Genomic DNA, 56,156 nt, shown 5'->3' on the forward strand with positions numbered 1-56,156 from the left:
TGGGTGGCCATTTCGCGTTAACGGGCCAGTGCGAGAGCGCTGTGTCACGGGAGGAAGATCACATCATGTCGGACGACGATCGACGCGACGAATCTGCGGACCCCACGAGAGGGCGTGGCCCCCGCGGCGGGCAACGACCGGGTGGCGGTCGTCCGGATTCGGACTCTCGTCAGCCGGCATCCTCGCGTCACCGGCGCGCGCCGCGGGGCGGCCGAGACGGTGACGCGCCGCGCAAGCCGTACGTGAAGCGAGACGGTGATGCGCCACGCAAGCCCTACGCGAAGCGTGACGGTGATGCGCCACGCAAGCCCTACGCGAAGCGTGACGGTGATGCGTCTCGCAAGCCGTACGAGAGGCGGGACGGCGGACGGCCCGACCGCCGCGACGGTGCGCGACCGCCCGCACGCGGTGCGATGGATTCCTCGCGGGAGGGCGTGAACCGTCACGGAGACCCTCTCCTGCCCGAGGAGATCACGGCGAGGGACCTGCACCCCGCGGCGCGCAACGAGCTGAAGACGCTGAGCAAGGAGAACGCCGATACCGTCGCCCGCCATCTGGCGATGGCATCACAGCTGATCGACGACGACCCCGCCCTGGCACACGAGCACGCCCTCGCCGCTTCCCGGCGGGCCGGTCGGGTCGCTGTCGTGCGGGAGTCTCTCGCGATCACGGCCTACGCGACGGGCGACTTCGCGCTCGCCCTGCGCGAACTCCGCACGTATCGCCGGATCTCCGGCAGTGACGATCAGATCGCTTTGATGGTCGACAGCGAACGCGGTGTGGGGCGTGCCGATCGTGCCCTCGAGGTCGGCCGCAGCGTGGACCGTGCCGCTCTGCCCGTGGACGCGCGCGTGGAGTTGGCGATCGCGATGTCGGGCGCGCGGCTCGACCTGGGAGAGACCGAGCGGGCGCTGCTCGAACTCGACATCCCGGAACTCGATCCCGATCGCGCTTTCGCGTGGAGCCCGGGTCTGTTCGCCGCGCGGGCCGCCGTGCTGGAAGAGCTCGGGCGGCTGGATGAGGCGGCGCTCTGGTCGCGGCGCGCGGCCGTCGCGGCGGAGGCGCTGGACGCGTCGGAGCCTGGCGAGGTGATCGAGGTTATAGAAGTCGAAGAAGAGGCCACCGATGGCGACGAGGCCGACGACGACGTGACGGACGCCGAAGGCGAGCGCTGATGGCGCTGTTCTCCCGCGCGCAGCCTGAGCGCACGCCGCTCGACGGCGTCGACGCCGTGCTCGCCGATCTTGATGGGGTGGTCTACGCCGGCCACAAGGCGTTGCCCTACGCGGTCGACTCGCTCACCGAAGCCGCGCGCACGCGTCGTCTCGGATACATCACGAACAACGCCTCGCGCACCGATGCGACCGTCGCCGCGCAGCTGCGCGAACTCGGCCTGCCCGCCGAGCCTGCGGACGTCATCACAAGCCCCCAGGCTGCGATGCGACTGCTGCGGGAACGTGTGGCACCCGGCGCCCGCATCCTCGTCGTGGGCGGCGAGGGGCTCGTGGTCGAGGTCGAGAAGGCGGGGTACGTCGTGACGCGCAGCGCGGACGACGCTCCTGCCGCGGTCGTGCAGGGCTTCGCGCCCGAAGTCGGCTGGGCTCAGCTGGCCGAGGCCGCCTACGCTCTGGCCGTGCCCGAGGACGAAGGCGGCATCCCGTGGATCGCCACGAACACCGACTGGACCATTCCGCAGGCACGCGGCATCGCGCCGGGAAACGGCACACTCGTCTCCGCGGTGCACACCGCGGTCGGACGTCTCGCCACCGTGGCGGGCAAACCGGAAACGCCCATCTTCGCCGAGGCGATCAGTCGCTTCGGCGCCGGCAGCCCGCTGTTCATCGGCGACCGCCTCGACACCGACATCCAGGGCGCCCAGAGCGCCGGCATCCCGTCCGTGCTCGTGCTCACCGGCATCGATCGGCCGAAGCACCTGCTGGCGGCGCCGCCGACGTCGCGCCCCGACTACATCGTCGGCGACCTTCGCGAGCTGCACACGCCCTATCCGCGGGTGCGCACGCGTGATCGCGACGGGGCAGTGTCGGTCGGCGATGCGACGGTACGCATCTCCGGCGCCGATGTCGAGATCGTGACCGAGGGCACGCGCCCGATCGATCTGCTTCGCGCCGGAGCGCACGCGATCTGGTCGTCCGGTCGCGCGATCTTCGGTCTCCGCGTGCCCGAGCAGCTCTACGCCGATCCGTTCCATCGGCCCTGATGCGGCCTCGGCGTCGCACCCTCGCCGTATCCTGGGGGGCGTGACCGACACCTCCGCCGGCAACGGCCCCGACGACAGCCTGGTCTCACGTCTCCGGGTCGTCGAGCAGCAGCCGCTCGGCGACCGCGCAGCAGCCTACGCGGTTCTGCACGAAGAGCTCAGCCGCGCGCTCGAGGGCTCGGGAACGCTGGCCGACCCCCGCGCCGGCGGGGCGCCGTGACGCAGCGGCTGGACGCCGCCCTCGCCGCTCGCGGCCTCGCTCGATCCCGCACCCACGCCGCCACACTCATCTCCGAGGGACTCGTCAGCGTCGACGGATCTGCTGTGGTGAAAGCATCCACCCGGGTCGAGGAGTCCGCCGAGATCGCGGTCGCCGGCGCGGACCACTACGTCAGCCGCGCCGCGCACAAGCTCCTGGCGGCGCTCGACGCCTTCTCGCTCGACCCCTCCGGTCGGGTCGCGCTGGATATGGGTGCCTCCACGGGCGGCTTCACCCAGGTGCTGCGGGAGCGCGGCGCAGATCCCGTCATCGCGGTCGATGTGGGGCACGGTCAGCTCGCCCCCTCGATTCGGGAGGACGCCGGCGTGATCGCCGTCGAGGGCTACAACGTGCGTGACATGGACCGCGCTTCGCTCGCTCAGGCGTGCGGCCGGTCCGACGCGCCCGAGCTGGTGACCGGCGACCTCTCCTTCATCTCGTTGCGGTACGTGCTGCCCGCGGTCGAGCGTACGGCTGGCCCGGACGCCGACATCCTGCTGCTGATCAAACCGCAGTTCGAAGTGGGCCGTACCGCCGTCAAGGGCGGTCTCGTCACCGATCCGGGCTTGCGCGCCGACGCCGTCTGCGGCGTGCTCTGGAGCGCGTGGGATGCGGGGCTGGGCACCCACGGGGTGATCGCCTCGCCCATCGTCGGCACCCACGGCAACGCCGAGTACGTCGCCTGGATGCGCGCGCGCGGCGACCGGGAGACGGGCAATCCGACAGAATGGATCAGCACGGTGAATCGACTGGCGGGAGTGGGATGACGGGCGCGCGCAACATCCTGGTCGTCGCCCATGCGCTGCGCGATGACACCGTCGCCGCCGCACTCCGGGTCGCCGAGGCCCTCGCCGCCGCAGGTGCCCGCCCGGTGCTGGCGGCGAGCGACCGCGTCGAGCTCGATGCGGTCATCGCGCGGGTGCCGACGACGGCGACGCTCGGCGTGGACGTCGCGGTCGGCGAGCTCGAGCTGGCCATCGTGCTGGGCGGTGACGGCACGATCCTGCGCGCCGCCGAGCTCGTGCGCGGCGGCACCGCCCCGGTGCTCGGCATCAACATGGGGCACGTCGGGTTCCTTGCCGAGATCGAACGCGACGACATGGACGACGCGGTGCGGCGCGCGATCTCGCGCGACTACGGCGTCGAACGGCGCATGGCCCTCGCCGTGCGGGTCGAAGACGCGTCCGACACGACGATCTACGAGACCTGGGCACTGAACGAGGCGACCGTCGAGAAGGCGAGCAGAGAGCGGATGCTGGAGGTCGTCGTCGCGATCGACGGTCGACCGCTGTCCACCTTCGGATGCGACGGGATGGTCGTCTCGACGCCGACCGGCTCGACCGCCTACAACTTCTCCGCCGGCGGTCCCGTGATCTGGCCGAGCGTCGAGGCGATCGCCGTCGTCCCGCTCTCGGCGCACGCCCTGTTCGCCAAGCCCCTCGTCGTCGGACCCGAGGCCTCGGTCGCGATCGAGGTCCTCGAGCGCACCAACGGCACCGGCATCCTGTGGTGCGACGGCCGCCGCTCGCACGATCTGCCCCCGGGGGCGCGTGTGGTCGTGCACCGCTCGGACGAGCCCGTGCGCCTGGCCCGCCTGCACCCGGCCGCGTTCACCGATCGCCTCGTCCGCAAGTTCCGTCTGCCCGTGACGGGGTGGCGCGGCCCGGCCGATCACATCGACCCCGCGGGGGGAGCGGCGTGATCGAGGAGATGCGGCTGCGGGGGTTCGGGGTGATCGCCGAGGCGACCCTGCCGCTCGGGCCAGGCTTCACGGCGATCACGGGCGAGACCGGCGCCGGCAAGACGATGGTCGTCAGCGGCCTCGGCCTGCTGCTCGGTCAGCGCGCCGATTCCGGGGTCGTCCGCTCGGGCGCCGCTCAGGCCGAGGTGACCGGGGTGTGGCTGGTGGCCGCCGAGGGCAGCGTCGCCGATCGGGTGCGCGAGGCGGGGGGAGACCTCGAACCCGCGGGCGCCGACCGGGCAGAGCTCTACATCGGGCGCACCGTCACGGCCGAGGGGCGCAGCCGGGCGAGCGTGGGCGGGCGCGCCGCCCCCGCCGGGGTGCTTGCCGATCTCGCCGACGACCTCGTCGTCGTGCACGGCCAGACGGACCAGCTGCGGCTGCGCTCACAGGCGGCTCAACGCGAGGCCCTCGATCGTTTCGGCGGAGACGAGGTGCGTGCGGCCCTCGCCTCCTACCGCGAGGCATGGCACCGCTGGCGCGGACTGAATGCCGAGGCGAGTGCTCTCGAAGCCGACCGCGACGCGCGCCTCGCCGAGGCGCAGGCCCTGCGCGAGGCGCTCGAGGAGATCGAGGCCGTCGCGCCGCAACACGGCGAAGACGCCGAGCTGTCGCAGCGTGCGGAGCGACTCGCGCACGTCGAGGAGCTGCGCGCCGCGGCGCTGACGGCGCGCGAGGCGCTGTCGTCCGAGGCCGATGCGATCGACGTCTCCGCCCTGGCCGGTGAGGCCCGGCGCGCGCTCGAGCGGGCCGGCGACCACGACGAGACGCTCGCGGGGCTCGCGGAGCAGGTCGCGGAGATCGGATTCCGAATCGCCGAAGTGGCCGGCGACCTCTCCGGCTACCTCGCCGATCTCGACGAGACCGGCCCGGCCGAGCTCGCCGCGATCGAAGACCGTCGTGCCGCGCTGTCGACGCTCATCCGCCATCACGGGACGTCGCTCGACGAGGTGATCGAGCTCGCGCGCACCGGTGGCGAACGCCTGCTCGAGCTCGATGGCGACGACGAGCGTGTCGCCGTCCTGCGCGAGCAGCGGGATGCTGCCGCCGCCGCCCTCGACGACGCCGCCGACCTGCTGACCCGGCGCCGTGCCGCGGCCGCCGCCGCCCTCGGCGACGCGGTGACCGAAGAGCTGCGCGCGCTCGCCATGCCCGATGCCCGGATGCAGGTCACGATCGCGCCGGGGACGCCCGGGCAGGACGGCCGCGACGAGGTCTCCCTTCTGCTCGCCCCGCATCCCGGGTCCGAGCCCCGCCCCGTCGCCAAGAGCGCATCGGGCGGGGAGCTCAGTCGCGTCATGCTGGCGATCGAGGTCGTCATCGCGTCGGTGGACCCGGTTCCCACGTTCGTGTTCGACGAGATCGATGCGGGGATCGGGGGAGCGGCGGCGATCGAGATCGGGCGTCGGCTCGCGCGCCTGGCCGCAGCATCCCAGGTCATCGTCGTCACGCACCTCGCGCAGGTGGCCGCGTTCGCCACCAATCACCTGTCCGTCGTGAAGGAGAACGACGGCTCGGTGACGGCATCCAGCGTGCGCCGCCTCGACGGCGCGGATCGCGAGGCCGAGATGGCGCGGCTGCTGTCGGGACTGCCCGACTCGGCCGCGGCGCTCGAGCATGCGCGGGAGCTGCTCGAGCTGGCGCCCGCGGGCGCCTGATAGGATCGAAGCCCGTGGCGGACACAGCATCGGGAACATCGAACGGCATCACCAAGCACATCTTCGTGACGGGTGGTGTCGTCTCCTCTCTGGGCAAAGGTCTGACCGCCGCCAGCCTCGGAAACCTTCTCACCGCGCGCGGTCTGCGCGTGGTCATGCAGAAGCTCGACCCGTATCTGAACGTCGATCCGGGCACGATGAACCCGTTCCAGCACGGCGAGGTCTTCGTGACCGACGACGGCGCCGAGACCGACCTCGACATCGGGCACTACGAGCGGTTCCTCGACATCGACCTCGGCCAGTCGGCGAACGTGACGACGGGGCAGATCTACTCGCAGGTGATCGCGCGCGAGCGGCGCGGGGAGTATCTGGGCGACACGGTGCAGGTGATCCCGCACATCACGGACGAGATCAAGCGCCGCATGCGCCTGCAGGCCGACGAGGATCCCCAGCCGGACGTCATCATCACCGAGATCGGCGGCACGGTCGGCGACATCGAATCCCAGCCCTTCATCGAATCCGCGCGCCAGATCCGCCACGAGCTCGGCCGCGGCAACGTCTTCTTCGTGCACGTCTCCCTCGTGCCGTTCATGGGCGCGTCCGGTGAGCAGAAGACCAAGCCGACCCAGCATTCCGTCGCGACGCTGCGCTCGATCGGCATCCAGCCCGACGCGCTCGTGCTGCGCAGCGACCGCCCCGTCACCGAGTCCAACAAGCGCAAGATCGCGCTCATGTGCGACGTCGACGAGGATGCGGTCGTCAACGCGGTCGACGTGCCGAGCATCTACGACATCCCCACGATGCTGCACGAGCAGGGACTGGACGCCTACCTCGTCCACGCCCTCGGACTCGGCCACGCGGGCGACGTGGACTGGTCGCGTTGGCAGCGGGTGCTGAGCGCCGTGCACAACCCCAAGCACGAGGTCACGATCGGCCTCGTCGGCAAGTACATCGACCTGCCCGACGCCTATCTCTCGGTCACCGAGGCGATCAAGGCGGGCGGGTTCGCGCACGAGACCCACGTGTCGCTGCGCTGGATCCCCTCCGACCTCTGCGAGACGCCCGAGGGGGCCGCGAAGGCCCTCGCCGACGTCGACGGCATCTGCGTGCCGGGCGGCTTCGGCATCCGGGGCATCGAGGGCAAGCTCGGCGCCCTTCGCTTCGCCCGCGAGCAGGGGATCCCGACGCTCGGGCTGTGTCTGGGCCTGCAGTGCATGGTCATCGAGTACGCGCGCAACAAGGCGGGGCTCGCGGGCGCGTCCTCGAGCGAATTCGACCCCGACACCGAGTTTCCGGTCATCGCGACGATGGCCGAGCAGGTCGACATCATCGCCGGCGGCGATCTCGGCGGCACGATGCGGCTCGGTCTCTACACGGCCGATCTGCGCGAGGGGTCGCTGGCGGCCGAGCTGTACGGTGCGCCGCAGGCGTCGGAGCGTCACCGTCACCGGTACGAGGTCAACAACGCCTACCGCGACCGTCTGGCCGAGACCGGCCTGATCTTCTCGGGACTCTCGCCGGATCGCAACCTGGTCGAGTACGTCGAGCTGCCTCGCGACGTGCATCCCTTCTACGTCGCCACGCAGGCCCACCCCGAGCTGCGCTCGCGTCCCACGGCTCCGCACCCGCTGTTCCGCGGCCTGGTCGGGGCGGCGCTCGAGCGCCATCGCTCGAGCGAGCTCTTCGACGTGGAGCAGGGCGCGGATGCCTGAGCCCACCGCCGTGCCGGAGCACACGGTCCCCGCGTCATCGGCTCGCGACCTGCGTGAGCTGCGCGACGAGCCGCTCGAGGTGCCGATCACCGCCAGCGACGTCGTGTTCGACGGCCGGGTGTGGGATGTCCGGCGCGACGAGTTCGTCTACAACGGCGAGTCCACGGTGCGGGACTACGTCGACCACACGGGCGCCGTCGCGGTCGTCGCGATCGACGACGAGGGCCGCGTCCTCCTGCTGCAGCAGTATCGGCATCCGATCCGCTCCCGCGACTGGGAGATCCCGGCCGGACTGCTCGATGTGCGGGGCGAGGCGCACGTCGACACCGCCCGCCGCGAGCTGGCCGAGGAGGCCGACCTCGTCGCGGCGTCGTGGGAGCCGCTGATCAGCATCCGCACCACCCCCGGCGGCAGCGACGAGACGGTGCACATCTTCCTCGCCCGCGAGCTTGCCGCCGCCCCCGAGGTGCACGCGCGCGAAGCGGAGGAGGCCGACATCCGCCTCGAGTGGGTCGACCTCGATGTCGCCGTGTCGGCGGTCCTCGAGGGGCGCATGCACAATGCGATCCTCGCGGTCGGCGTGCTCACCGCGGCCGAGCGCCTGCGTCGCGCGGGCGGATCCGCGGGGCAGTAGGCGCCGCGTGCGCGTCGACCGGGCGATCTCGGCGTACCTGCGCCACGTGTCGGTCGAGCGGGGGCTGTCGGAGCACACCCTCGCCGCGTACCGGCGCGACCTGGCCGAGTACTCCGCGTGGCTCGCCGCCGACGGCATCGACGACACCGCGCAGATCACCCCCGAGGTGGTCTCTCGGTACGCGGCCGCGGCGGCATCGACCGAGCCGAGACCTGCCGCGTCGAGCCTCGCGCGCAGGCAGTCCTCGGTGCGGGGCCTGCACCGCTTTCTCGCGCGAGAGGGTATCGAGACCGACGACCCGTCGGCGCGGCTGCGCCCGCCCAAGGCCGCGCAGCGCCTGCCCAAAGCCCTGACGATCGATCAGGTCGCGGCGCTCGTGCAGGCCCCGCCGGCCGATGACCCGATCGGAGTGCGCGACCGGGCCCTGCTCGAACTGCTGTACGCGACGGGCGCGCGGGTCTCCGAGGCCGTGGGGCTGGATGTCGACGACCTCGCGCACGGCGAGGCGCTGCGGCTGCGCGGCAAGGGCGGTAAGGAGCGCATCGTGCCGATCGGATCGTACGCGCGTGACGCGGTGGATGCCTACCTCACCCGTGTGCGGCCGGCGCTCGCCGCGAGGGGCCGGGCGACACCGCGGCTCTTCCTCGGTGCGCGCGGGGCGCCGCTGTCGCGGCAGAGCGCCTGGCTGGTGCTGCAGGCGGCGGCCGAGCGGGCGGGGCTGGCCGCGCACGTGTCGCCGCACACGCTGCGGCACTCCTTCGCGACGCATCTGCTGCAGGGCGGTGCGGACGTGCGTGTCGTGCAGGAGCTGCTCGGGCACGCCTCCGTGGCGACGACCCAGATCTACACGCACGTCACGGTCGACGCGCTGCGCGACGTGTACGCCGGAGCGCATCCCCGCGCGCGCTGACGTCGGCGCGGGGCGGCTCGGTGGGGTGCGCCGAGGTCGGGACGCGCGCGGGCGGCATGCCGCCCCGGCCCCGGCGGGCCCACGTGACTAGAATCGACCGAGGTCATGGACAAGTCAGGAGTATCGGTGGCGGGCAGCGCGCGAGGCACGAAGAGGGCCTCCTCCGGCGACGACGCACCCGTCGGCGCCACCGGCCGCCCCTACCGGGGATTTCCCACCCCGCCGCCGCTCGACGCGCACGGTCCGGCCCGCATCATCGCCCTCTGCAACCAGAAGGGCGGGGTCGGCAAGACCACGACGACGATCAACCTCGCGGCGGCCCTCGCCAGCTACGGGCGGCGGGTGCTGGCCGTGGACTTCGATCCTCAGGGGGCCCTGTCGGCCGGGCTCGGCATCCAGACCCACGACGTGCCCACCGTGTACGATCTGCTGCTCGACACCAAGCGCGACCCCGCAGATGCCATCGTGCACTCGCACGTCGAGAACCTCGACGTGCTGCCGGCCAACATCGACCTGTCGGCCGCCGAGGTGCACCTGGTCAACGAGGTCGCCCGCGAGACGATCCTCTCGCGCGTGCTGCGCAAGGTCGCCGGCGACTACGACGTCATCCTCATCGACTGCCAGCCCTCGCTCGGCCTGCTCACCGTCAACGCGCTCACCGCGAGCCATGGCGTGCTGATCCCACTCGAGTGCGAGTTCTTCGCGCTGCGCGGTGTCGCGCTGCTGATCGAGACGATCGACAAGGTGCGCGACCGCCTCAACCCGGCGATCGAGCTCGACGGCGTGCTGGCGACGATGTACGACCCGCGCACGCTGCACTCGCGCGAGGTGCTCGAGCGGGTGGTCGAGGCCTTCGGCGACGACGTGCTCGAGACCGTCATCGGACGCACCGTGAAGTTCCCCGACGCGTCCGTGTCGGGTGTGCCGATCATCGAGTTCGCGCCGGAGCACTCCGCCGCCCAGGCGTACCTCCGTCTCGCGCGCGAGCTGGTCGCCCGTGGCGACGTCGCCTGATCCCGCGCACGACGCGCCGGATGCCGAAGACCCCGGCGACGCCGGATTCCGGGTCTCGCTCGAGGGTTTCGACGGTCCGTTCGACCTGCTGCTGAACCTCATCTCCAAGCACGAGCTCGACATCACCGAGGTCTCGCTCAGTACCGTCACCGATGAGTTCATCGCCTACCTGCGCGGGCTCGACCCCGACGAAGAGCTCGAGCAGGCCAGCGAGTTCCTCGTGGTCGCCGCGACCCTGCTCGATATGAAGGTGGCGGGGCTGCTGCCCCAGGGCGAGCTCGTCGACGCCGAATCGGTCGCGCTGCTCGAGGCGCGCGATCTGCTCTTCGCCCGGCTGCTGCAGTATCGCGCATTCAAGCAGGTCTCGGGATGGTTCGCGTCGCGCCTGCAGGCCGAGGACACCCGGCACACCCGCGCGGTGCGGCTCGATGAGAAGTACCGCGCCCGCGTGCCCGACCTGGTCTGGACGCTGAGTCTCGACGACTTCGCAGCCCTCGCGCTGCTCGCCTTCGCGCCGCGCGAGATCCCGCACGTCGGGCTCGACCATCTGCACGCGCCGCTGGTCAGCATCCGCGAGCAGGCCGCCGTCGTCGTGACGCTGCTGCGCGGCGCCGAGACGCTGACCTTCCGCGAGCTCGTCGCCGGCGCAGGTCAGCCCGGCGTCGTCGTCGCGCGCTTCCTCTCCGTCCTCGAGCTCTACCGCCACGCCGCGCTGTCCTTCGAGCAGCTCGAGCCACTCGGAGAGCTCACCCTCCGCTGGACCGCCGAGCACTGGTCCGACGAAACCCTTGCGAGCCTGGGGGCCGACTATGACCGATGACCGTGTACGGGATGCCGGGACCGCCGGCACCGGATCCGCCGCTGCGGCTGCGGCGACAGCATCCGTCGCCCGTCGCCTCGAGGCGATCCTGCTGATCGTCGAGGAGCCGCAGAGCCTCGTGAGCCTTGCGACCGCGGTGGCGGCACCCGTCGCCGCCGTGCGCCAGGCGATCGAGGGTCTCGTGGAGGACTACGACGGTCGTGCCGGGGGACCGCGGCGCGGGTTCGAGCTGCGCGAGGTGGGCGGTGGGTGGCGGCTGTACGTGCGCGAAGAGCACGATGATCTGGTGAGCGACTTCGTCAACACGCAGGCGCCGTCGCGGCTGTCGCAGGCCGCGCTCGAGACCCTCGCCGTGATCGCCTACAAGCAGCCCGTCACCCGCGGGCAGGTGGCGTCGATCCGTGCCGTGAACGTCGATTCGGTGGTGCGAACGCTGCTTGCGCGGGGCCTCATCACCGAGGTGTTCACCGACGCCGACACGGGTGCGATCCACTACGGCACGACCGACGCGTTGCTGGTGAACCTCGGCATCAATTCGCTCGACGAGCTGCCGCCGATCTCGCCGCTGCTCGATGACGGCGCGGACGGCTTCGATGAGACGGTGCCGCGGTGAGCCTCGATGTCCCACTTTCTGTCGCTCTGGCGGACTCTGGGCGACAGAATTTGGGACACCATTCCTCAGCACCGGGCGGCAGGGTGGGGGATGTCCCACCTTCTGTCGCTCTTACGGCCGCTGAGCGACGAAAAGTGGGACACCATCCCGGAGGGCGGGCGGCGATCAGCGAGCGAGCAGGAGGAGGACACGATGAATGAGGCGCACGGCGAGCAGGAGAGGGGGCAGGATGCTGCCACCGACGGCGTGCGGCTGCAGAAGGTGCTGGCGAACGCCGGTGTCGCCTCGCGGCGGGTGAGCGAGCAGCTGATTCTCGAGGGTCGCGTGCGGGTGAACGGCGAGGTCGTCGACGAGCTCGGCTCGCGCATCGATCCCGAGACCGACCTCGTCGACGTCGACGGCACCGCGATCCAGCTCGATGCGTCCAAGCGCTACGTGATGCTGAACAAGCCGACCGGCGTCGTCAGCTCGATGAGCGACGACCGGGGCCGGCCCGACCTGCGTCGCTTCACGACGGACTGGCCCGAGCGCCTCTACAACGTCGGGCGGCTCGACGCGGAGACGAGCGGGCTGCTGATCCTCACCAACGACGGCGGGCTCGCCCACGTGCTCGCGCATCCGAGCTTCGGCGTGACCAAGGTCTACATCGCCAAGGTCGCGGGGCGCGTTCTGCCGCAGACGATCGCCCGCCTGACCCGCGGGGTCGAGCTCGAGGACGGCCCCATCGCCGCGGACAAGGCTCGGCTGCTGGACGCCTCGGGGTCCTCGAGCCTCGTCGAGCTGACGCTGCACTCGGGGCGCAACCGCATCGTGCGACGAATGATGGCCGAGGTCGGCCACCCCGTGCGCGAGCTCGTGCGGCGCCAGTTCGGCCCACTGCACCTGGGAACCCTCCCAGCGGGCAGGACGCGGGAGTTGACTAAGGTAGAGCGCGGTGCGCTTCTGACTCTCGCGCGCCGCGATCCTGCCCCCGGCGCCGATCTCGCCGCCGAAGAGCCGCCGTCGAGCGGCCCGGGCGGAACCCCCAGGAGATCTGAGTGACCGACATCCATGCCCCGCGGATCGCCGCGCGCACAACGGGACCCGTCCGCGTCGTCGGCGCGGGCCTGCTCGGCGCGAGCGTGGGCCATGCGCTCGCCGCCCGCGGCATCGACGTCGCGCTCGCCGACACCTCGCCTGCGCAGCTGCGTCTCGCGATCGACTACGGCGCCGGCCGCGCCGCGCGCGAGGACGACGCCCCCGCGCTGGTCGTGGTGGCGGTGCCGCCCGATGTCACCGCGAATGTCATCGCCGCCGAGCTCGCCCGTCACCCCGGTGCGGTCGTCACCGATGTCGCGAGTGTCAAGCTCGAGCCCTACCTCGAGCTGCGGCGCCGCGGCGTCGATCTGACCCGCTACATCGGCTCGCATCCGCTCGCGGGGCGCGAGCGCGGCGGCGCGATCTCGGCCCGCTCCGACCTGTTCGTCGGCCGGCCGTGGGTCGTGTGCCGCGACGAGGAGACCTCCCGCGAAGACCTCGCGCTCGTCGAGGGACTCGCCCTCGACCTCGGCGCGACGCCGATCGAGATGACGCCCGAGGAGCACGACCGCTCGGTCGCGCTCGTCTCGCACGTGCCGCAGATCGTCGCAAGCCTGCTCGCCGCTCGCCTCCGTGAGGCCCCTGACACCGCGCTCTCGCTCGCCGGTCAGGGCGTGCGCGACACGACCCGCATCGCGGCGTCGGCGCCCGAGCTGTGGGTGCAGATCCTCGGCGCGAACGCGGCGCCCGTCGTCGACATCCTGGATCTTCTGAGCACCGACCTCGCGCAGGTCGCCGACGCTCTGCGGGCACCGGATGCCGCCGGCTCGCGCCGGGCCGTGGCCGACACCATCCGGCGGGGAAACGAAGGCGTCGAGCGTCTGCCCGGCAAACACGGCCAGAACCGCCGGTTCGAGCAGATCGTCGTCATGGTCGACGACACTCCGGGCCAGCTCGGTCGCCTGTTCGGCGAGCTGGGCGAGCTCGAGGTGAACGTCGAGGATCTGCGCCTGGAGCACTCGCCCGGCGCGCAGTTCGGTCTCGCCGAGATCAGCGTCGCCCCGGCGGCGGTGGCGCGCGCGGTGACGGGACTGGAAGAGCGGGGATGGCGGATTGCGAGCACCGGACATGACTGAGATCGAATCGAACACCGCCGCGGGCGACGCACAGATCGTCGTCGCGATCGACGGCCCCGCAGGCAGCGGCAAGTCGAGCGTGGCCAAGCAGGCCGCCCGCCGGCTCGGTTTCGGCTACCTCGACACCGGCGCCGCCTACCGGGCTCTCGCCTGGCACATCCTGGCGCGCGGTGCCGACACCTCCGACTCATCGGACGTGCTCGACGCGTCCGGAGATTTCGACTTCGCGATCTCGACCGACCCGGGCGACTACTGGGTGCGCGTGGGCGACGTCGATGTGACCGAGGCGATCCGCGAACCGCGGGTGACGGATGCTGTCAGCGGTGTCGCCCGCGTGCCCGCGATCCGGCAGGCGGTCAACGGCCTGTTCCGGCAGATCATGGCGAACGCGCCGCGGGGGATCGTCGTCGAGGGTCGCGACATCACGACCGTCGTCGCCCCGGACGCGCCCGTGCGCCTGCTGCTCACGGCGGCGCCGGAGGTGCGCGCGGCGCGGCGCAGCGCGGAGCTGACCGGGCACGACGTGGCCTCGGTGGCCGCGGCGCTCAGCCGACGCGATGCCTCCGACTCTGCGGTGGTGGATTTTCTCACCGCCGCCCCCGGGGTCGACGTCGTCGACTCCACCGACCTGGATTTCGAACAGACCGTCGACGCCGTCCTGGCGGTCGTCGACACGAAAGTGGGAGTGCGCGATGGGCGCTGACGACTACGAGGGCGCACCCGACAACCTCGCCGAGAAGCTCGCTGAGCTCGATCCCGAGTTGGTCGAGCAGCGCGCCGCGACGCTGCGGGCATCGCTGTCGGACTACGACCTCGACGAGGACGATGCCGCCCTGCTGGCGGGGCTTGAGAGCGGGATCGACGGCATCGAGTTTCTGCCGGCGCTGCCCGTGGTGGCGATCGTGGGTCGACCCAACGTGGGCAAGTCCGCGCTCGTGAACCGCATCCTCGGCCGCCGCGAGGCCGTCGTCGAGGACACCCCGGGCGTCACGCGCGACCGCGTGACCTACAAGGCCGAGTGGATGGACCGACGCTTCTCGCTCGTCGACACCGGCGGCTGGGAGCCCGACGCCCGCGGGATCGACGCCTCCGTCGCCGCTCAGGCCGAGGTTGCGATCGACCTGTGCGATGTCGTCATGTTCGTCGTCGACGCGATGGTGGGTGCGACATCCACCGACGAGAGCGTCGTGAAGCTGCTGCGCCGCAGCGGCAAGCCCGTCTTCCTCGTGGCGAACAAGATCGATGACGCCCGGCAGGAGCCCGAGGCCGCCGCGCTGTGGAACCTGGGCCTGGGCGAACCCCACCCCGTCTCGGCGATCCATGGCCGCGGGGTGGCGGACCTGCTCGATGAGGTCATGAAGGTACTGCCCGAGGTCTCGGCGGTCGCGAAGAACGAGATCGGCGGCCCGCGCCGTGTGGCGATCCTCGGACGCCCCAACGTCGGCAAGTCGTCGCTGCTGAACAAGGCCGCGGGTGAGGAGCGGGTCGTCGTCAACGAGCTCGCCGGAACCACGCGCGACCCCGTCGACGAAGTCGTGGAGCTGGGCGGCAAGCTGTGGCGGCTGGTCGACACCGCCGGCATCCGACGCCGTGTGCATCTGCAGCAGGGCGCCGACTTCTATGCGTCGCTGCGCACGTCGACCGCGCTCGAGAAGGCAGAGGTCGCCGTCGTCGTGCTCGATGTCTCGCAGCCGATCAGCGAGCAGGACGTCCGCATCATCGACATGGTGCTCGAGTCGGGGCGCGCGCTCGTGCTCGCCTTCAACAAGTGGGATCGCCTCAGCGACGACGACATGGAGAACGCCGATCGCCGCCGCTACCTCGAGCGCGAGATCGAGCAGGACCTCGCGCACGTGGCGTGGGCGCCGCGCGTCAACATCTCGGCGCGCACCGGCCGCCACCTCGAGAAGCTCGTTCCGGCTCTCGAGACCGCCCTGGACTCGTGGGATCAGCGCATCCCGACCGGCAAGTTCAACGCGTTCCTCTCCGAGCTCGTCGCCGAGCACCCGCACCCGCTGCGCGGCGGCAAGCAGCCGCGCATCCTCTTCGGCACGCAGGCTACGACCCGGCCGCCGACGTTCGTGCTGTTCACCACCGGGTTCCTCGACCCGGGGTACCGCCGGTTCATCCAGCGGCGCCTGCGCGAGCTGTTCGGGTTCGAGGGGTCGCCCATCGTGATCAACATGCGCGTGCGGGAGCGTCGCCAGCGCTGACCGCCGCGCGGGGGCACTGCTCTCGGGCTCAGATGCACGAGAGGCGGTGCCCGTGGTGTCTCGTGAGGCTCCGGAGGCTACATGCGCACCATGGATCGTGCAGATGGCCGCGCGCCGGGCCCGTCGTGGTGTGCGAGGCTGTGGTGATGACGATCCAGCCGTCCCTCCCGGGTGAGCCGCGGCGTCCGCACGGACCGCGCGACCCCGGCGACGCCTGGGTGATCGCGGATTCGGGAGAGCGGTACTGGGGCCGTTTCGGCGCCGCGGGGCTGTTGGCGGTGGATGCCGAGCGCGGCATCCTGCTTCAGCATCGGGTGTCGTGGAGCCACTTCGGCGGCACGTGGGGTCTTCCCGGCGGCGCGCGCCACGAGGGCGAGTCGGCGTTCGACGGCGCGCTGCGCGAGGCCGGCGAGGAGGCGGGCGTGCCCGCGGACGCCGTCGCGTCGCGGTTCGCGCACGTGCTCGATCTCGGCATCTGGACGTACACGACCCTCGTCGCCGATGCCGTGATCCGCTTCGAGCCGGTCATCAGCGACCCCGAGAGTTATGCGCTGGAGTGGGTGGCCCTCGACGAGGTCGACGAGCGTCCTCTCCATCCGGGTTTCGCCGCCGCGTGGCCCGAGCTGCGGGCCGCGCTCGCGCACCGACCCGCCCTGCTGGTCGATGCGGCGAACGTCGTGGGGTCGGTGCCCGATGGCTGGTGGCGCGATCGCGCGGGCGCCGCGGGCCGGCTGCGCGATCGCCTCGAGATGCTCGCGACGACGGGCGTGCGCGGCGCGGACCTCGAGCTGCCGCACGAGAGGTGGTTCCCCGGGGTGACGCTCGTCGTCGAGGGGCGCGCGCGTGACCTGGCCGACACCGACGGCCTCGTGCGCACGGTGCGCGCGCCCGGCGAGGGTGATGACTCGATCGCCGGCGAGGCGGCGCTGCTGGTCGACTCGGGATTCGACGTGACAGTCGTCACGAGCGACCGCGGTCTTGCCGATCGGGCACGGGATGCCGGGGCGTCGGTGCGCGGCGCGGGCTGGCTGCTCGGCCTGCTCGATTCCTGACGCGACCCGCTAGTCCTGCTCGCGGCCGCGCAGCTTCTCGATGTCACGCCGCTCGCGCTTGGTCGGGCGTCCCGCGCCGCGATCGCGCATCGGCACGCTCGGGATCATCTCGCGCGGGGGCGGCGGGGGAGTGCGATCCTCGTAGGCCGTGGCGGCGACCGCTGCGCTCACCCGCTTGGTGATCGGGGCGCGGACGACCAGGATGCGGTCGAACCCGTGGATGCGCACGCGCAGTTCGTCGCCCGGGCGCACAGCCTGCGCGGCCTTCGCCTTTTCGCCGCCCACGCGCACGTGCCCGGCCCGACACGCGGATGTCGCCGCCGACCGCGTCTTGTAGATGCGGATCGCCCACAGCCAGCTGTCCACGCGCACCGACGCCGCAGCATCCGTCATCTGAGTGCCTCGACGCGGGCGGCCGCCGCGGGCCCGACGACATCACCGCGTGGGCCGGTGTGCGAGCGGGAGATCGGGATCGTGGGCATGCACCGAGAGTAGGACGACATGCCGCGATCCGTCGATCCGGCCGCCCATGGCGCGCGCGATAGCGTGGTGATGTGAGGATCGAACGCGTGCCGTGCCGGAGCTGACCGGGCTCGCGTGGGTGATGCTCGTCGCCGGTGCACTGATCATCGGACTGTCGAAGGCGGCTCTGCCCGGCGCGACGACCATCGCCGTCGCACTCTTCGCGGCCGTTCTGCCGGCCAAACAGTCGACCGGGACGATTCTCGTGCTGTTGATCGTCGGCGATCTCTTCGCGCTGTGGGCCTATCGGCGCCACGCCGACATCCCCGCTCTTCTGAAATTGGCGCCGGCGGTCGTGGCGGGGCTGCTTCTGGGCGCGCTGTTTCTCGCGCTCGCGTCGGATGCGGGCGTACGCAAGACGATCGCCGTGATTCTGCTCGTGCTCGTCGCGATCACGCTCTGGCGGCGGTTCGTTGCCGCGCGGGCCGTGGCGGGAGCGGATGCCGTGGTCCCTGCGGTTGCTCCGACGGCGGGTGCACCGCGACGCGTGACCGCGGCCGTCTACGGTGCGCTCGGCGGCTTCACGACGATGGTCGCGAATGCGGGCGGGCCGGTCATGTCGATGTACTTCCTCGCGGCGCGGTTTCCGGTCAAGGCCTTCCTGGGCACCGCGGCATGGTTCTTCGCGACGGTGAACATCATCAAGCTCCCCTTCTCGATCGGTCTGGGGCTGCTCACGCTGCCCGGCCTCCTCATCGACCTCGTACTCATCCCGGGCGTGATCATCGGCGCGTTCGCGGGGCGCTGGATCGCCGGGCGCATCAGCCAGCGCGTGTTCGAGTGGATCGTCATCGCGCTGACGATCGTCGGCGCGCTCTACCTGCTCGTCCTCTGAGTGGCGACGAGGGGTCTTCGGCGCGTGCGCCCGCCGTGGTTCGCGGGTGGGGGCGGGAGCGGGTAACATGGGGGAGTTGTCTTCGCGCAAGCGAAGGCTTCGGGATGTGGCGCAGCTTGGTAGCGCACTTGACTGGGGGTTAAGGGGTTTACCCCGCTCTGGTCGGCCCGAACAACTGAAAATCCATGCCACGGGCTGTGGCGCAGCTTGGTAGCGCACCTGACTGGGGGTCAGGGGGTCGCAGGTTCAAATCCTGTCAGCCCGACGTAAAAGCCCAGGTGAGAGCAGGTTTTCTCGCCTGGGCTTCGTCATATCCGAGGGTCGTTTTTCGTGGTCCCCCTCTGGTCCCCTGGCGTGGTGCCGGACGGTCGCCTGTGGAGAGTCGGACCGCCTCGGCTCGCTTCCCTGTGGATAAGGGGACCAAAAGGGGACCAGAACGCCTGCGCGGCTACTCGGGCGCATCACAGGCTCCTGGCCGAGGGTCCGCTGCGCCGGGCGTGCTTGCGCTGTCCGGCTGCGGAGAGGAAGGCGTTGGCCTGCTCGGCGGCCGACGCGAGGTGGCGGTCGTCGGGGTGCAGGTAGCCGCGAGTGGTCTCCATCGAGGCGTGCCCGAGGATGTCTTGGAGGACGTGCAGCGGGATGCCGGCGTCGGCCATCCAGGTCGCTCCGGTGTGGCGCAGGCCGTGCCGGGTGAGGTCCGGCAGCCCAACCTTCGCGACGATGCCGTCCCAGTTGGTGGCGTCGCGGACGGTCGCGGTGGTGAGGTAGCCGCCCTTCGGGCCGACCAGCAACGAGTCCTCGGCCTGCTTGCCATCGGTAAGGCGTTCCAGCACGGGGCGGAGCGGTTCGAAGATCGGCACGCGGCGTTCTTTGCGGCTCTTGGTCGGCTTAGTGACCAGACCGCCTTTGCCGGGGAACACTTGCCGGCGGATCACGACGAGGTTCTTGCCGAAGTCCACGTCCCCGACCTGCAACCCGGACACCTCCGAGGACCGTGCGGCGAGCAGCGCGGCGAGCATCACGAAGTCGCTGTAGGACTGATGCACCTTCCCGCACGCCCTGGCGAGCCGGTTGAGGGTCTTCATGTCCGGGATCGCGTGCGCCCGCGGGGAAGCGTGTTCGGCAGACTGCCCGCGGAAGGTGTTGCGGTTCAGGCTCCGCTTTGCGCGGTTCTTCGCGGGATTAGTCTGGATCAGCCCGTCCCGCACGGCTTCATCGAGCACCCGCACGAGCGGGGCGATGGTGTTCTTGATGGTCGAGGCGCCGTGGCGCTGTTCCCACTCATCGATGGTCCGGTCGATGATGCCCGCCGTGATCTGGGTGACCGGCAGGTGCCCGAGCGCGGGCAGCACACGGAGCTTCAGCCCGTACCCGTAGGTCTCGCCGGTGGAGGTCGGGTCCAGGCCCCGCGCCCATCGGTCGCCGATGGAGGTGACGAACTCCAGCAGCGTCATGGACACGTCCATGCCCTTGGTCGAGGAGTTGCGGAGCTGGTCGAAGAACGCGTGCGCGGCCGCTTCGTCCCGCACGATCTCCGATCGGATCACCCGGCGCTTGGTGGTCGGGTCCGTCCACCGGGCGCGGGCGCGGATGCCGTAGGAGCGACGCTCCATGTCGGTGGAGACCTTCACACCGATCGGCGGGACCGGCTTGGGGTCGGCGGTCGGCTGCGGCTCAGCTCTCCGGGGCATGATCGTGTTCCAGTGCGCCCAGCCAGCGGTCCACGGCATCGAGCCGATACCGGGCGATCCCGCCGAGGCGCAGGAACGGCGGCCCGGTCCCGGCCGAACGCCATCGCGACAGGGTGGACTCCGACACTTTCAAGTACGCGGCGACCTCACGACTGTCCAGCAGCGGCGAGACGACCAGTGCTTCGGTCTTGTCGCTCACGACACTTCTCCGGCGTCTGGGTCGAGGTCGCGGTAGAAGGCGTCCTCGGCCTCTCCGCGGGCCTGGACGTCGGCCATGACGAACTCCACGAACTCGGCGTCGCGGTCGGTGATCGGGATGTCCTCGATCGGGTCGCCGGGCTCCTCGCCGGGCCAGACGGTCTGCCTGGTGGGGCGGTCGTGGTCGAGCCGGGTGCCGCAGGCGGCGACCCATTCACGGAGCCGCTGCCGGGCATCGGCGAAGTCACGGTGCCAGCCGAGCGGCGCGGAGCCGTTCTGGTCGGGGTCGTAGGCGCAGAGCCAGTGCAGGTGCAGCGCGCTCAGCTCCCACAGCAGCTCGGGGTGCATGTGCCAGGCGGGCGGGATGACAGAGGCGGGGAGCCCGTAGGTATGGCGCAGCCAGTCCACCCAGCGGTTGAGCTCCAACCACTCGGTCTCGGCGTCCTCGGCACTCAGCAAGTTCCAGTTGATCGGGTGCGGTGGCTCGGGGATCAGCGGCTCGTCGTAGCCGTCGTCGTCTATCTCGTCCACATCCGAGTCGGGAACGTCGTTCGTCGTGGCGTCGCCATGAGGTTCGTCGGACATGCTGGGCTCCTGTCTGCTCTCCGGCACCCGTGGTGCGCGGGCTGTTGTGGCGGGCAGGTGCTCCTTGCCGCGACCGGCGTTCAGGTGTCGGAGCGGCGCAGCAGGGCTTCGATGTCGGCGCGGTCGGCGGTGAGCTGGGCGGCGTCGGGGCGCTTCGGCCAGGGGTGCAGGTCTGTGACGATCGGTGGTGCGGAGCGCAGCAGCACGATCCCGGTCCCGAACGGGAGCCGTCGGATGCGGTCCGGCGGGAAGATCGGCACCCGGCGCACGGAGCGCTGGCTGGAGCGGGTGCCGTGGTCGCCCAGCGTCACGGAGTCGGTGTATTCGTCGCGTTCGCCGACCAAGGCGCTCAGGTCTTGTAGGTCGCGGCTGTTGGAAGCCCCACCGAGGATCACCTTGACGATCGAGGCATCCCAGATCGCGTTCGCCTGGTGCTCGTTCCACTTATCCCGCGCCTGCGCGAGCGATTGCAGCACCGGCATCGTCGTGATCCCCGACCCGCCGCCTTCGGCCATCAGCGTCGGCAATGACGGCAACGGCGAGAGGTTGGCTATCTCGTCCAGCGCCAGCAGCATCGGCGGATCGAGCCGGGCACCGGCCGATCGTGCGGCCAGGCGGCGGGCGGTCTCGATGAGGTCTTCCACGAGCGCGGCGACCAGCGCGGCGCTGGCTCCTGCACCGGAGCCGGTTGCCAGCAGGAACAACGTGCCGCGGTCGCGGATGAACGCTTCGGGGTCGAAGCCCTCGCCGGGGCCGGGTGATACGGCGTCGAGCACGCGCGGGTCGGCCAGCGAACCGAGAGCCAGGGAGACGCCCTGCCAGATCGAGTCGCGGGTGCGGGGGTCGGAGTCGATTATCGCTTCCAGCGACTCGGCCCATCCGGTCGCGGCCTGGGTGGAGCCGGTCAGGATCGCCACCGCGTCAGCGGCCGCGGTCGGATCGAGAGTCCACCGGAACAGCTCGGCGGGCGGACGGTTGTCGATCGCCGCCGCGTGCAGCAGCGCTTGCAGCGCCGCCCGCGTCTTGCCCTCCCAGAAGCCTCCGCCATCGACGCCGCCCGCGGACAGGCCAGTGCCGGCGGCGAGCCCGGTGGCGCGGATCATCGCCGTCTGCGGTGACTCACAGCCCCGGATCGGCGACCAGCGCAGACCGGCGGGCAGCCCCTCGGCCAAGTGCTGGGGGTCGAAGATCGCGACGGGGCCGATCCTGCGGCGGGCGCGCATGGTCGCGGTGAGGTTGTCCGGCCTGGTCGACGTGACGACGACGGCACCGGGGGCATCCAGGATCGCCGGGATCACCAGATGCAGACCCTTCCCGGAGCGGGGCGGCCCTATGACCATGATCGAGTCCTCGACCGACGCCCACACGCCGGTGCCCTTCGAGGTGCCGAGCCGGTAGCCCACGTCCCGCGGCCGAGGGTCGCTCAGGTCGGGGCGCAGGTTCGCGGCGCTGCGCAGCAGCGCCTTGTCGGACGCCGCGGCGGCGACCTCGTGCCGGGTGGCGATCCCGGCCATGCGGCGCGGGTCCTGCTCGATCCGGTGGGTGTGGCGGCGCAACCGCAGCCACACCCATAGGCCGCCGGTGACGAGGCCGGCGAGCAGCAGCCCGGCGACGAGCCAGTAGACGACGGGGTTGAGGCCGTCCGCGTCGAGCGCCGAGCCGGGGTCGCCGGGGCGGAACAGCACTCCGACCCCGGAGGCGGGATCGCCGGCCGGCTGCGGTGTGCCAGTCAGGAACGCGGCCATCGATCCAGCGGCGCGCAGGATCAGCGCGACGCCGAACAGGACGACCAGCCCGATCATGGCGGCGTTGGTCAGCTCGTCCCCGAACGAGCCGGTCTGCCGGCCCTGACCGTTCACGGCAGCCGCCGGATAATCGTGGTGCCGGAGACGCCGCCGAACAACAGCACCTCCACGACCCCGCCCGCAGCATCGGAGCTGACCTGCGTCGGGTCGATGAGGGCGCGAGCGGCGCCGGTCCCGGAGGCGTCAGTGTGGCCGGTGACCACCGCGACTGCCACGTCCTCACCGGGAACGAACCCGTCGCCCTCGACGGTGAGGAACACGGGTCGTGGCGTCGACTTCTCGACCTCGGGCTTCGGCTGGGGCGCTCGGCGACGGCGGGGCGCGATGATGTCGGTGAAGCTCGTGCCGTCGCTCTCGCGGACCTCGACCCGCGCCGGCATCGTCCGGTCGTTGGTGGCGCGGTCAATGATCTGCCCGAACGAGGATCGCCGCCACAGCGGCGCGAACGGCGCCGGGGCCAGTGGCTTCCCGTCGACGGTGACGGTCACCGTGCCGTCCTCGTGCACGTCGAGCACGACGAGAGGGATGGATACCGGGACGGATTCGGGCTCGGGTTTCCTCATGGCCGCGAGGTGAGCCAGGACCGCACTCCGTCGGACGACCAACGACGAACTCGGCCTCCACCGCTAGCCTTTCAGGAGGAGGCGAGATGACCGAACAGGAGGGGTTTCGGCCGAGTGGCCGGCAGGCCAGAACCGACAGGTGCGCCCTCTGCGGGAGCCGAGCGAAGCTCACCCAAGCTCACGTACCGCCGAAGGCAGCCTTCAACCGGGGAAGCTTCGCTTGGGGAGGCACAACGGCAGATAACCACCTCGCCTACGGTCGACCGAGACTCGGGGGCGCGAGCCGGTACGCGCACTGTGAGGCTTGCCGTGCAAGCACGTCACCCTGGGATGACGAGTACATCCGGTGGGCGCACTGTTACGCCGGCCACTTGCTCCGCTCGCAATGGAAGGGCCAGCGTACCCAAATCGCGGGCGAGCTTACCGACGTGCGTCCCGGCAGATTCATCCGCGCAGCGATCGCGGGTATGACGGCCCTGACTCCAAAACTCATCGACTCGCACCCTGATCTTGTTCGTATTGTGCGCGAAGGCATCCCAGCCCAACCGCCTGAAGACATAAGGTTCCTGGCAGCCATCGCGCCGAACAGAAGCCCGGCTCATGTAGAGGGCAGCCACGAGGCGCTAGTTGTCCGCATGTCACGAGACAGCGGCAGCGGCGAGTGGGCGACCGCGACTACACCCGCGGTATCAGCGGTGATCCACTTCGCTCCTTTCAGCCTGCTGCTTGCCGATAGACAACTCGTTGACTCCTTTCCTCACGTCGACTGCTCCGAGTGATTGCAGCTCGGAGTGGACGACATCGCCAATGTGCGGATTGGCCTCCCGATAGTCGACCTTCCAAGGACACCGACTGCGCCGGTGCCCATTGCGATGCTTCAGTTCATGGAAGTCCGCGCATGATCCTGGGTGTTTCCGGTCATACGGGCGGTGGTGTCGAAGGCGGCCAGCTCGGCGGGGTGGAGCTGGTGCTGCACGACGAAGCTGCGGTCCTTGATGCGCCAGAGGCCCTGCCCGGTGCCGAGCCCTGGCAGGAGGCGCTGTTCGGTGCCGGTAAGTCCGAGCGCCGCGGCTGTGGGACCGAGCTGGTCGGTCTCCTGCCGATAGACGATCCTGGTCTCTGCGTTCGCCAGCAGCGAGTTCGCCAGCGCTCGGTTCGCTGAGCCCATGTCGCCGACGTTCTCCAAGTCGGTGAGCTTGTGGAACACCAAGAGATTCGCCAGCCCGTAGTGTCGGGCGAGCCGCCAGTGGGCGTCCATCCGTCGCAGCAGCGCCGGGTGCGACATGAGCCGCCACGCCTCGTCGTAGATCACCCATCTGCGTCCGCCGTTCGGGTCGAGCAGCGCGGCTTCCATCCATGCCGATGAGCAGGTCATCAGAACGCTGATGAGCGTGGAGTTCTCGGTGACCCGGGACAGGTCGAGGCTGACCATCGGAAGCGACGGATCGAACCTGACGGTGCTCGGCCCGTCGAACAGGCCGGCCAGGTCGCCGGCCACCAGGCGGCGCAGGGCGTGGCCGACGAGCCGGCCGTCTTCGGTGAGTCGCCCGTCCGGGTCGTCGGTCGGGTCGGGGCGCAGCAGCCGGTCGACCACCATCGGCAGGATCGGCACCTCCGCGTCGCGCACCGTCCCGGCAAGGGCGGTGTCGATGGCGGTGTGTTCGAGGGGTGCGAGCGGTCGATCCAGCACGGTCTCGGTGAGCGCGCCGAGCAGGTCACGGCGCCTGGCGGCGAGGGTCGTGGCCCACTCTTGATCGGAGAGACCGCCGGGCCGGTAGCCCTCGTCCAAGGGGTTGAGGCGGTTGCCCATCCCGTGCCCGAGGATGATGGCCTTCCCGCCTACGGCCTCGGCGACGCCGCTGTGCTCTCCTTTGGGGTCACCGGGGACGTAGACGCGGTAGCCGAAGGGCAGGCTGCGGGTGTAGAGGCTCTTGGCGAGCGACGATTTCCCGGAGCCGACGATGCCCGCCAGGATCAGGTTCGGGGCGGTGATGACGCCCCGCCGGTACAACTCCCAGGGGTCGTAGACGAACGACGAACCCGAGTAGAGGTCCTGGCCGATGAACATGCCGGACGACCCCAGCCCGGCCTCGGCGAGAAACGGGTACTGACCGGCGAGCACCGCGCTGGTGTCCTGATGCCGGGGCAGCCGGAACCGCCCCGGTGAGCGGAGCATCGCCGGTCCGGGCTCACCCGCGGGCGGCAGGTAGACGGTGGCGCGACGCTCGGCACGCTCGGCCTCGGCCTTCGCCCTGGCCGCTTCCTTCTCCGCCTGGCGCTGCTGGGCGACCAGTCGCGCAGCCGCTTCCTTGCGTGCCTTGCGCAGCCGCCGCCGCTCGGACGCCGGGGCGACGAGGACGGCGGTGTGCAGCTTCTCGTCCCGGCTCACAGCGACATCCCCCGCGTCGTGTGCGCCGCGCTACCGTGGGGACGCTCGAACCACGACGGGTCGGGGGCCGACCGGCGCAGCGGCTCCGGCGGGTCGGGCTCGACGATCAGGGCCAGCGCGTCCGCGTTCTGGCGCGAGGCCTCGGCCACCCAGCCGGGGAACAACCCCTCGTGCTCGGGCCTGCGACCGGGGTTGTCGATGGCGTACTGGCGGGCGTCACCGGCCGCGGTCAGGTACGCGGCGAGGTCTCGCATCGCCCGGTCCGGGGAGACCGGGGCACCGGCTCCGGTGAACAGGTCCCGGCCGTCGAGCACCTGCCCGGTCGCGGAGTCCTCGATGCGGTAGGCGTACCTCCGGTGCTCGCCCAACGGTGTATCGGGCCAGACCGTGAGCACGAGTGCGCCGGCGTGCGTGGTCGTGGGATGAACGGGCTCTCTGGTGTTCATGCCCGCCAGGTGCTCGCCCGCCCGTCCAGGAGTGCGGCGCGATCTACATCGACAGACCGCGGGCCTGCTTCACGGCGGCGACGCCGGGATGCTCGAACCAGCCGCCCTCCCGGACGGCGCTATGCCGCCCGGTCGTCTCGCGGGTGAGAGTTGGACGCCGGGCGGGGACGTGTGCTTCGGCGGGCGGGTCGATGGCGTCTTCGGCGCGGATCAGGTGCCGCCGGTAGAGGGCGACGTGCCCGGCCTGCGGGTTGTAGGTCATCGCGTAGTCGCCGGTCTCGGCCTGCCGGTCGCCCGCGTAGACGGGCGCGGAGTCGTGGACATCGCCGTTGACCATCGCCGCGTCGGTGGTCTCGGCGCCGTAGTCCCACTGAGACAGATGGTCGATCCCTGCCTCGACGCCGTGGGCGTCGATGAAGTCGAGCACACGGTCGGCTTCCTCGCCTTGGAGGAACACGATGCCGACCCATCGCTCCATGAGGCGATCCTGCGGGTTCCAGACGATCCGGCCCGAGTGCGTGAATGCCGCGTTGAGGCGATCGTCGGCCTGGTCGATGAGCGTGCCGGCGTGGTGCAGCTCGTCGGCCGCCGCCAACGCGGCCGCCGCACCGGCCGTCTGGTCGTGGGCGTCGTCGGTGACGTGATGCTGGCGGCTCAGATGAGCATTGGCGAGCTGGTCGAGCACCTGCCGCATCGCGCGCATCCCGCCCAACAGATCGCCGATCACCGCGTAGGTGTCGGATGGGTCCTCGAAGGTGCGGCTGGCGTGCGCGAGCCCGCGCAACGCCTCGTACGCCTCGTTGGCGTCGCGGGTGGGATCGGTGAACGTAGGCATCGCGGGCCTCCCTCTGGGGCTGTTTCGGATGCCTGCCAGGTGCGCCGGGTGGTCACACGATCCGGCACAGCGGCAGCGCCGCCGCGGTGAACGACGCCGCCTGCTGGCCGACGAGCTTTCGGGTCTCGCAGGAGGCTTGGATGGCGGACTGTTCGATCGCTGCGGTCGCGGCTTCCAGCTCGTCGAGCGTGGACGCGGAGACGCTGATGAGGCCAGACACGCGCAGCACGCCGTGTCCGGCGGTCAGGTCGGCTTCCTGTTGCAGAACGTCCTGATACTCGGCGGTCTGGCTAGCGTCCTCGATCTGCCCCATCCGTGCCCGCTGGGCAGCATCTGAGATGTGTTCGACCTTCTTCTTGCGGATGTCGCGGGCGGCCTGGTCGGAGCGCATGGGCGTGTAGATCAGCGACACCGACCGCTGGATGCCGGTGGACAGCAGTACCGGGGCGAGGAAGCCGGGATAGACCATCGACCGCGGCCACTCGCTGACCCACAAGACGGTGTGCCAGGCCGAGTCGGTGCGCAGGTTGCCCCAGGTCTCGGTGACCGCGACGGGACCGGCCGCGGCGAGTTCCTGCCCGAGCCGTCCGTGCCGTTCCAGCGTCGCGGCCACGGCCGGGTCGTAGGCCGAGCGCAGGATCACGGCGACCTGGCCGGGGCCGAGCCACCCGGTAGGCGTCAGGTCCGCCGACCGCAGCGCCGCAGTGAGTGTTGCCATCTCCTGCCGGAGCACCGTGGCGGCGCCACGGATGCCGCCGCCTGCGGTCCTGATCTGCCGGGCGGCAGTCTTCATGTCCAGGCTCAGGCTGATTGTCGTGGCGTGCCGCTCGCCGGCGGGACCGGCGCGTTCGATCAGTTCGGCGTAGGTCTGTGAGGCCCAAGTGTCGTCGGCGGTGCCGTGCTCGGCCCACCACTCGGCCAGGCCACTGCCGGAGTCGGGCAGGGTGCGTTCGAGCACTTGCAGCGTGGCGATTCGCCCGGACCGGCACACCGTGGCGAGCACGCGCCCCCACGAGGTGACCCGCCGTTCTTGCTCGCCGGGGTCCAGCAGCACGAACGCGGGATGCGTGACCTCGCAGACGACCGTGAGGGTGGCCTGGCGGGGGTCGTGGATCATGCACGCCCCGGTCTCGGGGTCCAGGTGCTCGCGGAGCCGTGCCATGTCGCCGGGCAGCGCCAGGTTCCCGGCCGGGCGGGGCTTGACGATGCGCCGCCGGTAGAGCAGTTGCCCGCCGGTGGAGCGCCACAGCCACCAGCAGGCGACCGGGAGCCATTCGACCATCGGCCTCCCGGCGACCGGCACCCAGGTCAGCACCACGGCGAGCACCCACACCGGCGCGGTGTAGACCAGCAGCATCCCGGCCCCGCCGTAGAACGCCGCCAGCACCGTCAGCCCGCCGATACCGAGGGTGACGAGCTGCGCGACCGACAGCCCCAGCAGCACACCTCGGCGAGTGAGGCGGCTGAACTTCACCGGCGTCAGCTCGCTACCGGGCACCTTCTGCTCCGTTGTCGTAGGCACGGCCGGTCACTCCTTCTTCCACGGCGACGCCGTGGGATTGGACGAAGGCGTAGGAGTCCGCGGCTGCGGAGTCGAAGGCGGCGGCGTCTTCGACGGCACGGTGCCGGGCTCGTCAGCGGCGCCTGCGGCGGTCTCGGCCTGACCGGCGACGGCTTTGCCTGCCTTCGGTCCGGCCTCGGCCGCGCCTTTGACGACTTGCGCCCCGACGATCACCGCAGCGGCGGGACCTGCCGCAGCACCGGCCCCCGCGCCAGCACCGGCACCGCCGCCGGCTCCTGCTCCTGCTCCAGCGCCTCCGCCACCTCCGGCAGCCGGTGCGGGTGTCTTGGGCGGCGGTGTTCCGCCCGATCCGCCGCCGGACCCGCCACCGCCCATGGGATCATCGAGCACCTTCTTGGGCTCGCCGCCGCCCTGGGGCTTGGACGGGATCGGGAGCGGGCGGTTGAGCGCGTTCTTGGCTTCCTGCTCGGTGCCCATCTGCTGGTAGAGGTCGAAGCCGAGGAAGGACACGAAGCGGTAGACCATGTAGGGCGCGAACGCCGCGATGCCCATCAGGACGATGCCGGTGATCGGCTCTGTCACAGCTGAGATGTCCAGCTCGACCGGGGTCGCTATCTGCGTGATCGCCAGCAGGAAGATGACGACGAGTACGAGCTTGCTGACGATGAGGGCGATCACGAACGCCGCCCATTTCCCGATCCACCCTTTGGTGGCATCCCAGGACGCTCCGGCGAACGCGATCGGCGCCAGGACGACGCCGACCAGCAGCAGCGCCTTGCGGATCAACAGGCTGAACCAGACGATCGCGACGGCGGCGATCATCAGCCCGGCGAGGAAGATCGTCACGATGGCGCCGACGCCGGGCGCGGCGATGTTGATACCGCTCAGCCCGGCGGCGAGCAGGATGATCTTGTCGCCCATCGTCCCGGTGGTCTCGCCGGACGCCTGGATGATGCCGATGCAGAGCTGGTCCACGATTTCCAGCGCGAGCGCGGTCAGCGTGACGACCACGAACGCGCCCAGCACCGATTTCGCCGCGCCGAGCGCGGCACGAGACAGCGCGGTCGGGTCACGTCTGACCAGCCCGGTGATGAGTTGGAGGCAGAAGAAGATCAGGACGAGGAAGACCCCGATGCCGAAGATCAGGTTGTAGACGCTGGTGAACCCGTCCGTCTGGACATCGACCAGCGTGGTCGTGTCGAACACCGACCACATCGCCTCGATCAGCCATCCGGCCGCGCCGCCCATCGCCTGCGCGAGCCAGTCGAACGGGGCGGCCACGACCGTCGCGGCGGCCTCGCCGGCCACGTCGCAGACGGTCGAAATCACGGGAACGTCGCAAACACCCATCACGAATCTCCTGCTGTGATCGGCGGCCCTATACGGCCTGGCCGACGTTCCAGAAGAAGTTCACGAGCGTCACCGCCGCACCGCAGATCACCGCGGCACGGCAGGAGATGAGGACGCCCAGCTTCCCCCTGCCGGACAAGTGCGGGTTCGAGCTGTTGGCGCCGTAAGCCCAGACAATCGCGCTCACGATCAAGGCCAAGACGGAGAGGATGAGGCCGACCGTCATCACGGCGCCGACGATGGTGCGGAGCTGTTCGATGCCGGGCAGGCCGTTGCTGTTGGGGTCAATGTCGATCACGGCGGTTACTCCCTCGCTGAGCGGATGGCTTGTGGCGGCGAGGTGAACCAGGAAGCGACTGGCGAGAACAGGCGAAAGAAGGGCCCGCTCCCCAAGTGGAGAGCGGGCCTATAGACGAGCCGGAAGGGTCAGAGCTGGTTGCCGAGAGCGATGAGCCAGTTCACCCACGCGACGCCGGCGCCCGCGAGCGCCGCGGCACCGACGCCGACGAGCACCCCGACCCGACCCTTGGAGGCCAGGGAGTGGTTGCCGTGCGAGGCGCCCAGCGCCCAGCAGATCCCCGAGACGATGACCATGAGCACCGCGACGATGAGCACGATCGTCAGTAGGGCTCCGATGACCTGTTTCAGGTCACCGATCCCGCCGAGACCGTCGAAGTCGGGGAACACACCCATCAGGCACCGCCGGCTTGGACGGTGATGTGCAGGTGGTCTATGTGCTTGGTGGTGATATCAGTACCGCGGGTGTAGTCGCGCCAGCCCTCGGCATCGCGGGCGAGGGACCATATCTGGTCTTGCCAGATCAGATACTCCACGCCCAAGACCTCGGCGTGGTCTTTCAGCCAGTTCGTCACCCGCCACCCGTCCTCGAGCTGCGCGGGCGTCGGGTGGTGCCCGATCGCGTTCCCGAACGTCACATCACATGCCCTGCCCAGCGGATGTTCCGACACAGTGCCCGGCCGGGGCGAGTAGCACGCCCACGAGGTGTCGGGGAACGCCGCACGGGCCTGCACCATGACGTGCGCCATCCGCGCGGTGATCTGCCCGTCGCTCGTGGGGTCATCGACCATCTGGTCGGGGTCGCCGTCCAGCGGCGCGGGCGCACCTGCCGTGCCGCCGGAGCTGCACTCGTTCGGGCTGCCGGCCGTGGCTTCGGGCAGGTCGGCCGCGTTGTGGTCGTTGAGCCACTTCGCGGCATCGACGGCCTCGCCGCTGGTGCCGTCGGGCCGGACCTCGAAGTGCAGATGCGGCCCCGTCGAGTTGCCCGAGCTGCCGACATCGCCGATGTGCTGCCCGGCGACCACCCGGTCACCGGGCGAGACGTGAATGCCGTGCTCCCACATATGGGCGTAGGCCGTCGCCACCGTGGCACCGTCGATATGATGCTCGATCACGATCAGCCCGCCGTAGCCGCCACTGAACTCCGCGACCGTCACGGTGCCGTCCGCCGCGGCGAGGATCGGGGTGCCATCCGGTGCGGCGAAGTCGGTGCCGGTGTGGAACGACGGCTCCCTGGTGATCGGGTGGATGCGCGGCCCGAACGGCGAGGTCATCACCCAGGTGCCCTCGGGCAGCGGGAACACCACCCGCGACGGCTCGGCCACCGGCCCCGCGGCGAGCACGACGCTCGCCGGCCCGGCCTCGCCGGTGCCGCCGGATGCGCCGGTGAGGGCGTCAAGGATGGCTTCTGCGACCGGCTCGTAGTTGCGGTAGCGATCCGGGAAGGCCGACACCTCGACGGCTTGTGCGGCCTCGCCGGGGTCCATCTGCTGCCAGCCCGGAATGTCCAGCAGACCCCGCGGCGAGGGGTAGTTCGGGCCGGTCGGCCCGCCGAAGAACGCCCTCGCTTGGTACTGCGGGTCCATCAGCTCCGCGACGGTTCCCCAACCCGATTGCGGCCTCATCTGGAACAGGCCCAGGCTGTCGTGATCCGACCCGTTGCCGTCGTTCGGGTAGTCGCCGCTCTCGGGATAAGTACCGGTGTTCGCCAGCATCCGCAGGGTGCTCTCGGTGAGCGCGGCCATCAGCGCGATCGTGACTCCGGGGCGGCCGACACCCTCGATCCCGCCTCCGATCGTGATGATCGTGGCCGCGTGCGTGAGCTGGGTCTTGTTCAGCGTGAACGTGGTGCCGTCCGCGGTGGTGACCGTCAGCGAGTCAGGGACATTCTCGACCGTGACGCTACCGGCGGGGACCGCGCAGTTCGCGGCGGCAGGGTTCATCAGCACGCCGATCGCCAGCAGGACGCAGGCGGGGCCGAACAGCACGAAGACGAGCCCGAGGATGAGCAGCTTCTTGACCACGACAACCCCTCACGGCTATCGGAGCGGGTTGTCGAGCTGCGACAGGCGCAGCACATGACACAGGCCGGAGCGGAACTCGGGTGCCGGGGGCGGGCAGGCCAGGAACACGGTGAAGGACACCGAGTGCTCCGACGTCACCGGCTCGCCGTTCCAGACGCCCTCGCGGTGCCGGGTGCCCTCGATCGTGACCGCGGTGGCACCGGCCGGGAGCTGACCAGGCTGAGCCTGCTCGACCGCCTGCCCCCACGCCTCGGGCACGAACGAGGACTCGATTGTGAGGTGCTGGGTCGTGGCGTACTTGCGCAGCTCGATCCACGCCTCACGGGTCGGCAGATAGCCGGCGATGTCGGAGGCGAGGCCGGCCTGCTCATGACCGGACGGGTCTCCGACCTCCAAGATCGCGGCGGAGTAGTCCAGCGGCATCAGACCGGAGCCGGTGTCCCAGGCGAACAGCACCTCGGCGACGTTGCGGGCGAACTCGTCCGGGTCGTTCGATGGCATCACCCGCGGCGGCCCCGGTCTGCCCGTCTCGGACTCGCCCGGCTCGGTGACGGTGGGGGCGGGCGCAGGGTTCGGGTCGCCAGCGGGGCGTGGGCCAGTGATGAGCCCGTACACGCCGACGCCGATCAGGATGAGCAGGACGAGGCCGGCGGCGATCACGGCGATCAGCCGGCCACGGGACCAGGAGGCGGGAGTCGTCTTCATGCCCGGAGGTGAACCCACAGGCGCCTGGCGAGGCCGGGTGGCTCAGAGCGCGCGCAGTAACGGCCGGTCTGATCGCGTCTCGGTGCGGGCGACCCGGAGCCGGTCGGCGAACTCGGTGGTGCCCTCGACCGTGGCGAAGAACGCCTCGGCCTGCTCAGCGGTGAGCTCGACGGCCAGCTCGTCCACGTCGTAGTGGGTCCACCACGCTTCCAGGTCGCCCCAGGTCAGCACGAACGCCCGCACCGGATACCTGGCCGGCCGCTCATCCTCCACGACCGGACGACGCTTCGGCGTAGCCGGCTTGCTGGTCTTGCTGGTCTTGGCGGCGTGTACGCGGGCCAAGGCTTCGTCGGCCAGCTCGTGCAGCCGCCGGTCCCGCTCGCTGTCGGCCTCGCCTTGGGCGTCGCGCAGTCGTTGGAAGATCGGGTTGACCGGCGCGCCGGCCTCGATCTGCGCCAGCCCGTCCCGCGCCTGAGCCCGCATCAGATCGGAGACGGTCGGGTCGTCGGCCAGTCGTCGCAGGTGCCCGATCTGCTCCAGCCGGCTGTAGGACGCGGAGCCGGTCACCATCCGTGCCGCCTGAGCGCGAGCATCCCCGAGCTGATGGGAGTCCGATGGTCCCGCTGAATCGGCGGGACCATGCTGTCCCGGTTCGTGGCCGTCGTGGAACTGGGTCTTGGCCTTGCGGCGGGCGGCGTCCTCGGCCATGAGTTCCTTGATTTCCCGGTACAAGGCGGCGGCCTCGATCGGGGTGAGCGGCTTGTGAAGCTGGTTGTCGTCCTGCTCGGCCAGCAGATGCCCGAGCCGGTCCGAGATGCCCGAGCGCACCCACACGCTGACGCGCCGCCAGCCGAGCTTCTTGATCGCCGCCAGCCGGCGCGCCCCGCACACCAACACCCCGTCCGGGGTGATCGTCGGCGGCTGCAACAGCCCGCCCCGGTCGATCGACGCGGCCAGCGCGTCGAGGTCGCCCAGATCCGTGCGGTGCCGGTGGCCGACCGTGATGGAGTCCACCGCCCGCTCCAGCTCGATGTGCCCGGCAGGCGCGCTCATCCCGCACCCCGCGACTTCTTGCCGTTGGGCGTGTTCGTGCCCGGCGCGGCCAGCGAGAGGGTGAGCACGAGGTCGTCGTCGCGCAGCAGCACCGGCAGCGTCTCGCCGATCAGCAGCCGCAACAGCACGCCCCGCCCTGCGCTGGTGGCCGCGAGCGCCGGGTCCGGGCAGCCCAGCAGGGCGCGCAGCAGCACCGCCCACGAGCGGCTGGGCAGGTCGATCAGCGCCCTGGCGTGCTTGTCGCGCCGCAGCGTCTCATAGGCGGTGTGCCGGTTCCCGACACGAGTCAGCGCGACGCAGACGTGCTCCACCGCCGAGCGTGCCGTGCCTTTGGGCCAGTCCAGCAGCACCAGCAGCGTGATCGCGTCCTCGACCGCCGACGAAGCCGACGTTGCCGCCGGCTCGGCTGGCCCCTGGTCCGGGGTGTCGTCGTCGCGGTCGTGAGCGTCCTTGATCTGGAACGCGGGGTGATAGTCCGACAGGACGTTCTCACGGTCGGAGAGCCGTTCGGGATCGTGGAACACCGAGTAGCGGGGCCGGCGCGCCTGGTGCGTCGAGCACAGCAGACCTTGGCCGCGTTCCTCGGCGATGCAGGTGATCCGTACCGCGTGCGTGACGACTGCCCACGGGTCGTCCGCGGTGCGGGCGGTCTTGGTGCGCATCACATCGAACGCCGCCGACGCAGCCTCCCACGGGTCGAGGTGGTGCTTGTGCGCGAGAGCCGCGTATCTCTCGGCGGCGAACGCCATCAGCTCCGCTGCCACCGGGTCGTGCTCCCAGGCGCCGCGACCGGCGACGTGGAGCCGTTTCAGCAGGGCACGCAGCCCCTCGCTGCTGCGGTAGTCCTCAGCCGACGAGCCGCTGGCCTCGCTTGCGGTGCGGGTGTTGTTGGTCATGGTCTAGGCACCTCCTGGCGGGCAGGTGCACCCGCAGGCGACTGCGGGCTCTGACTCGACCAACCGGGCGTCCACGACTCATCACCACCCGTCTACCTCATCCCGACCCCGGAGCGGCGCGGTCCCAGCTCGTGACCGCCACGGCGACCGAACGCCGACAGGGGCGGCAGCCGCTTGGCGCGGTTGGCAACCCAGCGCGCGCCCTTCTCGATCGGGGCACGGACGCGACGGTTCAGGTTGGCGGTACGGTCGATGCCGCGGCGAGACAACGCCCCGCCGCTCTGGGCGAACAGATCGGTCGGGCGCACCCAATCCACGCCCCGCCCCCGAACGCGCGCCAGCTTCTCCTTCGCGGCCTTGCGGGACTCGGCCTCCTTGACCGCATCCGGCGTCCCCACCGCCTCCGCAGCCTCGGTCGGGTCGGGGTCCTTCTTCCCCCGTGCAGCCTGCTCAGGCTCGGGGTGCTGGTGATGCTGCTCGTGCAGCCGGTCCTCGTCGTTCATCGCTGGGCTCCTTCCATCTCGGGCTGTGACCCGGACGGGTCAGCCTCATTGGACTGGTGAGCGGGCGGCAGCCAGCGCCCGACCGTCGAGGGATGCACGCCCAGGTGCCGGGCGATGGCCTTGTTCGACCAGTCCTGCTCGCGCAGCTCTGCCGCGACCGCCCGGCGATCCGACCCGTCGACCGTGCCCGCGTCGAGGGTGCCCGCCGTCGTAGGAGCCGGATCGAGGGACGCCGCCTCGCCCTGTGGCAGAGCAGGGAACGGCTCAACCACCTGTCGCACATCGGCGGGGCGCGTGCTGGCGCGGGTCAGGACGACGGTCAGATGGGTGATCGCCAGCAGCACGACCGGTGGCACCGCAGCGACCGCCGCGGCAAGCGGTCCGGGAACATCGGCATCGGCCGCGACCACCGCATGAAGGCTGTTCGCCGTCACCGACACCGCCGCACCGCCGACCAGCAGCGCCCACGGATACCACGCCGCCCGCTCACCAGCGAGCGCGACGACGGCGACCGTGGAGACCACGATCACGCCATCGACGATCAGGGGCCATGCCCATGCCTGATCCGCACCGATCCCGGACCTGCGGGCGAGGTCGGCCAAGGAGGTGAAGGACAACCAGAACGCGCCGGCGGCGATGAACACCGTCCCGGCGACCGAGGTCGTGACCGCCCACCGGCGGCTGCGCAGCTCCTTCATGGCAAGCCTCTCGATGCGGGCGCCCGTTGCTGTGGGCTCCGGCGAGCGAACGCACCGGCGGGAGGACTCAGCGAGGCGGCGGAGCGATCCTGCCGGGCTCCGCCGCCGACGCTGCGGTAGGCGCTGTAGACGGTGCGGGTGATCTCCCGCTCCCCGAAGTCGGACTGCGCGGCCGTCACCATCGCATCCAGGGCATCGGCGACGGCCACCCCGCCCTCGGCCAAGCGGCAGGAGGCCCAGAACAGTTTGAGGTTGCGATCGGTGGCCTGCCGGCCCAGCCATGACGCCAGCCGCTCCGCGTCCTCTCCACGAATCGGCTGCACTGTGCGTGGCCGTGGCGCGGGCCGAGGATCGAGGAAATCCCGCAGCCGGCCCGCGTCTATCGGCCGAGCAGCGCCGGCAGCGACCTGCTCGACCCGGTACGGAGTGCGCACGCCGTCGAGCCGCAGGACCGAGGGCGGGGCGATGATGTAGCCACCATCACCGCGGCAGTCGATGCCGACCTTCCCGGCCTGCCAGGACCGCTGCTCACAGGTCGGGTCCGCCGGGAAGTAGGCATGCTGACCGCCCGTGGGCGTGCGGACGACGGCCAACGGCTGCGGGACCAGCCCGGCCCGCGCCGCCCGCGCATAGGCGGCGTACCCGTTGACGTCGTGCACGTCCACGTCGATCACGACCAGCCCCGAGACCGCGCCGGTCGGGATGCCGATGTTCGCGGTCGGCCGTGACCGCCACCATCCCTCAACACGGTCCGGGTCGCTGCTGGCCGCGTGGAACCCGCGCGCCGGGATCGGGCGCTTCCCGCCCGGCGCACACGGGAACACCGGCACGTCTGCCTGCGCCAGCTCACGCGCCGCGACCGGCAGCGGCGCCCCGTCGAGCCCGCGGAACATGGCGGCAGCCATGGCGGCGGTGACCATCACAGCCCCCGTCCCGAGCCGACCGGCGCGGCGGCGGGTGTTTCCCGTTCCGGCAGCGGCTCAACCCGATACGGTGCCCGCTGGGGTGTCTCCTGAGCCTGCGGCGTGTGCTCCGGGCCGGTGGTCCGCAAGGACAGCGGGTTGCCGTTGCTGAGCTGGGCGGTGTCGAGCTTGTCGAGGATGTCGAAGGTGGTGCTGCGCACCTGCTCGCCCGTGGCACGGATTACCGCTACGGGGTCTTTCCCGTCCACGCTCGACGCCCATCCGGCGACATACGGGATCGTGTAGTCGCTGGTGTCCATGCCGTGCGCGGCCGCGATCATCAGCGCCACCGACTCGGCCCGCACCTCGCTGATCCCGCGATGCTGACGGGCGTCGTCCTGCTGGTTCGGGCCATCCAGCCGGACGTGCGCCAGCTCGTGCGCGAGAGTCTTGGCCCGTGCGGCCGGGTCCATGTCCGCGCTGACCATCACCTGCCGGGTCTCGAAATCGGTGCATCCATTCGCGTGACGATCGATGCTCTCGCGCGGCATGCGCAGCACCTCGAACCCCAGCGACTCCGCCTGCTCGGCCAGGCCCTCCCACAGCCCGGCCGGGGCTTCGCCTTCCAGGAGCCTCGGACGCGGCAGCTCGGGAATAGGGTCTCCGTGCGTCCTCGACACGTCCCACACATAGGCCGGGACGACACTGACTATCCGGCGGCGCACGACCTCGCCCGGCCGCGGCTTCTCCTGCTTCCCCAGCCGCCGCCACGATGCCGGATCGCGCGGGGTCGCCGACGCGAACCTCGCCTTGACCGGACCGCGAATCCGGTAGCCGCCGTCCTTCTCAGGCCAGCGGCCCATCTTCCGCCAGTCGTTGAACCCCGCCACCCACGTCGGCGTCGGCGTCGGCACCCGGCCCTGTTCGTAGGCTTCGAGGTGCTGCGCCCAGATCAACAGCGTGTTGTTGAACGAGCGGGTACGGAACCTCGCGGCGAACTCGATCGCACGACGCCAGTCATCGCCTGACACCAGTTCCTCGACCGAGCGGACGATGCGTTCTTCCAGCGCGTCGAGCGTCGCCTGCCGCGCCGCCTGCTTGTCCTCTGTCGCAGTCATCGCCTGACCTCCTCCCGCCAACAGCCACCCGAGAGGGCGACCGTGCGACCATGAGGTGCGCCGGGAGGATCAGGAAGACAAGACGGACGACGGAACGATGCTTCGGACCACCAGGCTCCGCGATGAACCCGACGAGTCTCTACCGGACTACCGGATCAGAGCCGAGCGCGGGCCGTCCTCACGCCGATCCTGCGGGTTTCGTCGGGGCGGATGCGCGTTTCACCCGTCGCTTGCGCCCGCACGCGGCTCAGCGCCCGGTAGTTGCTCGAGGTGACTCCCACGCTACGGCGGAACTGCCGGGCAGTTCGCCCGCGTGCAGCAGAGCTGATCCCTTCGCCCCCACCAGATCATCATCGACCGAACGTGCGGGACGCGGCCTCAGCCGTGCAGAACCTCAAGCGCATTGGCGGCTTGGAGTGGAAGTACGCCATTGCCAAGTGCAGCGGCCTGCTGGTTAGGAGTGAGGCCATGAAATGGGTCGGTGACCCATCCAGTGGGGAGGCCCATAAGCCATTCGACAAAGGCGGCAGAGGGACGGGGGCCTGTCTCGTCGCTCAGGAGAGCGGGCGCTGGTGCCGGTCGTCCGGTGACGTGTTCCCATCGGGCAACGGCGGCGGCGTAGCGTCCCCAGCGGCGAAGATGTCCTCGATCAGGGACCACAACGTCTCCGAGTCGTCGTTCTTGGTCTGCGAGCCAGTCGGCCCGTTGAGCGCGAGGTCGATGATCTGATGGGACAGAGCGATCGTTCCCCGACGTGCCCGAACTTGATCCAGTGATTCGCCGCCGCGCGTCGAGTCGGTCGCCAGCGGCGTCCGGAATAGCGTCTTGGCGGTGCGCGAGGATGAAGATACGGAGCCGGGGGTGAGGAGCGCCGACAAGGGACGCTGGTAGGCCGATCCATTGCGCATCCATCCCGAGGTCGGCCAGATTGCCGAGTACGGCGCCGGCTGCCCGGAGAGGTCGAGCTGCGAGGTCTCCCAGACCCCACGGGTCGGGTTCCAAGTCGCAAAGGGTTGCATCGCAGGGGGTTGCGTGGACTGGGTTGCATTGCGCATTGCGGTCTCCTTCCAGAGGCGCGCGGACAGCAGGTGAGGACAGCAGGCCACGCACGTTCTCGATGACGGCGAGCTGGGGTTGTAGCGCGTCGATCGCTTCGGCCATGTGCGACCAGAGCCCGGAGCGGGTGCCGGGTGCGAGGCCAGACCGCTTGCCCACGGTCGATACGTCCTGGCAAGGGAAGCCGCCGCAGAGCACGTCGACCTGGGGCACGGCCCGCCAGTCGATGGTGGTGATGTCGCCCAGGTTGGGGGCGTCGGGCCAGTGGTGGGCGAAGATGCGCGAGACGTGTTCGTTGTTCTCGGAGAACCAGATCGTTTCGGCGCCCAGGGCGTGTTCGACGGCGAGGTCGAGCCCGCCGTAACCGCTGAACAAGGAGCCGACCCTGAGCGGGCGTTCGTGGTCGTTGAGATCGAGCATGGGGACTCCGGCTGACGAATGATCCCCGGTCGGATTCCGCACGGGAGGTTCCTGCCGGGCTGGTCAGCAGCCAGGTGCTCAGTCGCCCGATCCGTCCGTCGCGGATGCTTCGGCCCGCCGTTCGCACCACGTCGAGGCACACCGTCATATCGCGCCGGCCTGCCAGACCCACCGGAGCCTCCAGTCGGCTCCCCGAGCCATCACACGTCTTTCAGACGAGGCGCGAGGGGTCCCGAGTCGCATCTGATGCGACCGGGCTTGCGGGATCACCTGCTCTCCGAGCGGTTAGCGGAAGGGGCAGCCGAGGTGACGGTTTCGATGCGTGTGATGAGCGCGGGCGATGGGTACAAGTACCTGCTGAAGTCCATCGCCGCGGGCGATGGCGACCGCTCGCTGTCCACGCCGCTGACTCGGTATTACGCAGAGGCAGGAACGCCGCCCGGCTTCTGGATGGGCTCGGGACTTGGCCGGCTCGGGCACGGCGAGCTGGTCGAGGGAGCCCAGGTCGCAGAAGCCCAGCTCGCGCTGTTGATCGGGATGGGCCACGACCCGATCACGGGAGATCCGCTGGGCCGCGCCTACCAGCAGTTCGCGTCGGTCGCGGAGCGGATCACGCAGCGCGTCGACGCCCTCGACTCCGAACTGGGGCCGGCCGCTCGAGCTCAACAAGTAGCCGCGATCGAAGCGGAGGAGGCTGAGCGCGGAACCCGCCGCGCCGTGGCGGGCTATGACTTCACCTTCTCCGTGCCGAAGTCCGTCTCCACGATCTGGGCGGTTGCAGACGCGGGCACCCAAGCCTTGATCGCAGACGCCCACCATGCGGCGGTTGCAGAGCTGGTTGCGTTCCTCGAACGAGAGGTTGCGACAACCCGAGTCGGTGCAACCGGCCCGGACGGCGCGGTTGCGCACGTCGATGTCGCCGGCGTCGTGGCGGCGGCGTTCGATCACTACGACAGCCGCGCGGGCGACCCGCAGTTGCACACGCACGTCGTCATCAGCAACAAGGTCCTGACCGTGCAGGACGGTCGCTGGCGAACCCTCGCTGGCCGGCCGATGCACTCGGTCGTCGTAGCCGTCTCCGAGCTCTACAACGCCGCTCTGGCGGACCAGCTCACCCGCGTCCTCGGTGTGGAGTGGGAGGCGCGAGAGCGGAGCCGCGACCGGAACCCGGCATGGGAAATCCAGGGCGTGCCCGACGAGCTGGTGACTGAGTTCTCCACCCGGTCGCGACACATTGAGGCCGAGAAGGATCGCCTGATCGCTGAGTACGTCGCCAGGCACGGGCGCCAGCCTTCGGCGCGGACGGTGCTGAAACTCCGGGCACAGGCGACGCTCGCTACCCGGCCGGAGAAGCAGGTTCGATCGCTGGCCGACCTCACCCGCGAGTGGCGCCAGCGTGCCAGCCGAGTGCTCGGGAAGGACGCGAACGGCTGGGCTCGCACCCTCACCGCGACGAACGCGCAGGCGCCGCGGGTGTTGCGTGCCGACGATGTGCCGCTGGATGTGGTGCGTGAGGTCGGGCAGACCGTGATGGAGACGGTCGGTGAGAAGCGTTCGACCTGGACCCGCTGGAACCTGCATGCCGAGGCATCCCGGCAGTTGATGGGGTGGCGGTTCGTCACCACGCAGGATCGGGAGGCGATCACTGGCCTGGTGGTCTACGCGGCCGAGCACGCTTCGCTGCGGTTGACGCCGCCGGAGCTGGCGTCGAGCCCGTTGCAGTTCCGCCGCGTGGACGGCACCTCCCGGTTCCGGCCGCACGCCTCGACGCTGTTCTCATCCGAAGTCCTGCTGGCCGCCGAAGACCGGCTCCTGGCCCGAGCGTCCACCACCACGGGGCCGGTCGTGGCGTTGGAGACGGTCGATAGGATCGCCCGAAAGCCCGACGCACGCGGGCGGGTGCTCGGCGAGGATCAGGCCGCGGCCCTGGCAGCTATCGCAGTCTCCGGTCGGATCGTGGACGTGCTGGTCGGCCCGGCCGGTGCCGGGAAGACCACGGCCATGAACGGGCTCCGCAGGGCGTGGGAGAAGGAACACGGTAACGGGTCGGTGATCGGACTCGCGCCCTCTGCCGTGGCGGCGCAGGTCCTCGCCGATGACCTCGGCATCGCGACGGAGAACACCGCGAAGTGGTGGCAGAACCACCTCATGCACGGCACCACGTTCACGGCCGGGCAGCTCGTCATCATCGACGAGGCGAGCCTGGCCGGCACCATGTCGCTGGACCGGATCACCCACGAGGCCGAGCAGGCGGGCGCGAAGGTCCTCCTGGTCGGTGACTGGGGCCAACTCCAATCACCGGGCGCCGGCGGCAGCTTCGCCATGCTGGTGCACGCCCGCGGCGACGCTCCTGAGCTGACCGATCTGCACCGCTTCACCAACGAGTGGGAGAAGACCACCTCGCTCCAGCTCCGCCACGGCCGCACGGAGGCGATCGACACCCTGATCGGGCATGGCCGGATCACCGGCGGCGACGAGGAAGCGATGATCGACGCCGCCTATCGCGCGTGGCGGGCCGATATTGCTGCTGGGCGTGCGTCGATCCTCGTGACCGAGACGCACTCGACCGTCACCGAGCTGAACGCGCGGGCGCGGGCAGATCGGATCATCGACGGCGCCGTGAACCCGACCCGCGAACTCGCGCTGCACGACGGCACCGCGGTCTCGGAAGGCGATCTGGTCATCACCCGCGAGAACGACCGGCGGCTCCGCAACGGCCGAACGTGGGTCCGCAACGGCGCCGGCTGGATCGTCACCGGCGTTCGTGAGGACGGGTCGGTCAGCGTCCGCCTTGCCGGGCGCAGGTTCGGCGGCGGGATTGTCCTGCCGGCCGACTATGTGGCCGAGTATCTGGACCTCGGTTACGCGATCACCGCGCACCGTGCCCAAGGCGTGACCACCGACACCGCGCACGCGGTCGTCACTGCCACGACGACGCGGGAGAACTTCTACGTCTCCATGACCCGCGGCGCCACCAGCAACCACGCCTACGTCGCCGTCGACCGTGAGGACGCCGAGCACGCAGTGCCGCATCCCGGCGACAACCCGAACGTCACCGCACGCTCGATCCTCTACGGCGTGTTGCAGCACATCGGAGCGGAGCTGTCGGCGCACGAGACGATCACTGCCGAGCAAGACCGCTGGGGCTCGATCGCCCAGCTCGCAGCCGAGTACGACACGATCGCGCAAGCCGCGCAGCACGACCGCTGGGCCACCCTCCTGCAAGCCTCCGGCCTCACTGTCGAGCAGGTCGAAGACGTGCTCGCCTCCGACGCCTACGGTGCCCTGTCGGCCGAGCTGCGCCACGCCGAGGCCAACCACCACGACCTCGACGTGCTGCTGCCCAAGCTGGTGGCCGCGCGGGGCCTGGGCGATGCCGACGACATCGCCTCCGTCCTTCACGCCCGCGTCGCTCGTGCCACCGTCCGGCCTGCCGGATCGGGACGCACCCGCAAGCCCCCGCGGTTGATCGTCGGGCTCATCCCGCACGCCGGCGGGCAGATGGCCGAGGACATGCGCCAAGCCCTGGACGAGCGCCGCGAGCTGATCGAGGCCCGCGCCGACGCCATACTCCGTACCGCGCTCACCGAGAAGGAACCGTGGACGGCCAGCCTCGGCCAGGCACCGAAGGACAAGAAGCAGCAGGCGGCATGGTGGCGCGCCGCCCGCACCATCGCCGCATACCGAGACCGCTACGGCATCACCGACGACCGCCCCCCGTTCGGCCCCGACCCGGAGAGCACCAGCCAGAAGATCGACGCGATCCGCGCCCGCGCCGCCACGAACCGCGCCCGCGCCGCCACGATCGAGGGCACCACGACGGAGCAGATACGGCCTGTGGCTGTCGGGCGGCGGACGCCGAGTCTGTGAATGGGCACCTGTGGCCGCACGTCACCCGACTACCAATCGAGCAGACTTAGCATGTTCGATGCTCCGATACTGATTTGGCGTGACGCCGATACCGCGGCGAAACTGTCGCGCAGCGAAGTCTGAATCACGCCAGCCGACTTCGCGAGCAATGGCGGAAAGTGGCCGGTCGGTAGTGCGGAGAAGATAAGCCATCCGTTCTGTGCGGAGCATTGTTAGGTAAGCGATGGGCGACTTGCCGTACGCTTCCACAAACACCCGCCCCATCTGCGACTTAGACAAATGGACTTCATCGGCAAGGTCCGACACCGACCAACGGCGCTCAATGTCCGCGCGCAGCAGTTCCGCGGCTCTCCGCGCCTCCATGCGCAGCGGGGTGAACCGGCGATGCCGAGGCAACGTGGGCCACGTTGTCGCTCGCTGCGTTGAGGATGTTCGGATCGGAGAGGTCTTGATGAAGGGGGCGATGACGTGCGTGATCGAGAACCAGAGCGCCTGCATTCGGTAGAAGTTCTCCACTGGCCGGCCTTCGATACTTAGCGTGACCAGTTCGTCCAGCCACGGCGTTAACGACTCCGCCCGATCCTCGCCGAGTCGAAGAATCTGGGCGGGCTCAACATAGGTGGCGGCGTAAAAAACATGCGCATCGAGACGATCTTGCAGCATCCCGACGTACTGCCAGAACACTTGATCGACCACATAGTCGATGTCGGCATAGATTGTCGTCATCGTGATACGGCCTTCGGGCTCACCACCGCACAGCGTGTTCGGACCGAGCAGGATCACGTCGCCGGCATTGACCAGTTGCTTCCCGAACTCACCTACCAAGACCGCGCCGCCGTCACGGACGATCGTTACGGTCACACAGTCATAGGCCGACGGTACGACGGCAGCGTGGAGCACTCTGGTTCGAGCAATGACCGGCTCGAACCAGAGTGCTCCACTGTGACGGGGAGACATCACGCTGTCGAATCCCAGTGATGCGTGTCGTCCGACGACCCACCGTCCTAGTTGACACGCTCCCGATGCGCCCTCGTGCGGTACCACCACAGAAGCAGAGCGAGGCCGACGAATATGGCACTGGTCAGAGCGATGCCGCGCGTTCCGGCGAGGTTGAGGGCGAGACCGCCAGCAATGGGGCCGATGATCGCCCCGATGTTGAGTGCCGCAGTAGAGAACGACCCGGACATCGCTGGGGCTGCTTCCGCCTCGGCCATGATCCGGGCGATCAGCGCGCTGCCGACGGTGAAGGACAGAGCGCCTTGTGTGAAGGCTAGAACCCACAGCAGAGCGGGGCTCGTCGGTGCCAGGGCGAGAGTCGCCCAGCCGACAAGCAGGAGCGGACTCGCTATCGCGATCAGCGGGCGCCAGTGACGGTCTCCGAGCTGGCCGGCCAAGGTGACACCAGTAAAGGCGCCGATGCCGAACAATGCCAGGAGCGCCGGCACCGCCCGGTCACCGATGCCACCCGGTCCAGCGGCGATCACAGCCAAGTAGGTGAACGTGCAGAACGTCGCTCCGTTGACCAAGATCGCCAGGACCACGACGACTTGTAGCGGGCGCCGACGCAAGACCGAGAGCTCTGCACCCAACGTTGTCGGTGCGGTGGCTACTGCAGTTGGGTCGGGCCGGGTCGGCGTCGCCGTGACCACCGCGATAAGTGCGGGTACGCAGATGATCGCGATGGCCCACAGGGTCGTGCGCCATCCCAATGCCTCACCGACAAGAGCCCCGAGAGGAACACCGGCGATCAGCGCGAGCGTGGTGCCAGCGAGGATTACAGCCAGGGCGCGTGCGCGCCGGTGGGCGGGAACGATCTGGCCGACCGTCGACAAAGCGACGGCAAGGAACCCGGCGTTCGCCAACGCAGCGACAAACCGGGTCAGGATGAGAATGACGAACGACCCAGTGACGGCGCCGACGACGTGTGCGACCACGAAGACGGCGAGGAACCCGGTCATGGTCCACCGCGGCGATAGCCTCCGGCCGCTAGCGGCCATCACCGGCGCGCCGATGACCATTCCGACCGCGAACGCGGAGGTCAGGAGACCGGCCTGACTCAGTGAGACGCCAAGCTCGGTGGCGATAGCCGGTAGCAGGCCAGCCAGGACGAACTCGGAAGTTCCTTGAGCGAAGACGGCGAGGGCAAGTAGATACAGCAAGAAGGGCATGAGAGTGCTTTCCGAAACATGAGACGAATACGGGTGCGAAAGGCACGGCCGGTGTTTCGGATGCACGGGCTCAACGGACGCGACGACTCAGGGCGCGCGTGCGACGAGGCTGGTGGGGAAGAACGTCAGCATCCAGGGCTACCGGCGTGCCGGCAGCCCTGCTCTGTCTGACTCAGGTGACCCCATAGCCCCAAGACTATCTCAGAAGCAGAGCGGAGCACCCGCGCGGCGTTCTCGGCGCGGGTACCTGGAACTCAGAGAGAGCGTCCGGGCGTGCTCCGTGACGGCCGCCGGTGCCCGAACTCGCGTCCGATCTCGGGTCGGGTCATGGCCCGACCCGGGCTCGGGTCGGCGTCGAGAAGGTCGATGACGTCGCTGGGCTGCGTGACGAGCGAGGCGAATCCTTGCTTGATGAGTTCATTCGGTCCGGCGCTCGCGACGCTGGTCAGCGGACCAGGCACGGCGCCGACGCCCCGGCCGAGGTCGCGTGCGGCGATGACCGTGGTCATCGACCCGGATCGAGGCCCGGCCTCGGGGATCACGGTCGCACCCGACAGTGCCGCCAACAGGCGACTACGGGCGAGGAACCTGTGCTTTGTCGGCGCAGAGCCGGGCGGCAGTTCGCTGACCAGCAGCCCGATATCCCCGATCCGGTTCAGCAGCTCGGAGTGTCCGGCCGGGTAGGGACGATCCAGCCCACCGGCCAGGACAGCGATCGTCTGACCGCCCGCGGCCAGCGCGCTCTTGTGCGCGGCCCCTTCGATCCCGTAAGCGCCACCGGCGACGATGACCCGTTCCTCATCGGCCAGGCCCATCGCCAGCTCGCCCGTGACGTGCTCGCCGTATTGGGTTGAGGCACGAGAGCCGGTGATCGTGGCTCGATCGCTCAGTGGCGTCATCAGGAACGAGACCGCCCCGCGCATCCACAGCAGGTACGGAGCACGATCGCCCAAGTTGTCCAGGCCGGCGGGCCACTCCTTGTCGGCAGGAATGAGCGTGCCGAACCCGTGCCGCTCCGCCTGCGCCAGTTGATCCAGCAGGCCGGGCGTGATCCGTTCGGTAAGCCGTTCGCGCCACATCAGCGCCTCGGCGCGAGCGAGACAGGGCACGTCGTCGTCGGCCTGGATCAGGCGCAGCGTCTCGACGCCGCCGTGATGGGCGAGGACAAGGCCGGTGGCTGGGTCGTTCGGCTCGGCGATCATCGACAGCACGGCTCGCGCCTGCCGCTCGTCCTGTATCTGCTCGGCCATCGTCGCCATGATCGGTGTCCTCTCGCTCCAAGGTCACCGACGAGGTACACGCTCTTGCGCTCAGCGAGGGGTTCCCTCCGTCACACGTCAGTCGTAGACTGTGAGATGAGGCAGGTTCAGCAAACTACGCGGGTCCTTCGGGACGGCCCCTCGCGGGCACTCGGTTCATAGCCGCCTCCACGACGGAACACGTCGCGCTATGACGAGGAAAGAGGCCCGCAATGATTCGCCAATCCATGAACCTGAGCGAACGAGGCTACGGCGTCTTCCAGTACGCGCCCACGAACCTGCTGCTCGGCGCCATCCGCTACCGCCGTCGAGGCTTGAAGTGGGGCATCCCCGCCATGCTGCTCCTGGGCGGCGGTTACTACTACGCCACAGCGATCTGCTACACCATCATCCTGCGGGAAGGCCCCGGTCCTCTCTACCTGCTGGTCCTGCTGTTCGCGTGGAACGCCCTCAAGTTCTTCTGGATCGGGCCGGTCAGCCTCGTCCAGCTCGTGCTCGTCCGAGCACAGGAACGGAGGGTCCGACGAGTCGCCGACGTGGGGGAGGGCGAGGGCAGCCGACAGATGTCGGAGGCACCCGGCATCCTGTGACGTGGGCTTGGGGTTCGCCCGCCTGTCGTCGCAGTGGCAAGGGCAGCGCCCCGGTAGCCTAGAGGCAAGGCCTACCTGTCGGAGGTGAAGCAAGCAGAAGGAGGAGGTGCGATGGTGGCGCGGCCCAAGGATCGACCGACTGCGGAGCAGATCGAGCTTGCCGAAGCGCAGATCGTTGAGCAGTCCAAACGAATCGACTTCTTCCTCACGGAGTATTCCGTCGAGCTGCTGGCCCAGAAGGTCCGCGACGGCGAATATGTCGTGCCCGCGTATCAGCGCGAGTTCACCTGGGAGGAGCGTCGTAAGTCTCGTTTCATTGAGTCATTGATTATGGGTCTTCCGATTCCGTTCATCTTCTTCTGGGAGATGCCGGACGGGCGGCTGGAAATCGTTGACGGCTCGCAGAGACTGCGCACTATCGAAGAGTTCATTTACGGCGGATTCCAGCTTGGCGAACTTGATCCCCTGACACATCTGTCGGGATTCCGTTTCGATGACCTCCCCGAGTCGAGGCAGCGAAAGATCAAGAACCGATCAGTTCGCGGCATCGTTCTGAATGAGCATGCCGATGAGGCGGCGCGGCTCGACATGTTTGAGCGCATCAACACGGGCAGCAAGATCGCCAACAATGCAGAGATTCGTCGTGGCGCTCTCGCTGGGCCGTTCCTGGACGTTGTAACTGAACTTGCTAACGTGCCGCTCCTTGCCCAGCTCGCGCCGATGCCGGCGAAGGCCAAGAGAGAGCGTGGCTACGAGGAACTCGTCACGCGACTCTTCGCGTACGGAGACGGTCTTGACGGCTATCGAGACCGGCCTTCCGACTTCCTCTTCACTTACTCAAAGAAGATGAATCAAGAGTTCGCTTCAAACCCGGACCTGGCGGACGCATATCGCCAGCGGTTCAATGCTGTTCTTGATTTTGTGTCACGCAACTTCCCGTTCGGATTCCGTAAGGCTGAGAAGAGCACGGCCACGCCGCGGACGCGATTCGAGTCGATTGCTATCGGCGTTGACCGGGCACTGGCTGAGATGCCGGAGCTTGCCGACCGCCCGGCCGACCAGATTGATGTCGCCTCCTGGATTAATCTGCCGGAGTTCCAGAAGATCACGAGTTCGGACGGTGCGAATGCGATCGCTCGCCTTCGCGGACGTATTGATTTCGTGAAGCACAAGCTGGTGGGGCATGGCGACGATTGATCTTGCTCCGTTTTTTGAGGAGAGGTACGAAGAAATAGAGGCGTACCTCTCTTTTCTGCAGAACGTCGAGGATGCCGCCCGCGAGGGCACACCCCGCCTGCGTGGAACCGACGCTCCGATCACCACTGAGCAGAAGAAGATTCTCAACTCAAGTCTCTACCTACAGCTCTACAACCTCGTAGAAGCCACCGTGCTCCGATGCTTGGAAGCGGTTGTCGCCGCCGTCGAGGAAGCGGAACGGCGTCCGAGCGAGCTAAGCATTGGTCTCCGAACTGAGTGGGTGCGTTCGATCGCGCGCACTCATAGCGATCTGGGGCCGGACAAACGTCTGCAAGCGGCACTTGATCTGTGCGAGCAGTTGTTGCAGCAGATGCCTGTCAAAGGGTTCAAGATAGAACCTGGTGGGGGCGGAAGCTGGGACGACTCTTCGATTGAGAAGATATGTGAACGAGTTGGCTGTGGCCTGACGCTCTCACCTGATGTCCTCGAAGCGGCAAAGCGTCACATTCGAGATGACATGGGCGCCCTCAAACTAGTTAAGAACCGTCGCAACGGACTTGCTCATGGGTCGCTGTCATTCGTTGACTGCAGCGATGGTGTGACGGTAGCGGAGCTCAAGGGCCTCGCTACTGCGGTCGGAGACTATCTGAGAGAAGCAGTTGGATGTTTCGTGAGCTTCATCCAGGTCGAGATTGCGAAGAGCAAAGAGCAGATGGAGACGGAAGGAGTGGTCGCTTGATGAGTGAGGGCGAGAACGCTCCGACGATTCGTGCCGTCGATCTGTTCTGCGGAGTTGGCGGCCTGACATACGGCCTCGTCCAGGCAGGTATCGAAGTTGTTGCGGGCATCGATATCGACCCGGCGTGCAAGTATCCCTACGAGGCCAATAACAAGGCCAAGTTCATTGAACGTGATGTCAATGAACTTTCGGCGTCTGACGTTGCAGCCATGATTGGCGGTGCCGACATCAGCATGATCGCTGGATGCGCCCCATGCCAGCCGTTTTCAACGTACAGCCGGTCGGGCAGGAGCAAGAAGCGCGGAGACGACTGGCAACTTGTTGAGACGTTCGGCAAGCTCGTGAAAGAAGTCCAGCCCGATCTGGTCACGATGGAGAATGTTCCTCAGCTGCTCGACCATCCCGTCTTCGATCAGTTCTTGGAGAACTTGGATGGCTATTCAGTTGAGTGGTCTGTCGTTCAAGCGGTCCGGGTGGGCATCCCGCAGACACGCAAGCGCCTGGTTCTCATCGCCTCCAAGCTGGGCGCTGACGGCCTCACGCTGGCGCAAGACACCGAGCGGGTGAGGACCGTGCGGGAGGCCATCGGCCGCCTCCGTCCGATCGAGGCTGGTGAGTCAGACCCGAAAGACCGTCTGCATGTCGCGTCACGATTGAGCAAAACCAACCTTGAACGGATACGCCACTCGAAGCCGGGCGGTACATGGCGCGACTGGCCCGATGCGCTCCAGGCCGCCTGTCATCGGAAGAGCACGGGCGCCACGTATCCGAGTGTGTATGGCCGGATGTCGTGGGACGACGCGAGTCCGACGATCACTACCCAGTGCTTCGGGTACGGGAACGGGCGGTTCGGTCACCCCGAGCAGGATCGGGCCATCTCCTTGCGGGAAGCTGCGATCTTGCAGACCTTCCCACCCAAGTACAAGTTCGTACCTCCGGGCGAGCCCGTCCGGTTCAGCGTGCTGGGACGCCTCATCGGCAACGCCGTACCAGTGCGCCTCGGCGAGGTTGTTGGCCAGACGATCGTCGCGCACGCTTCGCGGTTCCGGCCGTCGGAGAGCCGAGTTGGGGCTGAGCGAGGGACGCCAGGACAAGAGCCGCGCGGCGCTCATCTCGCTCGGTCGTAGGGGGACCAGAAGGGGACCAGAATCATGCAAACCATGCATCCCGTGACGTGTTCTGCATGATCTGACCCCCGGAATCACGCGGAATCCGGCTTGGTCGGAGCCGTTTGGACGCCTGGGGGTCAAGGGGTCGCAGGTTCAAATCCTGTCATCCCGACCAATACAGGCTTATTCAAACCTTTGGACTGAGTAAGCGGGTACAGGTCCGAAAGAGAGTCTTCCGCAGGAATGCGGGAGGCTCTCTTTTCTTTGGTCGGTGTGTGGGCTGAGGCGCCGAGGTGGTGCTGGGCGCGCCAGTCGTGCAGGCCGGCGTTGAGTTCGGTGCGTTCGACGCCGATGCTCACCTCACGATCGGTCACTTGGACGTCGAGTCGCGTGAAGAACGCGGTGAGCAGCTCGCGGCGGACGTTGTCGGGCAACTGCCTGTAGAGCGCGGCGGGATCCTCGAGGAGATCGACGAAAGCAAAGGCCTTGTCCACGCCGTGCCGAATGCGTTCGACCGTCCGTGTGAGCTTCTCGGTGATGGCGCCCTTTTGGAGCGTCACGTACTCGAGGCGTTGGCGCAGCTTCTCGACGGCGATCGTTCCGTCGGCGGCGAGTTCGATGAGCCGCTCCTCCTGGGCTTCGAGCTTCTTCAGCTGCGTGCGCAGGGCGTCCTTCTCTTCCTGATCCGCGGCTTGGAGTTCGACGAGGGCGCGACGAACTTCCTCACGAACGGACGCGATCTCCTCTGCATCGAAACGCTCAGCCGCGACCCGTCGCGCCACCTCGTCTTCGAGTTCGTCGAGTCGCGCCGACGGCATCGAGCAGTGCCCGCGCTGCTTCGCGGTGCAGACGTAGTACTCGTACGTGCCGCCGTGCCCCTTGTTCTGGCTGTAGACGAGGCGGCTGGTGCGCCCCTCAGCCTTGCATTCGGCGCAGTACAGCAGGCCGCGCAGGAAGTGGAAGTGAATGCGGTCGCGGTCGCCCTTTCGGTTGCGGGCGTCGAGGATCTTCTGCACCGCGAGGAACAGTTCCTTCGAGATGAGCGGCGTGTGCCTGCCCGGGTGGAGTTTCCCCTTGTAGCGGATGACCCCGGTGTAGTACGGGTCACGCAGGATCATGGCGAGCTGGCTGCTCGACAGCGGCTTGGCGGCCCGCTTGCTCGACTGCCGCGTGGTCAGGCCCTGGTCTTCGAGCATCATCTGGAGCTGCGTGATCGAGAACTGGCTCGTGGCGTACTGCTCGAAGGCCCAGATGATGAGCGGTGCGCGGATGGGGTCGACGTCGATCGTGTTGACGAGTCGTCCGTCGAAGTCCTTGCGCACGTTGAGGTAGCCGAGCTTGGCTCGCCCGACGCTGCCGCCTCGTTCGACCTTGTGGGCCATCTTGATGCGGATGTCCTCGCCGCTCATGCGGACCTGGAGTTCATTGACGACGTCGGTGATGGCTTCCATTGCGTCGCCCATATAGCCGTCGCCGAAGTTCTCCTTGGCCGAGATGAGCTCGACGCCCTTGTCGCGCAGTTGGCGCTTGGTGATGGTGAGCCGCCCCCTTCATTCGGTCCGGACGTTCTGTGAGTCGTCGGTTTCCATTTGATGGGTGCACTGTCGAGCGTACTCGGCTGGGGGTAGGTAGCCGAGCGAGGAGTGCCGGCGGTGGTGGTTGTACTCGTCCTTCCAGTCGCCGATGATGACCTGCGCGTGCAGCAGCGAGTAGAAGCTGTTGATGTTGAGGCACTCGTCGCGGATCCGGCTGTTGAACGACTCGACGTACCCGTTGCGCCACGGCGAGCCCGGAGGGATGTAGGACAGGCCGGTGCGGGTGCCGGCCCAGTCGGCCATCGCCTCGCTGATGAACTCCGGCCCGTTGTCCGACCTGAGCACCGCCGGGGCGCCCCGGGCGGCGACGAGGTCCTCGAGGTGGGCGGTGAGTCGGTCGGCGGTAATCGAGCGCTCCACGAGGCCGCCGATGCACTCCCGGGTGTGTTCGTCGACGATCGAGCAGATCTTGATCGGTCGGCCGTGCTCGTCGGCGTCGAACTGAAAGTCCACTGCCCACACCACGTTCGGCGCGTCCGCCGTCGGCGCGTCGACGGTCGAGGACCCGACGCGCTTGCGTCGACGCCGCTGCGGGACCCGGAGCCCTTCGTCACGCCACAGGCGTTGGATCTTCTTGTGGTTCACCACCCACCCCTCGGCGCGGGCGTCGTGATACGCCCGCCGGTACCCGTAGCGGGGATGGTCCTTCGCCCAGGCGCGCAGCCACTCCCTGAACGCCCGATCCGGGTCCGCGACCGTGTCGCCCTTGAGCGGTCGCCGATACGCGGAGCGGCTCAGCCCGACCAGACGGCACGCCATCCGTTCGCTCACCCGCAGCTTGCGCTTGAGGTGATCGACGGCGGCGCGGCGCCTGTCCGGGCTTAGAAGTTTCCCTCAGCCAGCTCCTTGAGCGCGGCCTTCTCCAGCTCCGCTTCCGCGAGCAGACGCTTCAGGGTCGCATTCTGCTTCTCCAGCTCCTTCAGGCGCTTTGCGTCGTCGGCCTTGAGGCCGCCGTACTGGTTCCGCCACCGGTAGTACGTCTGCTCGGACACCACGAGCTCCCGGCACACCGCCGCGACGTCCTGACCGTCGGCGAGCATCCTGTCGGCCTGCCCGAGCTTACGGACGACCTGCTCCGGGGTGTGACGCTTCCTGCTGTTCGTCATGATCTGACCAGTCTCCCTGCCCGCGACCGCGGACAACAGGACGACTCTCATAACGACTGGACCTACGAAACGGGGTCAGCCCAATGGCGGCGTCGAGGTGGTTGCGGAAGACGCGCGAGCGCATGTAGATCACGACGTAGCGGATGTCGGGGTTGGCATCGACGAAGCGGAGGAGCTTCTTGAACTCCGGCCGCTTGTCGATGGTCTGCGCGGACTGTCCCGGTTCGACGAACTCGCGGAGAATCGGCACGCCGAGCTCCTTCGCCTTGCGGATCACCCACTCGCGCTGAGTGGCGATGCTGTTGCCGTCCTCGTCGAGGTCGGCTGCGGTGTTGAGCTGGCGCGTCGTGGAGACGCGCAGGTAGCTGATTGCCACGGCCGTGCGGAGCGGGACGTGCATCGCGTCGTCGCCCTTGAATAGGTGTTCCAGCCCTGCGACTGATGTGAGATTCGGTTTTGCCAGGGTGGCTGCCGCTTCCTCGCCTTCTTGGTACATATGAGGCCCTCCTTCGGTTAGGTCCTCCGGATTTACGCTCTTCTCGGCCGGGAAGTCCAGTCCTTTGGGGGCTTCCAGGGCATCTCCACCGCCGTCGACCGGGGTCGCGTCAGCGATGTAGTTCTTACCTCGCTCATCGCGCTCGTGCATGGCCCTTCCCTTCTTGTCCCTGGGGCTCTCTCGGTGGCTGTTCGAGGTGAACGACGAGGCCGAGGAGTACGCGAGCGAGTCGACGTGGATCGGGTCGCGTACGCCAGACAGGAGTGATGTCGATACGCCGGTCTGCGCGGGGGCGTCCTCGCCGCCTCCGCGGCATCCCGGCATCATTGGATGAAGGCATGTATGCGGCCTTCCTGCTCGACGAGGTCGTAGAGGTCGCGCAGCCGATCCATCAGGGGTGCGAAGTTCCAGTCGAGCGCGTCGAAGTCGACACCGTGGTCGATGCACCAGTCCGCGAGGCTGGTTTCCCAGTCCTCAAGGGGACTGAGCGCGCGTAGCGCGGCTTCGTCGTTCTCGTAGGTGCCGGCGAAGGCTTCGTGGAAGCTCTCCATGAGGTCCGGGGTTCCATCGCTGACGTCGGGCAGCGCGAGGAAGGCTTGGAGCGCCGGGTCTTCGGGCAACCGGAGGTCGTGGAGGAGTTCGATCAGGCCGTCTTGCTCACCGCTGTCCCAGCTGGCCGGGATGTTTACGATGAACCGCTCGTCGCCAACGCGCACACTGGTGCGGACGAGGAGCTGATCGAGCTTGGGTGGCAGGTGCTCGTTCATGAAGCGCCGCCCGGTGCCGGTGTTCTCGCGCCGGACGAGGTAGGTGCCGAGCCAGTCGATCATCTCTTTGGTGACCGCGTCGGCACGTTCGTCGCTGTAGAGGTTGAGGTACTCGTCACGCAGCGTGAGGTAGTGGCCTTCGCCGGTGCGGCCGAAGTCGGCGAGCGCGGACTCGCGGCCATAGGCGCGCCCGAGGACGTGGGCGATGCAGCGGGCGGTGCCGTCATCGATCTCGGTTTGTTCGGCGAGTGCCTGCGCGATGCCGTCGGAGATCAGCCTGGCGAAGCGACCTGATGCGACTTCGAGTCGCCGCCAGTCTGGCGAGGCGCGCTCGGGTGCTTCGCGGATCTCAGGGGTGGGGCTATGTTCGCGCTCGTTCATGACCGTCCTCCGGCATGGAGCAGGATGTAGCGTCCAAGCGCGTCGACCCAAACCTCTTGTTCGAACGGAACGCGGAGCCGGTTCAGTTCCTTGAGGGCGGCTTGTGCGGCGAGAGTGCCGGTGGCGGCGAATCGGCCGAGTGTGGTGTCGGCGCCGCCGTGGACGCTGGCTGCGATGAGCCGTGCGAGGGTTTCGCTGCGGGCTTCGGGGTCGATGGCCAGTCCGAGTTCGATGAGTTCACGGGCGCGGTCGGTCTGATCTGGTGCAGCGCTCGCGGTGGTGGTTGATGAGTTCATGTCTTTCCTCCTTTCGGTTAGGTAGTGGTGGTCCCCGGATACGGGGCTAGCTGCCGGTTCATGGACTCCGGCGTGGTGATCCAGAACAGGTCGGATGTGAGATGGCGGTCAGACGCGATCGCGTCGCGGATCTTCTTGGCGCGGATCGGGTCGGGCACGATCCAGACGACGGCCGGGAACAGTCCGCGGTCGTGCTGCTCGGTCCCGGTGCCGTGATAGCGCTGGTAGGTGCGGCACTTGCGCAACACCGCTGGCAGGTGTTCGGTGCCGAGATCGACTTCGACGAACGAGTGGGTCTCGGTCTCGGGGTCGGAGGTGACGACGAGCAGGTCCGGCTTGAGCGTGATCGGCGCCGCGCTACCGCTGACGAAGGTGCGCCAGCAGGCTGGTTCGAGGTCGAGTTCGAGGAGCTCGAAACGGCCGGCGTTCGCCTGCTCGATGAGCGCGACGGCCGTGTCGGCGACGGCGAGCATGTGGCTCATGAAGGTGCGTCCCGGTTCCTCGTAGCGTCGGCGTTTCGGCTCTCCTCGTCGTGCGCGCAGGAACCGGTCTCCGGCCGCGCCGAGCTGCCAGACGGTCAGCGCGGAGCCGTGCTTGATGCCGCCGATGCGTCGCTGTAGCCGGGTGATGACGCCGAGCTCCTCGAGCCGGTTCAGTACTCGGGTGGTGCCGCGGGTGGCGCTGCTGGCGGTGACGTGCGGGCCGAGCGGGGTGACCGGGAAGTGCAGGCGCTGGAGCTGCCGGGTGGTGAGGAGCCGGAACCGTTCGACGTCCTCGAGCATGCGGATGTCGCGGTCCGACAGCTGTTCCTCGAGCCGCTCCGCACGGTGGGCGCTCATGGTTGACCTCCTACCGCAAGTGGTCGAGGATCCCCTGCAGCGCAGGGGGAGTCCCAGCCGGAAGCCTGGGCAAAGGGCCGGAACAGGGGCGGACGGGCGGCGGGCTGGTCGTGGTGAAGCGAACAGCGACCGGAACGCCGAGCGGAACACTCCCTCCAGATGACGGCCCTCATGATCGCCTCGCCTTCTGGTGTGAAGGCGCCACGGTCGCGGGCTGAGGCTCCCCGCTGTCAGGTGGCGTTTCGACGGGTGGCTCGGCCCCGTAGCGGCGTCGGCTGGCTTCCCGCAGTGCTGCACCCATCCCGGTCTCTGGTGACGGTGGCAGGGTGAGTGC

At 69.1% G+C, this 56,156-nt stretch carries 55 protein-coding genes and 1 tRNA gene (1 of these 56 only partly in view); 24 read left to right on the plus strand and 32 right to left on the minus strand.

What is annotated here, in order from left to right; genetic code table 11:
* The first annotated feature begins 434 nt into the window (after window positions 1-434).
* From AB2L57_RS07610 to AB2L57_RS07690, 17 genes are all read left to right on the plus strand, one after another.
* Window positions 435-1,175 (plus strand): hypothetical protein, encoded by a 741-nt coding sequence (locus AB2L57_RS07610; protein ID WP_409048440.1) that lies wholly within the window; start codon window positions 435-437, stop codon window positions 1,173-1,175.
* The gene (locus tag AB2L57_RS07615; RefSeq protein WP_409048441.1) at window positions 1,175-2,218 is read left to right on the plus strand and encodes an HAD-IIA family hydrolase; all 1,044 of its coding nucleotides are present in this window, start codon (window positions 1,175-1,177) and stop codon (window positions 2,216-2,218) included. The genes AB2L57_RS07610 and AB2L57_RS07615 overlap by 1 nt, the downstream gene beginning before the upstream one ends.
* Before the next feature lie 40 nt (window positions 2,219-2,258).
* Window positions 2,259-2,438 (plus strand): hypothetical protein, encoded by a 180-nt coding sequence (locus tag AB2L57_RS07620; RefSeq protein ID WP_409048442.1) that lies wholly within the window; start codon window positions 2,259-2,261, stop codon window positions 2,436-2,438.
* Window positions 2,435-3,244 (plus strand): TlyA family RNA methyltransferase, encoded by an 810-nt coding sequence (locus AB2L57_RS07625; protein ID WP_409048443.1) that lies wholly within the window; start codon window positions 2,435-2,437, stop codon window positions 3,242-3,244. Before AB2L57_RS07620 ends, AB2L57_RS07625 begins: the two co-directional genes overlap by 4 nt.
* Window positions 3,241-4,179: an NAD kinase gene (locus tag AB2L57_RS07630; protein ID WP_409048444.1), complete on the plus strand. Its 939-nt coding sequence runs from the start codon at window positions 3,241-3,243 to the stop codon at window positions 4,177-4,179. Before AB2L57_RS07625 ends, AB2L57_RS07630 begins: the two co-directional genes overlap by 4 nt.
* Complete coding sequence (recN, locus tag AB2L57_RS07635) at window positions 4,176-5,876, plus strand: DNA repair protein RecN (RefSeq protein ID WP_409048445.1); 1,701 nt, start codon at window positions 4,176-4,178, stop codon at window positions 5,874-5,876. The genes AB2L57_RS07630 and recN overlap by 4 nt, the downstream gene beginning before the upstream one ends.
* A gap of 14 nt (window positions 5,877-5,890) precedes the next feature.
* Entirely contained in the window at window positions 5,891-7,588 is a 1,698-nt protein-coding gene (locus tag AB2L57_RS07640; RefSeq protein WP_292814386.1) for a CTP synthase, read from the plus strand.
* The gene (locus AB2L57_RS07645) at window positions 7,581-8,222 is read left to right on the plus strand and encodes an NUDIX domain-containing protein (protein ID WP_409048446.1); all 642 of its coding nucleotides are present in this window, start codon (window positions 7,581-7,583) and stop codon (window positions 8,220-8,222) included. The genes AB2L57_RS07640 and AB2L57_RS07645 overlap by 8 nt, the downstream gene beginning before the upstream one ends.
* Before the next feature lie 7 nt (window positions 8,223-8,229).
* Entirely contained in the window at window positions 8,230-9,132 is a 903-nt protein-coding gene (gene xerD, locus AB2L57_RS07650) for a site-specific tyrosine recombinase XerD (protein ID WP_409048447.1), read from the plus strand.
* A 105-nt stretch (window positions 9,133-9,237) separates the two neighbouring features.
* Window positions 9,238-10,146: a ParA family protein gene (locus tag AB2L57_RS07655; RefSeq protein WP_292814378.1), complete on the plus strand. Its 909-nt coding sequence runs from the start codon at window positions 9,238-9,240 to the stop codon at window positions 10,144-10,146.
* Entirely contained in the window at window positions 10,130-10,966 is an 837-nt protein-coding gene (locus AB2L57_RS07660) for a segregation and condensation protein A (protein WP_409048448.1), read from the plus strand. The genes AB2L57_RS07655 and AB2L57_RS07660 overlap by 17 nt, the downstream gene beginning before the upstream one ends.
* A complete protein-coding gene (gene scpB / locus AB2L57_RS07665; protein ID WP_409048449.1) occupies window positions 10,956-11,579 on the plus strand; it encodes an SMC-Scp complex subunit ScpB in 624 nt (207 codons plus the stop codon). Before AB2L57_RS07660 ends, scpB begins: the two co-directional genes overlap by 11 nt.
* Before the next feature lie 192 nt (window positions 11,580-11,771).
* The gene (locus AB2L57_RS07670) at window positions 11,772-12,620 is read left to right on the plus strand and encodes a pseudouridine synthase (RefSeq protein WP_409048450.1); all 849 of its coding nucleotides are present in this window, start codon (window positions 11,772-11,774) and stop codon (window positions 12,618-12,620) included.
* Entirely contained in the window at window positions 12,617-13,732 is a 1,116-nt protein-coding gene (locus AB2L57_RS07675; protein WP_409048451.1) for a prephenate dehydrogenase, read from the plus strand. The genes AB2L57_RS07670 and AB2L57_RS07675 overlap by 4 nt, the downstream gene beginning before the upstream one ends.
* Window positions 13,725-14,435 (plus strand): (d)CMP kinase, encoded by a 711-nt coding sequence (gene cmk / locus AB2L57_RS07680; protein WP_409048452.1) that lies wholly within the window; start codon window positions 13,725-13,727, stop codon window positions 14,433-14,435. Before AB2L57_RS07675 ends, cmk begins: the two co-directional genes overlap by 8 nt.
* On the plus strand, window positions 14,425-15,945 hold the full coding sequence (der, locus tag AB2L57_RS07685; protein ID WP_292814057.1) for a ribosome biogenesis GTPase Der: 1,521 nt from the start codon (window positions 14,425-14,427) through the stop codon (window positions 15,943-15,945). The genes cmk and der overlap by 11 nt, the downstream gene beginning before the upstream one ends.
* A gap of 146 nt (window positions 15,946-16,091) precedes the next feature.
* Window positions 16,092-16,997: an NUDIX domain-containing protein gene (locus AB2L57_RS07690; RefSeq protein ID WP_409048453.1), complete on the plus strand. Its 906-nt coding sequence runs from the start codon at window positions 16,092-16,094 to the stop codon at window positions 16,995-16,997.
* Window positions 16,998-17,006: 9 nt separating this feature from the next.
* Here AB2L57_RS07690 and AB2L57_RS07695 read toward each other — a convergent pair whose 3' ends face one another.
* Window positions 17,007-17,390: an RNA-binding S4 domain-containing protein gene (locus tag AB2L57_RS07695; protein WP_292814061.1), complete on the minus strand. Its 384-nt coding sequence runs from the start codon at window positions 17,388-17,390 to the stop codon at window positions 17,007-17,009.
* Window positions 17,391-17,571: 181 nt separating this feature from the next.
* Between AB2L57_RS07695 and AB2L57_RS07700 the strand changes: the two genes are divergently transcribed.
* Window positions 17,572-18,354: a sulfite exporter TauE/SafE family protein gene (locus tag AB2L57_RS07700; RefSeq protein WP_409048454.1), complete on the plus strand. Its 783-nt coding sequence runs from the start codon at window positions 17,572-17,574 to the stop codon at window positions 18,352-18,354.
* A 191-nt stretch (window positions 18,355-18,545) separates the two neighbouring features.
* Window positions 18,546-18,619: transfer RNA gene (locus tag AB2L57_RS07705), tRNA-Pro, on the plus strand.
* Window positions 18,620-18,815: 196 nt separating this feature from the next.
* Here the strand turns inward: AB2L57_RS07705 and AB2L57_RS07710 are convergent.
* The 21 genes from AB2L57_RS07710 to dcm form a co-directional block, all read right to left on the minus strand.
* Entirely contained in the window at window positions 18,816-20,045 is a 1,230-nt protein-coding gene (locus AB2L57_RS07710) for a tyrosine-type recombinase/integrase (RefSeq protein WP_409048455.1), read from the minus strand.
* A complete protein-coding gene (locus AB2L57_RS07715; protein WP_409048456.1) occupies window positions 20,029-20,244 on the minus strand; it encodes a helix-turn-helix transcriptional regulator in 216 nt (71 codons plus the stop codon). Before AB2L57_RS07715 ends, AB2L57_RS07710 begins: the two co-directional genes overlap by 17 nt.
* Window positions 20,241-20,828: a hypothetical protein gene (locus AB2L57_RS07720; RefSeq protein ID WP_409048457.1), complete on the minus strand. Its 588-nt coding sequence runs from the start codon at window positions 20,826-20,828 to the stop codon at window positions 20,241-20,243. Before AB2L57_RS07720 ends, AB2L57_RS07715 begins: the two co-directional genes overlap by 4 nt.
* An 80-nt stretch (window positions 20,829-20,908) precedes the next feature.
* Window positions 20,909-22,630, minus strand: coding sequence for a type IV secretory system conjugative DNA transfer family protein (locus AB2L57_RS07725; protein WP_409048603.1), 1,722 nt, complete (start codon window positions 22,628-22,630; stop codon window positions 20,909-20,911).
* Between the two features lie 53 nt (window positions 22,631-22,683).
* Window positions 22,684-23,196: a hypothetical protein gene (locus tag AB2L57_RS07730; RefSeq protein ID WP_409048458.1), complete on the minus strand. Its 513-nt coding sequence runs from the start codon at window positions 23,194-23,196 to the stop codon at window positions 22,684-22,686.
* Between the two features lie 877 nt (window positions 23,197-24,073).
* Window positions 24,074-25,585 (minus strand): ATP-binding protein, encoded by a 1,512-nt coding sequence (locus tag AB2L57_RS07735; RefSeq protein WP_409048459.1) that lies wholly within the window; start codon window positions 25,583-25,585, stop codon window positions 24,074-24,076.
* A complete protein-coding gene (locus AB2L57_RS07740) occupies window positions 25,582-26,031 on the minus strand; it encodes a hypothetical protein (RefSeq protein WP_409048460.1) in 450 nt (149 codons plus the stop codon). Before AB2L57_RS07740 ends, AB2L57_RS07735 begins: the two co-directional genes overlap by 4 nt.
* Before the next feature lie 43 nt (window positions 26,032-26,074).
* Entirely contained in the window at window positions 26,075-26,866 is a 792-nt protein-coding gene (locus tag AB2L57_RS07745) for a hypothetical protein (RefSeq protein ID WP_409048461.1), read from the minus strand.
* A 52-nt stretch (window positions 26,867-26,918) separates the two neighbouring features.
* Window positions 26,919-28,388, minus strand: coding sequence for an SCO6880 family protein (locus AB2L57_RS07750; protein WP_409048462.1), 1,470 nt, complete (start codon window positions 28,386-28,388; stop codon window positions 26,919-26,921).
* A 6-nt stretch (window positions 28,389-28,394) separates the two neighbouring features.
* Complete coding sequence (locus AB2L57_RS07755) at window positions 28,395-29,738, minus strand: conjugal transfer protein TrbL (RefSeq protein WP_409048463.1); 1,344 nt, start codon at window positions 29,736-29,738, stop codon at window positions 28,395-28,397.
* 28 nt (window positions 29,739-29,766) lie between these two features.
* Window positions 29,767-30,036, minus strand: a complete 270-nt coding sequence (locus tag AB2L57_RS07760; RefSeq protein WP_409048464.1) for a DUF6112 family protein — start codon at window positions 30,034-30,036, stop codon at window positions 29,767-29,769.
* A gap of 128 nt (window positions 30,037-30,164) precedes the next feature.
* Window positions 30,165-30,431, minus strand: coding sequence for a DUF6112 family protein (locus AB2L57_RS07765; RefSeq protein WP_409048465.1), 267 nt, complete (start codon window positions 30,429-30,431; stop codon window positions 30,165-30,167).
* Entirely contained in the window at window positions 30,431-32,059 is a 1,629-nt protein-coding gene (locus tag AB2L57_RS07770; RefSeq protein WP_409048466.1) for a M23 family metallopeptidase, read from the minus strand. Before AB2L57_RS07770 ends, AB2L57_RS07765 begins: the two co-directional genes overlap by 1 nt.
* Before the next feature lie 15 nt (window positions 32,060-32,074).
* The gene (locus AB2L57_RS07775) at window positions 32,075-32,764 is read right to left on the minus strand and encodes a hypothetical protein (protein ID WP_409048467.1); all 690 of its coding nucleotides are present in this window, start codon (window positions 32,762-32,764) and stop codon (window positions 32,075-32,077) included.
* Window positions 32,765-32,806: 42 nt separating this feature from the next.
* Window positions 32,807-33,817: a ParB N-terminal domain-containing protein gene (locus AB2L57_RS07780; RefSeq protein ID WP_409048468.1), complete on the minus strand. Its 1,011-nt coding sequence runs from the start codon at window positions 33,815-33,817 to the stop codon at window positions 32,807-32,809.
* The gene (locus tag AB2L57_RS07785; protein ID WP_409048469.1) at window positions 33,814-34,713 is read right to left on the minus strand and encodes a hypothetical protein; all 900 of its coding nucleotides are present in this window, start codon (window positions 34,711-34,713) and stop codon (window positions 33,814-33,816) included. Before AB2L57_RS07785 ends, AB2L57_RS07780 begins: the two co-directional genes overlap by 4 nt.
* A gap of 92 nt (window positions 34,714-34,805) precedes the next feature.
* On the minus strand, window positions 34,806-35,216 hold the full coding sequence (locus AB2L57_RS07790; RefSeq protein ID WP_409048470.1) for a hypothetical protein: 411 nt from the start codon (window positions 35,214-35,216) through the stop codon (window positions 34,806-34,808).
* A complete protein-coding gene (locus AB2L57_RS07795) occupies window positions 35,213-35,914 on the minus strand; it encodes a DUF2637 domain-containing protein (RefSeq protein WP_409048471.1) in 702 nt (233 codons plus the stop codon). Before AB2L57_RS07795 ends, AB2L57_RS07790 begins: the two co-directional genes overlap by 4 nt.
* Window positions 35,911-36,834, minus strand: a complete 924-nt coding sequence (locus AB2L57_RS07800) for a bifunctional DNA primase/polymerase (RefSeq protein WP_409048472.1) — start codon at window positions 36,832-36,834, stop codon at window positions 35,911-35,913. The genes AB2L57_RS07795 and AB2L57_RS07800 overlap by 4 nt, the downstream gene beginning before the upstream one ends.
* Window positions 36,834-37,934, minus strand: coding sequence for an ImmA/IrrE family metallo-endopeptidase (locus AB2L57_RS07805; protein ID WP_409048604.1), 1,101 nt, complete (start codon window positions 37,932-37,934; stop codon window positions 36,834-36,836). The genes AB2L57_RS07800 and AB2L57_RS07805 overlap by 1 nt, the downstream gene beginning before the upstream one ends.
* A gap of 378 nt (window positions 37,935-38,312) precedes the next feature.
* The gene (gene dcm, locus AB2L57_RS07810; protein WP_409048473.1) at window positions 38,313-39,410 is read right to left on the minus strand and encodes a DNA (cytosine-5-)-methyltransferase; all 1,098 of its coding nucleotides are present in this window, start codon (window positions 39,408-39,410) and stop codon (window positions 38,313-38,315) included.
* A 327-nt stretch (window positions 39,411-39,737) separates the two neighbouring features.
* On the opposite strand from dcm, the gene mobF reads away from it, so the two are divergent.
* Complete coding sequence (mobF, locus tag AB2L57_RS07815; protein ID WP_409048474.1) at window positions 39,738-43,280, plus strand: MobF family relaxase; 3,543 nt, start codon at window positions 39,738-39,740, stop codon at window positions 43,278-43,280.
* 21 nt (window positions 43,281-43,301) lie between these two features.
* Here mobF and AB2L57_RS07820 read toward each other — a convergent pair whose 3' ends face one another.
* The 3 genes from AB2L57_RS07820 to dprA all read right to left on the minus strand — a co-directional run bounded on the left by AB2L57_RS07820 (window position 43,302) and on the right by dprA (window position 46,707).
* Window positions 43,302-44,141 (minus strand): helix-turn-helix domain-containing protein, encoded by an 840-nt coding sequence (locus AB2L57_RS07820; RefSeq protein ID WP_409048475.1) that lies wholly within the window; start codon window positions 44,139-44,141, stop codon window positions 43,302-43,304.
* Window positions 44,142-44,284: 143 nt separating this feature from the next.
* A complete protein-coding gene (locus AB2L57_RS07825; protein ID WP_409048476.1) occupies window positions 44,285-45,448 on the minus strand; it encodes a Cmx/CmrA family chloramphenicol efflux MFS transporter in 1,164 nt (387 codons plus the stop codon).
* A gap of 254 nt (window positions 45,449-45,702) precedes the next feature.
* Complete coding sequence (gene dprA / locus AB2L57_RS07830; protein ID WP_409048477.1) at window positions 45,703-46,707, minus strand: DNA-processing protein DprA; 1,005 nt, start codon at window positions 46,705-46,707, stop codon at window positions 45,703-45,705.
* 227 nt (window positions 46,708-46,934) lie between these two features.
* Between dprA and AB2L57_RS07835 the strand changes: the two genes are divergently transcribed.
* The 4 genes from AB2L57_RS07835 to AB2L57_RS07850 all read left to right on the plus strand — a co-directional run bounded on the left by AB2L57_RS07835 (window position 46,935) and on the right by AB2L57_RS07850 (window position 50,360).
* Window positions 46,935-47,297, plus strand: coding sequence for a sulfate permease (locus tag AB2L57_RS07835; protein WP_409048478.1), 363 nt, complete (start codon window positions 46,935-46,937; stop codon window positions 47,295-47,297).
* Between the two features lie 111 nt (window positions 47,298-47,408).
* Window positions 47,409-48,494, plus strand: a complete 1,086-nt coding sequence (locus tag AB2L57_RS07840) for a DUF262 domain-containing protein (protein WP_409048479.1) — start codon at window positions 47,409-47,411, stop codon at window positions 48,492-48,494.
* On the plus strand, window positions 48,481-49,233 hold the full coding sequence (locus AB2L57_RS07845; protein WP_409048480.1) for an MAE_28990/MAE_18760 family HEPN-like nuclease: 753 nt from the start codon (window positions 48,481-48,483) through the stop codon (window positions 49,231-49,233). Before AB2L57_RS07840 ends, AB2L57_RS07845 begins: the two co-directional genes overlap by 14 nt.
* Window positions 49,233-50,360 (plus strand): DNA cytosine methyltransferase, encoded by a 1,128-nt coding sequence (locus tag AB2L57_RS07850; protein WP_409048481.1) that lies wholly within the window; start codon window positions 49,233-49,235, stop codon window positions 50,358-50,360. The genes AB2L57_RS07845 and AB2L57_RS07850 overlap by 1 nt, the downstream gene beginning before the upstream one ends.
* Window positions 50,361-50,479: 119 nt before the next feature.
* Here AB2L57_RS07850 and AB2L57_RS07855 read toward each other — a convergent pair whose 3' ends face one another.
* The 7 genes from AB2L57_RS07855 to AB2L57_RS07885 all read right to left on the minus strand — a co-directional run.
* Window positions 50,480-51,793 (minus strand): recombinase family protein, encoded by a 1,314-nt coding sequence (locus AB2L57_RS07855; protein WP_409048482.1) that lies wholly within the window; start codon window positions 51,791-51,793, stop codon window positions 50,480-50,482.
* 99 nt (window positions 51,794-51,892) lie between these two features.
* Window positions 51,893-53,043 (minus strand): IS3 family transposase gene (locus AB2L57_RS07860; protein ID WP_087132324.1). Its coding sequence is split into 2 segments (ribosomal slippage): window positions 51,893-52,773 and window positions 52,773-53,043, totalling 1,152 coding nucleotides; the frame shifts between segments, so codons are not numbered across the junction.
* Window positions 52,997-53,689: a recombinase family protein gene (locus AB2L57_RS07865; protein WP_409048483.1), complete on the minus strand. Its 693-nt coding sequence runs from the start codon at window positions 53,687-53,689 to the stop codon at window positions 52,997-52,999. Before AB2L57_RS07865 ends, AB2L57_RS07860 begins: the two co-directional genes overlap by 47 nt.
* Before the next feature lie 173 nt (window positions 53,690-53,862).
* Window positions 53,863-54,687, minus strand: a complete 825-nt coding sequence (locus AB2L57_RS07870; protein ID WP_409048484.1) for a hypothetical protein — start codon at window positions 54,685-54,687, stop codon at window positions 53,863-53,865.
* Window positions 54,684-54,983, minus strand: coding sequence for a hypothetical protein (locus tag AB2L57_RS07875; protein WP_409048485.1), 300 nt, complete (start codon window positions 54,981-54,983; stop codon window positions 54,684-54,686). Before AB2L57_RS07875 ends, AB2L57_RS07870 begins: the two co-directional genes overlap by 4 nt.
* A gap of 17 nt (window positions 54,984-55,000) precedes the next feature.
* Entirely contained in the window at window positions 55,001-55,822 is an 822-nt protein-coding gene (locus AB2L57_RS07880; RefSeq protein WP_409048486.1) for a replication-relaxation family protein, read from the minus strand.
* Window positions 55,823-55,991: 169 nt separating this feature from the next.
* Window positions 55,992-56,156 carry the 3' end of a type IV secretory system conjugative DNA transfer family protein gene (locus AB2L57_RS07885; protein ID WP_409048487.1) on the minus strand. 1,968 nt of this gene lie beyond the right edge of the window, so 165 of the gene's 2,133 nt are visible here — the last part of the coding sequence; the start codon falls outside the window, past its right edge — the gene reads right to left on this strand; it ends in the stop codon at window positions 55,992-55,994.

The sequence above is a fragment of the Microbacterium sp. HA-8 genome (genome assembly GCF_046111165.1).
In the GTDB taxonomy this organism is placed as follows: Bacteria; Actinomycetota; Actinomycetes; order Actinomycetales; family Microbacteriaceae; genus Microbacterium.

What these genes read in the sequence shown, in the direction of transcription:
- AB2L57_RS07615 (WP_409048441.1), top strand. Translation starts at nt 1,175, where the DNA reads ATGGCGCTGTTCTCCCGCGCGCAGCCTGAGCGCACGCCGCTCGACGGC.
- AB2L57_RS07630 (WP_409048444.1), top strand. Translation starts at nt 3,241, where the DNA reads ATGACGGGCGCGCGCAACATCCTGGTCGTCGCCCATGCGCTGCGCGAT.
- AB2L57_RS07645 (WP_409048446.1), top strand. Translation starts at nt 7,581, where the DNA reads ATGCCTGAGCCCACCGCCGTGCCGGAGCACACGGTCCCCGCGTCATCG.
- AB2L57_RS07655 (WP_292814378.1), top strand. Translation starts at nt 9,238, where the DNA reads ATGGACAAGTCAGGAGTATCGGTGGCGGGCAGCGCGCGAGGCACGAAG.
- scpB (WP_409048449.1), top strand. Translation starts at nt 10,956, where the DNA reads ATGACCGATGACCGTGTACGGGATGCCGGGACCGCCGGCACCGGATCC.
- AB2L57_RS07670 (WP_409048450.1), top strand. Translation starts at nt 11,772, where the DNA reads ATGAATGAGGCGCACGGCGAGCAGGAGAGGGGGCAGGATGCTGCCACC.
- cmk (WP_409048452.1), top strand. Translation starts at nt 13,725, where the DNA reads ATGACTGAGATCGAATCGAACACCGCCGCGGGCGACGCACAGATCGTC.
- der (WP_292814057.1), top strand. Translation starts at nt 14,425, where the DNA reads ATGGGCGCTGACGACTACGAGGGCGCACCCGACAACCTCGCCGAGAAG.
- AB2L57_RS07690 (WP_409048453.1), top strand. Translation starts at nt 16,092, where the DNA reads ATGACGATCCAGCCGTCCCTCCCGGGTGAGCCGCGGCGTCCGCACGGA.
- AB2L57_RS07695 (WP_292814061.1), bottom strand. Translation starts at nt 17,390, where the DNA reads ATGACGGATGCTGCGGCGTCGGTGCGCGTGGACAGCTGGCTGTGGGCG.
- AB2L57_RS07710 (WP_409048455.1), bottom strand. Translation starts at nt 20,045, where the DNA reads ATGCCCCGGAGAGCTGAGCCGCAGCCGACCGCCGACCCCAAGCCGGTC.
- AB2L57_RS07720 (WP_409048457.1), bottom strand. Translation starts at nt 20,828, where the DNA reads ATGTCCGACGAACCTCATGGCGACGCCACGACGAACGACGTTCCCGAC.
- AB2L57_RS07725 (WP_409048603.1), bottom strand. Translation starts at nt 22,630, where the DNA reads ATGATCGGGCTGGTCGTCCTGTTCGGCGTCGCGCTGATCCTGCGCGCC.
- AB2L57_RS07730 (WP_409048458.1), bottom strand. Translation starts at nt 23,196, where the DNA reads ATGAGGAAACCCGAGCCCGAATCCGTCCCGGTATCCATCCCTCTCGTC.
- AB2L57_RS07740 (WP_409048460.1), bottom strand. Translation starts at nt 26,031, where the DNA reads ATGAACACCAGAGAGCCCGTTCATCCCACGACCACGCACGCCGGCGCA.
- AB2L57_RS07745 (WP_409048461.1), bottom strand. Translation starts at nt 26,866, where the DNA reads ATGCCTACGTTCACCGATCCCACCCGCGACGCCAACGAGGCGTACGAG.
- AB2L57_RS07755 (WP_409048463.1), bottom strand. Translation starts at nt 29,738, where the DNA reads ATGGGTGTTTGCGACGTTCCCGTGATTTCGACCGTCTGCGACGTGGCC.
- AB2L57_RS07765 (WP_409048465.1), bottom strand. Translation starts at nt 30,431, where the DNA reads ATGGGTGTGTTCCCCGACTTCGACGGTCTCGGCGGGATCGGTGACCTG.
- AB2L57_RS07775 (WP_409048467.1), bottom strand. Translation starts at nt 32,764, where the DNA reads ATGAAGACGACTCCCGCCTCCTGGTCCCGTGGCCGGCTGATCGCCGTG.
- AB2L57_RS07780 (WP_409048468.1), bottom strand. Translation starts at nt 33,817, where the DNA reads ATGAGCGCGCCTGCCGGGCACATCGAGCTGGAGCGGGCGGTGGACTCC.
- AB2L57_RS07785 (WP_409048469.1), bottom strand. Translation starts at nt 34,713, where the DNA reads ATGACCAACAACACCCGCACCGCAAGCGAGGCCAGCGGCTCGTCGGCT.
- AB2L57_RS07790 (WP_409048470.1), bottom strand. Translation starts at nt 35,216, where the DNA reads ATGAACGACGAGGACCGGCTGCACGAGCAGCATCACCAGCACCCCGAG.
- AB2L57_RS07795 (WP_409048471.1), bottom strand. Translation starts at nt 35,914, where the DNA reads ATGAAGGAGCTGCGCAGCCGCCGGTGGGCGGTCACGACCTCGGTCGCC.
- AB2L57_RS07800 (WP_409048472.1), bottom strand. Translation starts at nt 36,834, where the DNA reads ATGGTCACCGCCGCCATGGCTGCCGCCATGTTCCGCGGGCTCGACGGG.
- AB2L57_RS07805 (WP_409048604.1), bottom strand. Translation starts at nt 37,934, where the DNA reads ATGACTGCGACAGAGGACAAGCAGGCGGCGCGGCAGGCGACGCTCGAC.
- dcm (WP_409048473.1), bottom strand. Translation starts at nt 39,410, where the DNA reads ATGCTCGATCTCAACGACCACGAACGCCCGCTCAGGGTCGGCTCCTTG.
- mobF (WP_409048474.1), top strand. Translation starts at nt 39,738, where the DNA reads ATGAGCGCGGGCGATGGGTACAAGTACCTGCTGAAGTCCATCGCCGCG.
- AB2L57_RS07825 (WP_409048476.1), bottom strand. Translation starts at nt 45,448, where the DNA reads ATGCCCTTCTTGCTGTATCTACTTGCCCTCGCCGTCTTCGCTCAAGGA.
- dprA (WP_409048477.1), bottom strand. Translation starts at nt 46,707, where the DNA reads ATGGCGACGATGGCCGAGCAGATACAGGACGAGCGGCAGGCGCGAGCC.
- AB2L57_RS07835 (WP_409048478.1), top strand. Translation starts at nt 46,935, where the DNA reads ATGAACCTGAGCGAACGAGGCTACGGCGTCTTCCAGTACGCGCCCACG.
- AB2L57_RS07840 (WP_409048479.1), top strand. Translation starts at nt 47,409, where the DNA reads ATGGTGGCGCGGCCCAAGGATCGACCGACTGCGGAGCAGATCGAGCTT.
- AB2L57_RS07845 (WP_409048480.1), top strand. Translation starts at nt 48,481, where the DNA reads ATGGCGACGATTGATCTTGCTCCGTTTTTTGAGGAGAGGTACGAAGAA.
- AB2L57_RS07850 (WP_409048481.1), top strand. Translation starts at nt 49,233, where the DNA reads ATGAGTGAGGGCGAGAACGCTCCGACGATTCGTGCCGTCGATCTGTTC.
- AB2L57_RS07855 (WP_409048482.1), bottom strand. Translation starts at nt 51,793, where the DNA reads ATGGAAGCCATCACCGACGTCGTCAATGAACTCCAGGTCCGCATGAGC.
- AB2L57_RS07865 (WP_409048483.1), bottom strand. Translation starts at nt 53,689, where the DNA reads ATGCACGAGCGCGATGAGCGAGGTAAGAACTACATCGCTGACGCGACC.
- AB2L57_RS07870 (WP_409048484.1), bottom strand. Translation starts at nt 54,687, where the DNA reads ATGAACGAGCGCGAACATAGCCCCACCCCTGAGATCCGCGAAGCACCC.
- AB2L57_RS07875 (WP_409048485.1), bottom strand. Translation starts at nt 54,983, where the DNA reads ATGAACTCATCAACCACCACCGCGAGCGCTGCACCAGATCAGACCGAC.
- AB2L57_RS07880 (WP_409048486.1), bottom strand. Translation starts at nt 55,822, where the DNA reads ATGAGCGCCCACCGTGCGGAGCGGCTCGAGGAACAGCTGTCGGACCGC.